Consider the following 57671-nt stretch of genomic DNA (forward strand, 5'->3'; position numbering starts at 1 on the left):
CAGATATTATATTTTATATAAAATATTTCAACATATATGGAATATTTGTAATAAATCTTATGTTAAATCTATGTCATATACCAAATATCTCTTAATCGAAAAAAAAATGTTTTTTTTGAAATCGGGAAATAGGTTTTTGCTGGTGTTTTTTCTTGTAAATAAAAATACCGGGTGCTGAAAACACCCGGCATACATCGAAAAATAATAAATATCTATTTGAATTTATAGGCTACACCTACCTGAAAGGCATTGTTTCTTACCTTGTAATCATTATCAATATCCATAACATTAGTAAGTCCCGCAGTAAACCTTGCCGTTACCCCAAAGTTTTGAGTAAAATAATATCCTGCACCAATACCTATTCCGAAATTGAATCTGTTGTAAAGGTCCATATTTATTTTGTTAGAAAAACTGCTTCTATCAATGCTAGTTGAATTTCCTTGTCTTATTACAGTATTCTCATCTCCTTTATTCTTTCCTCCTAGTAATAATCCAAATTCAGGACCTGCCTCTACATAAAGCTGAGGAAGAATATTATACTGAACCATAATGGGAAGAACAAGATAATTTAAATTTGTTGTGTATTCTGTGTCCTGCCTGAAATGAGCATTACCATCAATAATATACCTGTATTTTTCTTCTGTTTTTGAACCTAATTGGCTAAAAAGAAGCTCAGGCTGAACACTGAATTTCTCTGCTACCGGAATATTAACAAAAACTCCTGCATTAAAACCTGGTTTCATTTTTTCATTACTGTCATACTCATCGTAAGTATAGCTATCATGACTACGGGAAAGAGTAGTAGCATTGAATCCTGCTTTCACTCCAAAAGTAATTGGAGAAGTTGATTTGGTTTTTTCCTGTGCATTAATTAAAAGACTTCCTGCAAATGCCAATCCTAGGAATAATTTTTTCATGATTATAAAAATTTAATTTTCTCACACTGTATCAAAATTCCCGCCAAAGAGGCAAAAATTGATAAAAGTCATATAAAAGCGAAAAAGTCAGATTTAACAAGTAAACCTGACTTTTTCTATTGAAATCAAAATGTATTTTATCTGTCTGGGAAATAATATTTCTCCCTTTATCTACGTCTCAGTTGTATATCCATATGTTTTTGGTTTTTCAACACTATCATAATCTGTAAAATCATAAAGTGAGATCTATACATTAAAGATACTTTTGAAATGGATACAATCAATACATCATACGCAAATTCCTTGCCAAAAATATTAAATTCAGACATAAAAAAACCGGATTAAATTCATAATCCGGTTTTTCTTTTAGTATAAGTTTATTATTAAACCTAAGTATAACTTAGAATTTATAAGCTAAACCAACTTGGAACGCTCCATTTTTAGAAGTATCAGCACCGCTAGGTCTGTTTTTAGCAATATCAGTTAATCCCGCAACATATCTTACGTTAACACCGATATTTGGAGTGAAATAATATCCTGCACCAAGTCCAAGAGCAAAATCAAAACCTTTAGTATAATCTTTCATATCAAAAGAGTTGTTGCTATCTTTCAATTTTGAATTGATCAGGAAGCTGAATTGAGGACCTGCTTCAAAGTAAAGGTTAGGAAGTGCATTATATTGGAACATTACTGGGATAGCGATATAATCCAAGTTCAGTTTTGTGTTGCTATCATAATCGTCTTTTGCTCCCATACCACTGTATAAAACTTCAGGCTGAACGCTGAAATCCTGAGCTACAGGGATATTTGCAAATACACCACCATAGAATCCAGCTTTAGATTTCATTCCGTCACCAGAAAGAGTAGAAACGTTAAGACCTGCTTTTAATCCAAATCTAACTGGAGAAGAAGAAGCTGTATTTGATGAAGTTTTTTGTGCGAAAGAGAAAGTACCTGCTACTAATGCAAGACCAAAAAGAATCTTTTTCATAAGTTTTTATTTAATAGTTTTTTTAGTTTTGTTTAACATTTTCTTTATAATCAAATTGTGTGCCAAAAAAAGCAAAAACGACGTCATTGATCTTTATAATAGAGCATAGAGGTTTTTTTCTACATTTTTAATATAAATAATTCATTAACATATTTTAACCTAAAATTGGATTTAAGAATATTAACAGTAAAAAACTAAAGAGTAAAGGATTACAAATTCAGAGAAGTGGAGGCACAATCATTTTTTTATTTTCAGATTAGCTCCTGTCCCTAAGCCTGAAACTGGTTTAATAGAATTCCTTTAAAAAGATTAGAATCATTCTTTATGATCTTGATTCCATTTTTCTGTCTTATCTTTAAACTTTACTCTGAATCCATATGTATATAAGACCTTATACAAAAAAGACCAGGCTAAAAATAACCTGATCTTTCTATTGAATATAAAATTTGTTACTGAATGTTAGTAAGCTTATTTGAATTTATAAGCTAATCCTACCTGGAATACGTTGTTTCTTACTGCATCCGATCCGCTAGGTCTGTCTTTTGCAATATCCGTTAAACCTGCAACATATCTTGCTGTGATTCCTAAGTTTGGTGTGAAGTAATATCCTGCTCCAAGACCAATACCAAAGTTAAATGTACTCAGGTTGTCTTTGTAGTTATCTGTAGTAGATGACTGTCCTGTAGATTCATTTTTAAACTTGTTCTTAGCACTTACCATGAATCCGAACTCTGGTCCCGCTTCTAAATAAAGGTTAGGTAAGGCGTTGTACTGGAACATTACGGGTACTGTAATATAATCTAACTTAGTAGAAGCTGAATATTTAGTTCCTCCTAAAGTATAATCTGACTTATTACCATATTGTGAATACAATACCTCTGGCTGGATGCTGAATGAAGTAGCCACCGGAATGTTGGCAAATACACCTGCATTGAATCCTATTTTAGATTTCTGATCATCCAGACCACTATCCTTTGAAAGTGAAGAAACGTTCATGCCTCCTTTTACCCCAAATGTTACCGGATTAGAAGAAGTTGTCTGTTGAGCGAACGCTAACGTGCTTGCAGTTACTGCTAATCCTAAAATTAACTTTTTCATAACTTTAATTTTTAAATTTTACTCTTTCTTAATTTTAAATTTTACTACTTGCTCACATTTCTGTGGAACGCTGGAAATCTTTCAAATTGCTTGCCAAAAAAATATTTTTGGGGAGAAAATCAGTGAAAAACACATAATCAAGTACATGGGATTAAATTCAATTAGTTGATTTACAATATGTTATTTTATTAAATAAACATTTGTTTAGAAATTGTCTAAATTGACAATTTTGTCAAAAATAAGAGATAAATCAGGAGTGAATTTTATGAAATCAGGTAATATTCTTACTGTTTATTGTAAAATGAATCGCTTTAAAAGTGTCTTTTCGATTTGCGAATGGCCTTTATTATATAACCCGGATTTCTTTAAACAGCACAACTAAACCCAGTCTATCTCATTTTGCTTTATTAATTTTGTAGATCTTATAAAATGATAACCTGATACTCTTACAAAACAGATCATTGGATTTTGTAAGGATTTCCTAATCTCTAAAATATGAAAAAGTGCACATTGCTGCTGTTATTTCTTTTCTTTGAAAATACTTTTCAGGCCCAAATTGGTATTAATACCATAATGCCCAATCCTTCTTCCGTACTTGAGGTTGCAGGTTCTGACAAAGGAATCTTAATTCCCCGAATTGCATTGACTGGAAGTTCGGATACCATAACAATACCGTCTCCTGCTCATTCTTTAATGATTTATAATACATCTTCTGCAAATGGAATGGCTTCAGGATATTATTACTGGAGTACACCTGCCGGACGATGGACAAAGGTACTGGATGATTTAACCCCTATTGTGATGACAGGATGGAGCCTTACCGGAAACTCAGGTATGGTAAACGGTGTTAACTTTATAGGGACTTCTGATAATGTAGATGTTATTTTTAAAAGAAATAATATAGTATCCGGTGTATTAAATACGACCAATACTATATTTGGAGTAAATAGCCTGACGGCCAATACTACGGGGCTTAATAATACTGCGGTAGGTGTCAATAACTTAATTTCAAATACCATAGGCAGTATGAATACAGCTATAGGTGCAGAAGTATTGAGCAGCAATAAATCCGGAATACAGAATACCGGTTACGGATACCGGGCTCTCTATTCGAATCTGGATGGAAATAATAATGTTGCCAATGGTTATTTTTCCCTTTTTTCCGCTAAAAGTACTATAGCTAATGTAGGTATTGGGGCAAGTTCGCTTAGGGAACTGATCTCCGGCGATTATAACATTGGAATAGGGGGAGATGCTTTACGGATGATTCCTGGGGGGAGAGGAAATACTGCAATTGGCGGATCTGCAGGATCTAATTTAAATACAGCTAATAATTATAACACATTTATCGGTTTCCGGGCAGGTACAGGGCTTGTTTCGGGAAAATCGAATACCATTATCGGAGCGAATGTAAGCGGATTGCCGGCTTCTCTTTCAAATAACATTATTATTGCCGATGGGGATGGAAACAGAAGAATTAATATTGATCAAAATGGAAATATCGGTATTGGAACAGATACCCCAAAATTCCCGTTGGATATTCGCTTAAAGACAGCCTCATGGCCTTTGGCTGCATCAAGTCTTACCTATTATGGAATAAGCCCGGATTCGGGATCTCCTGACGGGATATTAACTACCTATCCGAATTATACCAATGATATAGGAACTTTCAATAGTAACACGTCTATTTATGCAGATGGAAATATTATATCAGTAGGAAAACTGAGTGTGGCACAAACCTCTCTTTTTTCAGATAAAAGAATCAAAAATATCCTAGGAAAGTCAGACTCTGCAAAGGATTTAACGATCTTAAAAGAGCTGAATATTACCGATTATCTTATGAAAGATGAGGCTGTATATGGGAAACAAGAATTTAAAAAAGTGATTGCTCAGGAAGTAGAAACTGTATACCCGCAGGCAGTTAGTAAGAATAGTGTGAAAACTTTTATTCCTAATATTTATCAGCCGGCCCAACAAAATAAAGAGGTTTTTACCTTTGATAAACCTGTTGTTATTTCTAAAGATGATAAATTTCTTAAAGTATATGATGAAACCGGAGAAATTGTTTTGGAAATAAAAGATAGTACCCCTAACAGTATTACAGTTTATTTGAAAGATAAAAAAATTAAAGGAAAGCTATTTGTTTATGGTACAGAAGTATCTGATCTGAGAACAGTGGATTATGACGCACTATCTATGCTGAATATTTCTGCAACTCAGGAACTGGCAAAAAAAATAGAAACGTTAGAAAATGAAAATAAAGCATTAAAAAAATCGACTATGGACATGCAGCAAAAACAGATCATTTTGGAAGAACGTTTAAAACGGCTGGAATCATCTTTTGCAAAATAGAAACATTCTAAAAATTAATAAAATAAATAGTAAACCCTGCTGAATAAATAGCAGGGTTTTAATTTAATATGATGTCCAGATAATGCTATATAAAATGATTATGCATTATTCAGGTTTCTGTAGAAAGATAATGATTTAAGGATATTTTTTTGACTGCATTGGTGATCATAATTGCAGGCACCTATTTCTGTAAGCAGAGAGAAATTAATCTTACTGTCCACATTCTTTTTATCGTTTAATAATAAAGCAGTAATATCTTCATCTTTAAAATCACTGATATCTAAGTAAGGGTAGTATCTCTGTATGTTTTCAATGATCATTTTTGCATCTTCTTCTGAAATAAGGTTTTCCAGGTATGCCAAATGAGCTTCACTGATCATTCCCATAGCAACAGCTTCTCCGTGGAGGATAGGATTCCCCTGCTGTAAACAAAGGCTTTCAACTGCATGCCCAATAGTGTGTCCGAAGTTCAGGGTTTTTCTGATATTACTTTCATGGAAATCTTTTTCGACAACGTTCTGTTTGATATCCATAGATGTCTGAATATGTGGAGCTACCGCTTCTACGTCAATTTTACTGATCTGGGTAAGCTGGTTCCAATGTGCCTTATCAGCAATCAGTCCATGTTTAAGCATTTCAGCGAATCCGCTTCTTAATTCTTTAAAAGGTAATGTTCCTAAAAATTTAGGATAAATAAAAATTTGCTCCGGGAATGCAAATGTTCCGACCATATTTTTATAATGCATCAGGTCTATTCCTGTTTTCCCGCCAATAGAAGCATCACACATGGATAAAAGGGTAGTAGGAATGTTGATAAACTGTATTCCTCTTTTATACGTAGAAGCTACAAAACCGCCCATATCTGTAATCACGCCACCACCAAGATTGATGATCAATGCTTTCCTGTCTGCCTGCATTTCCGTAAGAATTTCCCAAAGCTGATTGGCAGTCTGGATATTTTTCATTTCTTCTCCTGCTTCAATCTCCAGAATTTCAAACCCCAGATCCGTTTCCATATTGCCTAGAAGAACAGGAAGGCAGTATTCATGAGTGTTTTCATCCACCAAAATAAAAATTTTACTGAATGTTTTCCCGTGAAGGAAATCGTTGAGTTGAGAAAAATTATCGTTTAATATTGTTATCATCTTCGAAAATATGTAAGGTTAAAATGTAAACTATTCTGCAAAGTTATGATTCTTAATTTTTAACTCGTAACTAAATTACTATCTTTGCAGAAATTTTTAGAATGAGCAGAGATAATAATAATTCAGACAGACCAAAGAGACCAAGAATTTCAACCAAGAAAAGTTCTGATGATTCTCGTGCTTCCAGATCTGGAAATTCTTCAGGATCAAAACCTTTTAAAAAACCGTTCTCTAAAGACGGAGGAAGAAAAGGACCCGAACATTCAGGATCCAACTCAAGATTTGAAAAGAAACCGTTTAAGAAAAATACTGAGAGTTTTAATAGCTCAAGTGATGATTCTGAATCAAAATCGGAAAGCAGAGCTTATATCACGAATAAAAGTGAGAGCTATGAAAGAAAATCTTTTGGAAAACCTAAGAGAGGTGGAAAAAGCTTCGATACAAGAGACAAGTATGAAAGAGGCAGTCTGAAATATGGTAGAAGACCTTCTGCTAATGGAGAGGATAGAAATGATGACAAAACAAGATCTTTTGTACAGAAAAGAAGGCTGAACAAGATTGATAAAGACATTCATAAAGACACCATCCGTCTTAATAAGTATATTGCTAATTCCGGAATCTGCAGCAGGAGAGAGGCTGATGAGCTTATCACTCAAGGTCTTGTAGAGGTAAACGGAAAAGCAGTAACTGAAATGGGATATCAGGTACAGAAAACCGACAGAGTTGTTTTTGACGGACAAAACATTACACCGGAAAAACCTGTGTATGTACTTCTGAACAAACCAAAAGGGTATATTTCTACTACTAAGGATGATAAAGCAAGAAAAACAGTAATGGATCTTGTAGCGAATGCTTCTCCTTACAGACTTTTTCCGGTGGGAAGATTAGACCGTTCTACTACAGGGGTTATCTTATTAACTAATGACGGGCACATGACTAAAAAACTGACGCATCCATCTTTTGACGCTAAGAAGATTTATCATGTTACGTTGGATAAGAAACTGACTGCTGAAGATTTACGTCTTATTGCTGAAGGAATCCGTCTTGACGAAGGAGTAGCAGTAGTAGATCAGATTTCTTATATTGAAGGTAAGCCTAAAAATGAGATCGGAATTGAAATCCACATCGGATGGAACCGTGTTATCAGAAGAATTTTCCAAAGATTAGGATACGAGGTAGAATCTTTAGACCGAGTAATGTTTGCCGGATTAACGAAGAAAAACATCAAAAGAGGACACTGGAGAATCCTTTCAGAACTGGAAGTAAACAATCTTAAAATGCTTTAAAATAATGATGAGCTTTGAATTTTCAGATTCAGGCCTTGATTGAAATCATTATTGCTAAACAGTAATTTTAAGCGTAAAGAATAAAAAAGCGCGGAAACTAGTTTCCGCGCTTTTTTGTAATAATAATTTAACCTAAAGCTGTCTCATCTATTTTAAAAATATATTATTTAAAAATAAATGTCACATTTTTGAGACATTTGTCGTAATTTTGGGACAATAAAAAATGTATGAATACTCAGCAAAAAATTATTGATGCGGCGATATCAGTTTTAAATGAGAATTTTTCGGCAACATTGGAGGATATTGCAGTAAGCTGTGGTATTAACAGAAGGACACTTCACCGATATTTTAAAAGCCGAAATGAACTGTTGGAAGCATCTCATAAGAATATGATGGAGGCATGGGAGCAGGCAGCTATTAAAGCTTGTGACAGCTCAGAAGATCCTTTAGTACAGCTTGAACATTTATTATATGCAGGAATTGACAGTGGAACAAAGTATGCTTTTCTCATTAAACTGAATGACTATGATAAATCCTCTTCAACAGCTTATGAAAGTAAACAGAGTGCTGTCTATTTAAAAAAAAGAAATCAATTATTTAACACCCTTCAGGAATTACAGAAACAGCAGATGATAGATGACCAGTTTCCATTACCCTGGATAAGAATTCTTTTCACCAGTGTGATCACGGCAACGATTGCTGCGTTAAGGTCCGGAGATATTGCTCAAAATGAAGTAAAAAGACTGGCCTGGTATTCATTCAGTAGAAGTATTGGTATACAATTAAATAAAATATGATACATTCCTTTTTAATGATAGGTCAGTCGAATATGGCTGGCCGGGGATATAGTAAAGAAGTCCTGCCTATCTATGATGAACATACTAAAATGCAGAGAAACGGACTATGGCAAATCATGTCCGAACCTATTAATTTCGACCGTCCCAGTGCTGGTATAGGGCTTGCAGCTTCATTTGCAGCGTCCTGGAGGCTGGATAACCAGCAGGATGAGATAGGATTAATTCCATGTGCTGACGGAGGAACCAGCCTTGATGATTGGGCCGTAGATGGTGCTTTGTTTGAAAATGCAATTTCACAAGCCAAACTTGCCCAACGAACAAGCCGGATTGCAGGCATCCTGTGGCATCAGGGCGAAAACGACTGTTCGCCTGAAAAAGCTGAGCGATACGGTGAAAAATTTTCTGTGATAATAGAAAGGTTACGTCAGGAATTAAATATTCCGGAAGTTCCTCTTATTATAGGTGGTTTAGGAGACTTTCTATCCAATGGGATCTTTGGGCAGTATTTTGCTTCGTATCCTTTAATTAATCATGCACTGGAAGAATTTGCAGCAACTCATGCAAACTGTTATTTTGTTACCGCAAAAGGACTTACAGCCAATGTTGACAGCATTCATTTTAATGCTTTGTCACAAAGGTTATTGGGTATCAGATATTATAATGCTTTTCGGGATTTAAAACATCTTCCTGATCCTCATCATGATGAAGAAAGTATATTGGCAACAATCTATAATCGTCCTTATACCAGAACCGAAAAAATTAAACTGCTGGAACATGAATTTGCAGTTGGAAATATGGACCCTAAAGATTTTCTGTCAGAATTAACCCTATTGAATCAGGCGTAATATTAATATCCAAAAAAATAAAACAGCATCAATGGTGATGCTGTTTTATTTTTTTGATACATTTTGGTATATCATTATTATTTTATCCCAGTATGGTTACTCCTTTCTCAATCATTTCATAAATAGCGTCTCTTCCATTATCCGGCTTTACATTTACAGCTTTGGTTCCGTTAAAGTGAAGACAAGTGATATATCCACTTGTTACAGCATCCTGAGCTGTGAATTTCACACAATAATCCATTGCTAATCCTACGATTTCCACTAACTGAATATCATGGTATTTCAGGAAATCATCCAATCCGGTTTTCATGAAGTGATTATTATCCTGGAAGCCACTATAACTGTCGATTTCAATATTCTTTCCTTTCTGTATAATATGAGTAACTTTACTTTGGTTTAGATCTTTATGGAATTCTGCCCCGAAAGTTCCCTGTACACAGTGATCCGGCCACATAAACTGAGGAACACCATTAAGAATAATACTTTCTCCTACTTCACGTCCGTTACTGCTTGCAAAACTTTTATGTCCTGCAGGATGCCAGTCCTGAGTTAAAATGATCTGGTCATATTCATTTTCTTCCATTAGAAGATTGATATAAGGAATAATTTCATTAGCTCCCGGTACGGCCAATGCTCCGCCTTCACAAAAGTCATTCTGTACATCGACGATTATTAATGCTTTTTTCATATTTTGATTTCTCGAATTTTTGATAAATTTACAAAACTACCCCGCAAAAACTTGTCCAAAAATTAATTATCGGACAAATCGGCAAAAAAATAAAGGAGGGAAGCTGGAAGAAGGACGCTGGAAGTTACTTTTAGTGTTCCAACTACTAGCTGTCACTATAAAATAGCTTTTAATAGAGGAACTTTATTTTTTTACGATCATTATTACTTCCTTTTTCTGTCACTCATCATCCAGCCTTTTAGCGTATCTTTGCAGCAAATAAATAGTTTTTATGTCATTTGAATCGTTAGGATTATCACACAATATTATTCGTTCTGTCAAAAAGTTAGGATACTTAAAACCTTTTCCTATTCAGGAACAGGCGGTACCTGTTATTCTTGAAGGGAAAGATCTGATGGGAATTGCACAGACAGGCTCCGGGAAAACAGCTTGTTTTGTAATGCCTATTTTAGAAAAATTACAGAACACAGAAGCTAAAAAAGATCGTAATGTTCAGGTTTTAGTATTGGTTCCTACTCGTGAATTAGCGATTCAGATTGATGATGTTTTCAGGGCTTTTACAGAAAATCTGAAGCGTGAAATACGCACCATGGCCGTTTATGGTGGTGTTTCTATCAATCCACAGATGAAAGGAATGTTTGGTGTGGAAGTTCTTATCGCAACACCAGGACGTTTATTGGATTTAATAGATCATAATGCTTTGAGTATTTCAGGAATTCAGCATTTGGTGATTGATGAAGCAGATAAAATGTTTCAGCTAGGTTTTGGTGAAGAAATGAATAAGCTTTTTGCTTTAATGCCTGTAGTGAAACAAACCACTTTATTTTCGGCGACTTTAAATGATAAAGTGGCTGAAATGAAAGAACGTTTATCTATTAATCCTACGATTATTGAAATTAAAAAAGAGGAAGTTGAAATTGATAATATCGAGCAATTCGCTTATCATGTTTCTCCAGAAAACAAAGGACCTTTTTTAAGATATTTAATTAAAGAAAAGAAAGTTGAGAAAGCATTGATATTTGTTTCGTCTACGAGAGCTGCTGATAATTTGGTGGAAAAGCTTAAGAAGAATAAAATCAAAGCTGTAGCTATTCACAGTCAGAAATCTCAAGGCGCCCGAAGAAATAATCTGGAGGAATTTAAATCTAATGGAGCGCAAATCCTGGTGGCTACAGACTTAATTGGCCGTGGAATTCATATCGATTATCTGCCTTGTGTTATTAATTATGAATTACCGCGTTCGCCTTTGGATTACATTCACCGTATCGGTAGAACAGGGCGTGCCAACGAAAAAGGAACTGCTATTAATATTCTGACAGATGATGAACTGCAGCACTTCAGGGTCATTCAAAAGAAAATGGGTAAAAAAGTAACCTTAGAAAGAACAGAGGGAATTGATCTTCATGGTTACTAAACAATAAATTAAAATAAGAAGCTCCAATGATATAAAGTTGGAGCTTTTTTATTTTTCATAAATAATCATTACAATTAACATTTTTTTCATATTCAGGTTTCTTGAATTTTAATAAATTTACAGAACCAGATAAAGTTTTGCCTAAAACTAAATTAAGAGCAATTCAACAATAATTAAAAGTTAAAAACCTGAACAATGAGTGAGCTTGAGAACAAAAAATTTCCAATAGGACCGTTTGAAGCACCGGAAAACATCTGTGATACTACTTTAGATACCTATATTAAAGCGATTAAAGACTTTCCCGGAAAATTGAAGAACCTCATTGAACATTTTACAGACGAACAATTTGATACGCCTTACAGAGAAGGAGGATGGACTGTAAGACAGCTGGTTAATCATATTGCTGACAGCCACGCCAACAGTTTTATCCGTTTTAAGTTAGCTCTTACTGAAGATAATCCAACCATAAAGCCTTATGATGAAGCTAAATGGGCTGAACTTCAGGACAGCATTCATATGCCTGTAAAACCGGCAATGAGAATGATAAAAGGAACACACCAACGATGGACGACACTCCTTAAAAGTCTTACCAATAAACAGTTTGAAAGAACTTTTCACCATCCTGAACATAACAGGAATTACAATTTAAGAGATAATCTTGCATTGTACGTCTGGCATTGTAACCATCATTTTACGCATATTGAAAATCTGAAGAAAGAAAAAGGTTGGTAAAAAAATACCTGAACAATCCAATATACTTTAAGGAAATTACAGACAGAATTTCCAGATTATCTGCCGACAGCCAAAGAAAATGGGGAAAAATGGATGTCTGCCAGATGCTAACGCACTGTGACCTAGTTCTTCAGGTTGCCTTGCTGAAAATTGAACTTCCCCGCATTAATCTTCTGTTTGAGACAATAGGAACCGTTACAAAACTGGAAATGTATGTTTTCAATAACGGAATTCCCAGAAACATGCCTACTTTTCAAAAACTAATCGTTAATTTTGAGTGTGATTTTGATGAATCAAAAACCAATCTTCTGAAAACACTGGAGGAATTCCGGGAATTCTGTGACAACAGAAAACTACCGGACAGCCACAGATTATTCGGGAAAATGACTGAAAAAGATTGGGAATTTTTAGAGTATAAACATCTTAATCATCACTTAAAACAATTTAATGTATGAGTTTTTTTGACAAAATATTCGGTGGAAATAATCAAGCCTCTGATCAAAAATCTTTCTGGAAAAATATAAAGTCTGAAGAAGACCTGGAAAAAGCCATTGAAAGTTCTTATCAACATAGAATAGCGATATTCAAACATTCAACAAGCTGCTTTATCAGCAAGACTGTATTGAAGAATTTTGAAAAGGAGATTGAAAATGCAGATCAGGAGGTAGAAGTATATTACCTTGATCTATTGGCTCACCGACCTCTTTCCAATAAAGTAGCTGAGGATTTCGGAATAAGACATGAGAGTCCGCAGCTGATTGTTATTGAAAACGGAAAGCCCGTTAACAGCGCTTCGCACCAGGACATTTCTTTAAGCCAGATCGTATAATGAAGAATATTAATAATTATTTAGCCAAAGTTTTAAATGTTCCTCTTCAAAGTGTGAACACCTGCAGCCTGCATTATGAAGTGAAGAAGATTCCTAAGAACCAGTTTCTTCTTCAGTATGGCGAAATATGCAGACATATATTCTTTGTAGAGAAAGGATTGTTGAAAATGTATTCCATTGATAAGAACGGAAAAGAACACATTATACAGTTTGCCCCTGAAAGTTGGCTGATCTCTGACCGAAGCAGCCTTTATTTCAATGAAAAATCCAATTATTATATAGAAGCGGTAGAAGATTCAGAAGTTTTGTTTCTGCATCCTGATTTCTTCAACAAATTAGTAGAACAATTCCCAAACAGTATTGAACGCAGTGATTTTCTGCTTCAGAAGCATATCAGAAGTCTTCAAAACAGAATCAATTCGTTATTAGGGGAGACTGCAGAAGAAAGATATATGAAATTCATTAAAATGTATCCGGATTTACTTCTCAGAGTTCCTCAATGGATGATTGCTTCTTATCTTGGTATTACTCCCGAAAGTTTAAGCCGTGTAAGGAAAGAGTTGGCAAGGAAAAACTTCGTTCCGGATAATAAATAAAAAAAGGCTGGAAGCTGGAAGAGGGAGGTTGGAAGTTATATTGAACATAAAATGACTTTAACAGCTATTGTTGTAGCATTTTATAATTATCAATAAGAATACCTTCACGCTTCAATAACTTCCATCTTCCAGCCTCTCTCTTCCTTACTTCAAATAAATCCTTTTTGCTAATTGCCCAACCTGTCTGAGTTTAGCTTGCGTATCTTCTGACCATGGAAGTCCAAAGCAAAGCCTCATACAGTTTTCAAACTGTTCCTGAAAGGTAAACATTCGGCCAGGTGCTATGCTTATATTCTGCTTAATGGCAAGATCATAAAGTTCTGTAGTCCGAATTTTCTTATCGAATTCTACCCATAAGGATAAACCTCCCTGTGGACGGCTGGTTTTGGTGCCTTCCGGAAAAGATTCCGCTATGGTTTGTACATAATTCTGATAATTACTCTGCAGCGTTTTTCTCAGCTGTTGCAGATGCTTTTCATACCTGCCGGATTTCATGAAATTAGCCACCGCTTCATTGACTATCGAAATAGAGGAGGTGGAATGTAAAAGTTTAAGCTTTAAGATCTTGTCCTTGTATTTTCCGGGAGCGATCCAGCCTACACGGTATCCTGGAGCCAAGGTTTTTGAAATGGAGTTGCAGTAGAGTACATTTCCATCCTTATCAAAGGATTTACAGCATTTTGGACGACTGGATCCAAAATAAAGATCTCCATACACATCATCCTCAATTAACGGGATATTATTTTCTGACAGAATTTTTACAATCTCTTTTTTATTTTCATCAGGCATACAGCTTCCCAAGGGAGAATTGAAATTAGGAATCAACAGGCAGAGATCAATTTTCGGAATTGATTTCTTTAAAGCATCAATTTCTATCCCTGTAGTGGGGTGAGTGGGAAGTTCCAGAACTTTTAGGCCTAATCCGTTAGCCAACTGCAAAATTCCTGGATAACACGGACTTTCAATCGCAATGGTGTCACCGGGTTTTCCCAATGCCATTAAACAGAAGGACAAGGCATTCATCCCACCATTGGTTGTCACTATATCATTTTCATTAAGATTTCCGCCCCATTGCAGAGAACGGACAGCAATCATTCTTCTGAGTTTCAGATTTCCCTGAAGTTCTTCATACTCCGTTCCGCCTTCTTTTAATTCTCTGATGGCATGTACAATTTCTTTTTTCAGTTTAGCCTGCGGGAGAAGATCTCCGGACGGAATTCCAATGGAAAAGAAAGTGATATCCTTTTTTCCCATATTTTCATAGACTTTACTGATCAGTTCATCAGGTTCGTCATTATTGGCAATTAAAGAAGGACGGCTCACTTCAGGTAATGGAAGCTTCGCAGACAATAGCTGACTTACAAAATAACCGGATTGTGGCTTAGATTCTACCAGAGACAGAGATTCCAGCTCAAGGAAAACACGTTTTGCCGTATTCATGCTCACCTGATGTTCACTGCATAACATTCTTACGGAAGGAAGTTTGTCACCCGCCTTTAATACACCGTTTCTGATCTGAGAAGCAATGCCGTCTGCAATTTCTGTATATAAAAATTCTTTACTCATCTTTTTTCAACTGTACTCATGCAAATATACAAAACTGATACTGTGTTTGTTTAATTATCCTATTTAATTTTGCCTAATAATTAAAACTTTTCAAAATGATGACAGATACAATTTCAAAAGACCAGGCTGTAAGTGGCTGGATTAATGGTTTTATAGGAGTATTGCTTTTTAGCGGCTCTATGCCGGCGACCAAGCTCGCAGTGATGGAAATGAGTCCTATATTTGCTACTATTGCACGTGCTGTAATTGCCGGAGTTCTGGCTCTTTCAGTATTGCTGATATATAAAGAAAAACGTCCTGCAAAAAATCAGTTATTTTCTCTGGCTCTTGTAGCTATAGGCTGTGTAATAGGATTTCCGTTGCTTTCTTCACTGGCATTGCAATATCTTACCTCTGCCCATTCTATTGTATTTTTAGGAATGCTTCCTTTAGCTACTGCTATTTTTGGGGTGTTCCGGGGTGGGGAAAAACCACATCCGGTATTCTGGATTTTTTCTGTAATCGGAAGCCTTTTAGTGGTTGGATATGCTTTTTCTCAGGGAATCTCAGCTTCTCCAATTGGAGATGTCCTGATGCTTCTGGCTATCATCCTTTGTGGAATGGGATATGCAGAAGGGGCTAAACTTTCTAAAACACTGGGCGGATGGCAGGTGATTTCTTGGGCACTCGTTTTATCTTTACCGGTTATGCTTCCTTTATTCTTTATTTATTTTCCCTCTAATATAGAAACGATAAGTTTCAAAGGATGGTTTGGACTGGGCTATATTTCCCTGTTCAGTATGTTTATCGGATTTATATTCTGGTATAAAGGATTAGCTCAGGGTGGAATTACTACGGTAGGACAACTTCAGTTATTACAACCGTTTTTCGGGCTTGCTTTGGCAGCTTATCTTCTTCACGAGCAGGTAAGTATCGGAATGTTGGGAATTACTGTAGGAGTAATCTTATGTGTGGTAGGAACTAAAAGGTTTGCGAAATAATTAGAAATAAAATACATTATAGATATAAACAGCTGTTTCAAAACAGTCTATGTTAATCAATAACATTACAATATATAGAGTTAAAACCCCATTTTCATAAAGGTGAAAATGGGGTTTTAAATTCATTAAAATACACATATTGTAATTCAATAAAAAAAACACCAATTAATGTAAATAGAATGATTAATAAAAGGTATTATTTAAGTATTGATTAATAAATTTAACTTTGTTTAACATTAATAACAATAATTAAGGTTTGATTTTTGCATTTATTTATCATCAATTCATAATGAATTTTTACTAAGACTGGAAGAAGGAGAAAGCAATATTTAAAAAAGTAATTATGGTTATTGACGAAAGCATTTTACAATCAGCGGGAGCTGAAATAAGAGAATATAAGTCTACGGAAAATATTTTCTGTGAAGGAGATACTCCCAATTATTATTATCAGATCATTAGTGGAGAAGTAAAGCTCAACAATTATAATGAAGAGGGAAAAGAATTTATACAGAACTTTTTATCAGCGGGACAAAGTTGTGGAGAATCTATTCTTTTTATAGAAAAACCTTACCCTATGAATGCGGAAGCAGTTACAGACTGTAGTATTTTACGGCTCCATAAATCTGCATTTTTTAGTCTATTGAATCAGTCTCCCAAGCTATGTATGGAAGTAAGCAGCTTTTTATCACAACGTCTTTATTATAAATTTGTTATGATGCTCAATATCTCTTCTCAAAATCCAGCCATCAGACTGAAAGGATTAATGGATTACCTTAAGAGTTTTCAGGATGATGAAAGCCCCTATTCTTTTATGATTCCATTAACGAGGCAGCAAATGGCCAGCCTTACAGGTCTTTGCGTAGAAACTGCCATTAGAACAATCAAACACATGGAAAAGGATAAGATAGTCAGAATTGAGAATCGTAAAATATTGTATTAATGATATAGCTTTTCGCAATTTTCTACTAAAATTTATATGACAATATGAAAACAATAAGCTGCATGAATATTGATGAAGATCTTCTTTATTCTTTTGGAGGAGAAGACAGAGTCTATAAAAAAAAGGAAATGATTTTTAAAGAAGGAGATCATGCACAGTATTACTTCCAGATCGTTAGAGGGAAAGTAAAGCTTAATAATTATAATGAAGACGGAAAGGAATTCATTCATAATATTTTAGGAAAAAATCAAAGTTTCGGAGACCCACTTCTCTTTTTGGATCAGACGTATCCTTATCCCATGAATGCTGTATGTCTGGAAGGTTCTGAAATTATAAGATTGCCCAAAGATCATTTTATAGAAATGATAAAGAAACATCCTAATCTTTCTCTTGAAATGAATGCCTGCTTTTCACAGCAGGTTTATTTTAAACTCATTATGATGCAAAGTATGTCTGCTCAAAATCCGATACAGCGTCTGAAAGGACTTTTGAATTACCTAAAAAGCTATCATGACGGTGACTGCACTCATTGTTTTACTATAGAGTTTACGAGGCAGCAGCTTGCCAATCTTACAGGGTTGCGTGTAGAAACAGTGATCCGTACCTTAAAAAAAATGGAACAGGGTGGGGATATCCTCTTTAAAGACAGAAAAATTCTATATTAATATTCCATAACATGATTCAAGTCATAAAAAAGTGAGTTATTCGGACGTACATTTGATTGATCAGTTTTCTAAAGCTCCTACGAACAAAGGCATCCTAAAACTCAGAAACAATAACCAATTCTAACAACTAATAACTTTTTATATATGGTATTTGAAAATGACACTTTACAGCATTCTGAACTGAATGATAAAAATAATGCGATTGAAAATGAGTCTTTATTTCCGAGTATTATCAATTCATATGGAGTGACAGCCTTTCTGATTAAATCTTTAGAAAAGGTGAAAAAAAATGCAAAATGTGAAATATTAAAAAAAACTATTGATAACTATATAAAAGAATATATTCTGCATATCCGTGAATTTCATATTAGAAATGTAATAGTTATTTCTGATATGGATACTGAAATAAGAATTGACAATCCATCCTTTACTTTATATGCCAAAACTGCTTATTATAAAGTATTGAAAGAAGAAGAATCTATTAATAAACTGCTTAATATGCTGGAACATGGTAAGAAATAAACAGTGTTTCTTTTAATTATCTATAAAAACACCTTCACACCACTCCTCTTCAATATATTTATTATAAAAGAGCACTTTTTTACCTTTATAGATCCTGAAATTGTTGTGGTAGCTAGCCAAAAGTAATTTTTATCTCCATGACCTTTAAAAATAAATGTGCAGAAACCCTAATCAAATTTTTTAAATAATAATGTTATGGAATTTCAAAAAAACCTTCTCGAATATATAAGCCATTGCCTGATGACGGCAGATGAAACCATTTCTGTCGCTGAAAGTGTAACATCAGGATGTTTACAACTGGCTTTTTCACAAATGCCCAATGCTTCTTTACTATACAAAGGTGGAATGACTACCTATACTTTACCAGAAAAAGTAAGATTATTAAAAGTAAACAAGAAAGAGGCTGAGGAATGCGAATGCGTTTCGGAAAATGTTGCAAAAACCATGGCATTACAGGTAGCTAATCTTTTTGAATCTGACTGGTCTATTTCTACAACGGGCTATTGTACCCCAATCCGCAACTCATCCTATAAAATCTTTGCCTATTTCTCATTTTCCTATAAAGGAGAGATCATTCTTACTAAAAAGCTGGAACTACATCCCAAAACTCAAGCTCTGAATGCCCAGCTTTATTATACAGAGTTTATTTTAGGATGCTTTAAAAGTGAACTCAACAGGCTTTTGATTTTAAAATAAATTTCTCTTTTAAAAACTGAAGCAGAATCAGTAATATAAAATCTTTAGCTTTTTGGCACTTTAGGTTTTGCTTTCATCACAGCAAAATACGATGAGGTAAAGGCAGAAAGACTTTGATAACCTACTTTATATGCCACTTCACTTAAAGTAAACTGTTGTGTATCAATCAACTCAATACTTTTTAAAATCCGGGTCAACTGAAGGTATTTTTGCAGGGTAATTCCTGTTTCATTCTTAAAAATTCTCTGCAGACTTCGAACTGACATCTGAGCCTTAGCCGCGAGAGCATCAATATCCAGGTTATATTTAAAATTGGAATTGATATCATTACACACAGGAATCAGTCTGGTGTCTTTGGGTATAGGAATTTCCAAACCATTACTTTCTTTACAAAAGTTAGGAAGACTTCTTAGAATTGCTTTAAAGAAAATATCCTGCTCTTCATTTTCAACCAATGATTGGTTCCATTTTGAAGCATAAAGCAACATTTCTTTTAAAACGGGAGGAACCGCAAATACGTGGGCATTCTGATAGAACTCTTCTTCGAACACAGATTTAAATAAAAAAGCCATTAGATTAACCGTTTTTGCTTCGGAAGTAATTTTATGAGCTCTTCTGGAAGGAATCCAGATTACATGATGCTGTGGAACAAGGTAGATTCTCTGATCAATATGAAAATACTGATAGCCATCTTCCACAAAAGTTAACTGAGCACGATTGTGAACGTGTTCATAATCATCATGTTTCCAGTCTTTTTCACACCAAACATACGCTTCTTTTTCAATGGTGTCTACAAACTGGCTCTCTGTTTTTTCAATCAGGCCGCATTTCATACTGTCGTTTTGTATATATTTTTTGGCAAATTTAATAAAAACGCCATTATTAATTTTGTATTATTAATTTATATCCTCTTCAGAATGAAAAAAATATGTTCTTTTTTTATTTTAATTTTACTATTTAACACCACACAGATTATGGCACAGAATAAAGCTAAAATATTGGTTCTTATCCATTCAGATAACGGTGGAACTTATGAACTTGCAAAGGAAATTGCCAAGGGCATTGAGAGTGAGAACAACGCGACTTCTTATATCAAACTGGTAAAGCCATCGCAGAATCCAAGCTTAAAGGGCCTTCCTGTTGCAACTATAGATGAACTTCCTAACTATGATGGAATTGCTTTCGGATCACCAGTTTATTTCGGAAATATCAGTACTGGTATGAGTGAGTTTTTATCTAAAACCGTTCCGCTTTGGACCAATCATGCTTTGGAAGGAGTTCCTGCAAGCGTTTTTATGTCTGCAGGAAGCGGGGCAGGAAAAGAATTGGCTCTTCAGGCCTTCTGGAACAGCCTTGCCGTGCATGGAATGATTTTAGTTTCTAATGGTATCCGCGGAACTGAAGAGCTTAATAAAGCTATTCCACAAGGAAATTCGGTATTGGGAATTACCACAATGGCTTCTCTGAAAGATGTTGAACGCCCTACCAAAGGAGAGAGAACTCTGGCCGAACTTCAGGGGAGAAATTTTGCAAAAGTATCATTGGCGTTGAAAGATACCCGTCCGAAAAAAACAACTTCCATCGTTGAAAACCACCAGAATTTTAATGAAATTTTAAAACAAAAGAATATTGTTCTTCCACAAGTTCCCAAACCTGCAGGAAGCTACCAGCCCTTTGTACGTTCCGGAAACCTTGTTTTCATCAATCAGGTTGCTTTAAAAGACGGAAAGATCTTAAATCCAGGAAAGTTAGGGGTAGATGTTACCGAACAACAGGTAAAAGAGGCTACCAAAGCTACTATGCTGAATGTTCTGTCTGTTCTTAACGAAGCTGTAGGCGGTGATCTGGGCAGAGTAAAACAATGTGTACAGCTTACCGGCATCTTCAATACAAAAGATGATTATACCAAACATGCGGATCTGATGAACATAGCTTCTAACCTTACAGCTGAGGTTTTTGGTGATAAAGGAAAGCACGCGAGAGCAACATTTGGAGCTTCTTCTATTCCTGTGAATTCTTCCGTGGAGATTCAGGCTGTTTTTGAAGTAGAGTAGTTATTCTCCCTCAGGTTTCATGGATTTCACAGATGATGTGAATGAAAATATAACTAGCTGATAGCGCAGGTCTTATGTATTTGCACTATTTTTTTGTATCTCGCAGATCTTGCTGATTCCGCAGATTTTTAACCACGGATTTCACGGATTGGCACAGGTGATTATGTAAAATAATAATCATGAAATTCTAAAACAGAAGAATAAGATCTGCGTTATTTGCAGGATCTGCGAGACTTTTTTATATCTTGCGGATCTTGCTGATTCAGTAGATTTTTAACCACAGATTTCACGGATTGGCACAGATGATTATGTAAAATAATAATCATGAAATTATAAAGCAGAAGAATAAGATCCGTATTATTTGCGGGATCTGCGAGAACTTCTATTAAGAAAACTGTTTAAAGATTTCAGCTATAATTGGTATGCTTTGCTCCAGCTGTTCTTCTGAGACTGAACCATAGCTTAATCTGAACCCATTGATATAATTCCTGCTGTATTGTTTTGGATGAATGATCTTGATGTTTTTTTCCAATAGTAATGCTGTCACTTTATCCCAATCTAATGTTTCTTTTGGCATAATCCAAAATGCCAATCCGCCTTCAGGTAGAGTAAAATGGGCAACCTCTTTCATATATTTAGTTAAAAGACCATATACAAAATCTCTTTTATTTTTATAGTGAGCTGTTGCTTTTCTGATGTGTTTCTTTACCGCTCCTTCTTTGATGAGTTGCAAAACGGCCTGTTCCATGATAACATCTCCATGTACATCAATAATTTTTCTTAAGCTTCCTATTTTTCGCAGTAAATCCTGGTTTTTTGTTGCCAGATAGCCAATCCTTAATGCTGGAGCTACCACCTTACTTAAGGTTCCTACATAGACATAATTATTGAGTTCAGGAAAGCTTGAAATAGGGAGGATAGGACGGTAACCGAAATGAAATTCATTATCATAATCATCTTCGATAATGGTCATATTATGTTGATTAGCAAGCTCAATCAGTTTTAGTCGTCTTGATAAGCTTAAAGTAACCATTGTAGGATACTGCCTGTGAGGAGTGATATAAATGGCTTTGATATTCTTATGCTGGGTTAAAAGCTTTTCTATAACTTCTATATGAATACCGTTTTCATCTACAGGCACAGGCAGAAGTTTTGCTCCTGCGTACTCAAAAGCCTGCCATGCCGGCTGATAACCCGGATCTTCTACAATAACGCAGTCCCCGGCAGTTAAAAGACTCTGAGCTGTCAGAAACATTGCCATCTGGCTTCCTCTTGTAATAGATATTTCATGTTCATTAATCTGCATACCCCGTTGATGGTTCAGCATCTGGGAAATCATTTTTCTGAATTCTATATCTCCATGCTCATCTCCGTATCCCATCATCTGCCATTTGGCTTTAATTCCGAAGATCTGTCGATAAGCTCTTGCCAGTTCGGTAACAGGAGCTATTTTGCTGTCTGGATGACCATCATCAAAATTAATCATAGCACCTTGAACAGTTGTGGGATGATCCAAAGCATCAGAAGCTCTTCTTATCCTTTTTTCATGCAAAGCAGGAAGCTGTTCTGAAACAAAGATGCCTTTTCTTTCTTTAGAAATTACCCATTCTTCATTGAGTAAAACCTGATAAGCTTCCACCACCGTATTTCTATTAATTTTCAGCATCATTGCCAGATTTCTGCTGCCTGGAAGGGCATCACCGGGTTTCAGTCTTCCTGAACGGATATCTGCAATAAGGGTATCTGCAATTTGTAGATAAACTGCTTTATCAAGCTTTTTATCAATTTCGAATTCTAATTTCCAAGGTCGTAACATCTGGACTATCTATTTATGTAAAAACTGAATCATTTAAACAGTCCAAATATAGAATAATTTTGTCATGCAATAAAGCACAGAACTTTAAAATTTTAAAATCATGGACAAAAAAGAGTTCAGTTCAAAAGACTTTCACGAAACGTATGCAAGACCAAAGTATGTAAAGCCTGCCCATTTAATTCATAAAAATGTAGAAAACGCAGGAGAGCATAATCAGTTTTCAACAGAAAGAAAGCATCCGGTTTTCTTTGTAGATCTTCCAAGCAAAAATGTAAGTATGACAATAGGTGGCTTAATTCCCGGACAACAAACGAACAGACACCGACATACGTATGAAACCGTTCTATTCGTCATTGAAGGAAAGGGCTGGACAGAGGTAGAGGATGAAAGGGTACATTGGGAAGCTGGAGATGCTGTTTATATTCCCTCATGGGCATGGCATAAGCACCAAAACCTGAGCGATATGGAACCTGCAAAATATATTGCCTGTGAGAATGCCCCTCAACTGCAAAACTTAGGAGTTGCGCTGAGAGAAGAAGAAGGCAGGGATCTTTAATCCCAATGATTTTAACCATTAAGAGACTCTTTTTGCTGACAATGGATATGATTTTCTTTTTCAAAGTGAAATTTTACTTAGACTTAAACCTCTCTTAATGGTTGATTTTTTTTTAATTTTTAAACAAACAAAACATGAAAAATGTGCCATTTAAAGGGATTATAGCTTATCCCATAACACCTTTTGATGAAAATGAAAAAGTAGATATTCCTCTTTTCAAACGCTTGGTAGAAAGACTGATTACTTCAGGAAGCCACGGTATTGCTCCATTGGGAAGTACAGGGGTAATGCCCTATCTGTCTGATGAAGAAAAGGAAGAGGTTACAGAAGCGACGTTACAACAGGTAAAAGGAAGAATCCCAACTCTTGTAGGGGTTTCCAATCTTACCACGGAGAAAACGATTCATCATGCTCAATTTGCAGAGAATGCAGGAGCTGATGCAGTGATGATTATTCCTATGAGTTACTGGAAACTCACAGATGATGAAATTGTAACACATTATGATGCTGTTGCCCGTAAGATTTCTATCCCGATTATGGCTTACAATAATCCGGCAACAAGTGGAGTAGACATGTCTCCATCTCTTTTGAAAAGACTGCTTGAAATTCCTAATGTTACCATGATTAAAGAAAGTACGGGAGATATTCAGAGAATGCATTATCTGAGAAGAGAACTGGGAGAGGACGTGGCTTTTTATAACGGTTCAAACCCTTTGGCTCTGGCTGCATTTTCTGCTGGTGCAAGAGGCTGGTGTACTGCCGCACCCAATCTTATTCCTGAGCTTACTATCAGTCTTTATAATGCGGTTGAAGAAGGTAATCTTGAGAAAGCAAAAACTATTTTCTATCAACAGTTTGATCTTTTAAAATTTATTGTCAGCAAAGGATTGCCAAGAGCTGTGAAATCTGGTCTGAATATTCTGGGCGAAGATGGCGGGAATTTGAGAAGTCCTTTAAAACCTTTACATGAAAAGGAAACAGAAGAATTAAAAAATATTATGAAAACCCTTATTAATTAATATAATCTTATGAAAAAATCCATTTTTTATCATGCAGGATGTCCTGTATGTATCAGTGCAGAACATGATATTATCAGCCTTATAGGGTTAGAAAATGTTGAAATTATCCACTTGGGTAATGAAAAAAATAAAATTGAAGAGGCAGAAAATGCAGGGGTGAAGTCTGTACCTGCTTTGGTAACACCTGGCGGAAACGTTCTTCATATTAATTTTGGAGCCTCTATAGAAGATGTGAAAAATTAGCATTATTAATCTTGTATAAACGGCCCAATTTACTGGGCCGTTTTTTATGGTATTAAATTATAGCATTTCCTTCTACACCATCAGCATTATTAGTTTTATGGCCTGTTATTGCTGAAGCCACAAAACTAAAGAGGCTTACCAGTTTCCCAGCTTTGGTATCCCAATAATAGGTTTCTTTAGGTTCTACACGGATGATGGTAACATTGGGGTCATCTTTTCCGTCAAACCAGGCTTTTGCAAGAGGTGACCATTTTTCTTCTATTGTTTGTTTATCTTTATAAACAGAAGCCTTTCCATATACTGAAAGATACTGAGCGTCTTTATTGTTCATGAAAAACAATTGTACTCTCCGGTCTTCTTTTATTTCAAAATTCTTATTGCTGGTTCCACTACTGATAAACCAGAGGTTTCCGCTGTCATCTGTCTCCTGTAAGGTCATAGGTCGGGAATTGACAGGTACCGTTTCCAATTCTGTACAGAACATACATATTTTGGCATTTTCCGACAGTTCTTTGATCTTTTTAATCGCTTCGAGATGGGTTAAATTGTGTGTTGACATCGTATTATATTTTAAGTGATTGGTTGAATAGTAAAGAGTTCTATAGAAAATAGAATCATATCTGTTAAAACATTCAAATACCCGACCAAATGGGATAAAAATGTGGTACCTGTGCTTAAGTTTAACATATACTTACAACTTTTTTGCAATTGTTGGAAAATGCAAGGTCGCAAAGATTTTAAACAATATGCCTATTTTAAGGCGCAAGAAAATCAAAGATTCTCAGCAAGAGTTCCGCAGACTTTTATTAATGCTGTATCCTGTAAACTTATATACAGAATATTTGCTGTTATAAAAAGAGATGAATCTTTTGTAAATTTAACAAGATATGATTTACATACATTTTAGAATACATTATGATTTTATTCGTGTATCCGTGGCTAAAAAAATATTATGAATCCTTGACAATAATACATTCTAATTTGTTGTATTTTCTTCCATATTATCAGCATTCTGTGGTAAAAATTTTACGTACATTTGAATATGCAGATTTCACCTCCAAAATATCTGGCCTCCTTCATCCGGCATTATCTCTTTTTGGAAAGCAATGAAAAGGATATCAAGAACGTCAGGTTATTTACTGATGGTAGTACCGGATTGATTTTATCTGCTAATATGCATCTGTATTCTCATCTTTCCGGAGACCAAATGCCCCTTTCATTTTTTTACGGAAGTTTGAACAGCTATAAAGATTTTTATTCAAAAGGTACATTTTCATTCATAGCCGTCGTTTTTCAACCTTACTTTTTAAATATTCTCCTGAAAATTTCTGCAAAAGAGGTCAGAAACCAAATTATTTCTGTTGAAGATGTATTGAAGGATAAGTTCCAGCCTTTTCAGGAAAAACTTTTTTATAAAACAGATCCTTTAGCTCTTATTACTGATCTGAATGCCTTCTTTATGAAATTTTTATCTGAGGAAGTTGGCCCTGATTACCATTTAATAGCTGCGGTTCAGCAATATATCCTTCAGCATAAAGGTGTTGTCCCCTCAAAAGATCTGGAAAAATTCACAGGATACTCTGAACGTCATCTGGAACGGAAATTTGAAGATTCTATGGGACTATCTCCTAAAAAATACAGTAATATTATCCGGCTTCATTATTTCCTAGGTCTTATAAATCAAGGAATGACTAATGAAAATATGACTTTGCTTTCTTATTATGCAGGGTATTCCGACCAATCCCATCTGATCCGAGAATTTAAAAAAAATGTGGGATTAACTCCGGGACAATATGCTAAAACAAAAAATAAAATGGCGGTCAACTTTATTGAATTATAATCCTCATGTCGGTTTTATACAATTTTTCTTTGGCAGACTGAAATAGATTTGCTGAAAAAAACAATGAATATTAAAATTTCAACGGCACAGTTTGAAAACAAAAGTGGAGATAAGGAATATAACTTATCTGTTATTGAAGAACTAGCTCAAAAAGCTTCTTACGAGGGCTCTGATGTAATTGTTTTTCACGAATGTTCCATCACAGGATATACTTTTGCCCGAAAACTTTCCAAAGATCAGCTTCTGGATATTGCTGAGTTTATTCCTGATGGTGAAAGTATTCAAAGGCTACAGCAGATTGCAAATCAATATAATATCACAATTCTGGCGGGACTTTTTGAAAAGGATGAAAATGATAATCTTTTCAAAGCGTATGTATGCGTAGATAAAACAGGATTGAAGGCAAAATATAGAAAATTACATCCTTTTATCAATCCTCATCTTACTCCCGGTAATGAATATTGTATATTTGAAATTCTGGGATGGAAATGCGGTATTCTGATCTGCTATGATAATAATATTATTGAAAATGTAAGAGCGACCAGACTTCTGGGTGCTGATATTATTTTTATGCCTCATGTTACCATGTGTACGCCTTCCACAAGACCGGGAGCGGGTTTTGTAGATCCCCAGCTTTGGGAGAACAGGGTAGAAGATCCTACGTCTTTACGTCTGGAATTTAATGGAATGAAAGGGAGAGACTGGCTGATGAAATGGCTTCCCGCCAGGGCTTATGACAATGGAGCTTATATTGTTTTTTCAAATCCTATTGGGATGGATGATGACCAGCTTAAAAATGGATGTTCTATGATTATTGATCCTTTTGGTGATGTTATTACAGAATGTTGTTCGTTTGAGGATAGTTTTGAATCGGCTGTTTTGACTCCTGGAAAACTTACTCAGGCAGGAGGATACAGATATCTGAATGCAAGAAGACCGGAACTTTACAGAGAAATTATAGGGCAGGAGCATTCATCTGTACAGAAAGTAGTATGGCTGAATGAGAAAGAAAATTAAACAATCATTTTATGATAGAAAAATAAAGATATAACAAAGGAATCAGGGCAAATCTTCGATCTGCCCTGATTTATTTTAACTTGACGCAAAGTTTATATTATTATGCTGCTTTATTTTAACGGCAGTAAAGTTATAGGAATCAATAAGTTGATTTTGACTAAGCTAATGATATAATCTTACAATCTTGGTCTGTCTGGTTTTGTTGGATCAATGGTCTCGTCTGGATTATCAGGTTTGATGGGTTCTGTCCCCTTAGAAGTAGATAATTTTATTTTAGTGGAATCTATTTTTACCCCTTGTTTACTTAAATTCGCATCAATTTTCATGGCCGCATCTTTCGGAGTAACATTTTCATCTCGTTCAGAAGAGCAGGCGCCAAGTGTAAATACGATAGCAGTACTTGCTGCTAAAATAACTAGTTTTTTCATGGTAATTGTTTTATATTAAGGTGTAAAAATACTAATTAACAAATGATATTTTATTATGTACTGCTGATTTCTTAGGCTCAAAAAAGGTTGCACAAGCAAAAGAAATTACAAAAATTCTATGTAATTTTTTATTTCCTTAATGTAAGTCATTATATTAGAGATAAATAGTATAATTATTATAACACTACTAGTCTTTTTTGTTTCGATCATTGCTTTGTTCATATAACAACCTTCTCTTTGAGATGCCTTTTTGCTATATTTGCGGAAAACTATAACTTAAAACTTTTCATGAAAGACAATAATGATGGTAATATCCCTTTCTATATAGCCTTAGCTGTATTTTTTATTATCGCTGTACTTGGACTTACCTACATGATACAAAACTCCAATAGCAATGAACAACGGGGTTCGTTTGGTGACATGTTTGGATTTGCTAATGCAATGTTTACTGGTTTATCAGTGATTGGATTATTAGTAACAGTTTTATTGCAGCGTAAGGATATTAATATACAAAGAGAAGAATTAGCAAAACAGACAGAATCTATTTATGTTCAAAATTTTGAGAGTACTTATTTCCAAATGATTTCACTTTATAGTAATTTCATAAATACAGTAGAAAAAAATAATGTACTAGGAAGAAAGTATTTAAGTTTACTGTCATTTAGTATTATAGACTCTATTTATGCTACTAAATATTCTTATGGAAAGATAGATTTAAGACAAACAAGAGATAAGTATTATGACGTTTTAGTAAAAAATAGCTCTGAAATGGAGCATCACTTGCGCATCATTCTTAGTATTATAGAGTTAATTGACACTACGGAAAGGATTAATAAAATGAAGTATATCAGGATGTTAAAGGCAAACTTATCCTTAGATGAATTAGTTCTAATTTACTATGGATGTTTATACAAGGATGATTTAAGGATAAAAAAAATGATTGAAAAGTATCCGATGTTTGAAGATTTAGGGCCACTACAAACTATTGATGCTAAAATTTCAAATTATTATAATCAGAATGTTTATAGTCGTGATTTGACTTTGTAGAACTTAAATAAGGATATTGCAAAATTCATCAAATACTAAAGCCCTTAATTGGGACTTTATTGTTGTACATACGGGTTGAAGTATCCGTTTCTGTATTCTGTTATCCTCTTTATTGATTGGTTAATACTATCAACTGTATTCTGATCCAACACATAATCAATCCTTTTTTTGTTTTTAAGTAAAGTTCCTCTAATAAATTGGGTTTGAGCATGAGGTGAAATATTATTGTAAATAGTTGCCCTTGTAACAAAATTAATTTTAGCCTGCCGATCTGACATAGCATCTATATCCACGTCTGTTGTTTTAATGCTACTAATCATGTAAGGAGGTATTGTAATCTTATAACTAATTTTACCTTCATATTTCCCTCCACATGAATAACAAACAAATCCCAATAAAAATACAATTTTTTTCATTTTATTAAATTTGATCAAAGAAAAGGAAATATTGAACTGTATAATTATGGCATCCCGTAAATATTATGTTTTTATTATTAACTCTTTCCCTTTAAGTGCGAAGAAAAGGTTTTGGAGTTGGTGAATAATAAATTAAACTTCATAGATCCCCTTATCAGTAAACACAAAAAACCTGCTGTTTTTAGGAAGATTTTTCGTGTCCAAACCTGTAAATTCACTGAATGCGGGAAGTAACAGCTGGTTTTCACTAATTGCAAAACAGGGAAGCCTGATTCTTTTTACAGCAGAATTTAAAACAACTCCAGGGTGAATATGACCGGTGATCTGAAATCCGGATCTTTCCTTATCAAAATCATGAATGAAAGTAAACATCCCCAATTCTAATAATGAGGCTTTAAAATCCAGACAGAGCTTTTTCTCCAAGGCTTCTGAAATACGGTCATGATTTCCCTCAATAAGATAAAACTGTAAATCAGGATACTGATTTCTCCATTGACAAAATTCATCCACATCAGAATTGTCACCGGCATGAAGTAAATCACCAACAACGATAAATTTTTCAGGCTGAAAATATTCAATCAATGCTGATAATCTCTGCAGATCACTTTTCATAATATGATTGGCTACTGCAATACCGTTTTTACGGAAATGAGCTGTTTTACCTATATGGAGATCAGAAAGAATCAGAGCTTTTTCTTTTTTCCAAAATACAGCACGCTGATTGGTAAGGGTAAAGCCCTCATTCTGAATGGTAATTTCTTTAAGGGTTATAAACACGGTGGATCAGTTCAGGGTTTTGGGATTAAAATGTAACGTTTCGTACTCAAGGTTCTTTTAATAATAATTATTCTTCTCTTCTGCTTACATGAAAATTTTCATCAAAAATATAAGTGATCGGAATTCCGGTTGCAATTTCTCTTTCCAGAATTTCGTCAGGAGACAGGTGCTCCAGATACATGATGAGTGCACGAAGGCTATTTCCATGAGCAACAATCAGTACATTTTCATCTTTTTTCAGGAGAGGAGCAATTTCTTTTTCGAAATAAGGAATCACCCTGTTATAAGTATCTTTAAGGCTCTCTCCACCCGGTGGAACCACATCATAAGAGCGGCGCCAGGTATAAACCTGTTCATCTCCGTATTTCAATGCTGTTTCTGCTTTATTAAGACCTTCAAGATTTCCGTAAGAGCGTTCATTCAAAGCTTTATCCATCACAATAGGAATATTGGGTTTTCCTATTTCATCAAGAATGATGGAAAGGGTATGTTTTGCTCTGAGTAATACAGAAGTAAAGGCAATGTCTATTTTTTCTTTTTTTAAGGCAATTCCTGCATTTTTTGCTTCTTCAATTCCTGTTTCTGTAATATCGATATCCTGCCATCCCGTGAATCTGTTTTCAAGATTCCAGAGCGACTGTCCGTGACGGACTAAAAACAATTTTGCCATTATTTGAATTTTTTACTCTTCTAAGAAGATACTCTAAGTTACGAAATTATTGAAATTTTATCGCTATAAAAAGAAACATTTTTTAACCCTTTAAAGCTGATAATGATCATCAGTAAAGGGGTTTCAAAGTTTAAGCATTCTTTTAATTCTTGCATCCAGCCCTTCACTGGAAAGGGTCTGTCTAAGGCTGTCTACTTTGATTGGGAAACTTAAAGGAGTAAAAGAACGGGAATGTTTTAAAATAACCGTAGATTTTTCAATTCTTTTAAAAGCTTCCACAAGCCGTTGTTCCTGGAGCTGTATGTTAAAAACTTCGGTGTAGGATTGTCTGATTAAAAAATGCCCAGAATCATAGTCTTCCAGTACTTTAAAGATCAATCCGGCTGAACTCTGTAATGATTTATTGGATCGTTGTTTCCCTGCATAATTTTGAATCACCATCCCGGAAATCACTGCAATATCTCTGAATTTTCTTCTTGCCATTTCAGCAGAATTGATACTGGCAATCACATCATTCATCAGGTTATCTCTGGTTAATATCTGCTGTAAATTTTCTTCATTCAGCGGTATTTCTTTATCGCTGAACAATTCAAATCCGTAATCGTTCATTGCCATTGAAAAGGAAATAGGCGCTAATTTTGAGATACGGTAAGCAATTAATGCAGCCATCACTTCGTGTACCAGACGGCCTTCAAAAGGATACATAAACAGATGATAGCCTTCACGGTTTTTAATCATCTCCACCAAAAATTCATTTTCTTTAGGAATATGAGAGTTTTCTTCCTGATTGATTAAGAGCGGATGCAGGAACTTCAATTCTTTTTCTGAAGCCTTCGGGTTTAAAGCATATGAAAGCTTTTCTCTTAAAAAATGTCCAAGATCAGAACTTAAAGGCAGCCTTCCGCCAAGATAACTTGGAACCAGGGCTTTTCCTTTTGCCGATCTTACATAAACGGTCATATCTTTAATCATCGCTACCTCCAGAGTTCGGCCTGCCAGAATAAACCTTTCTTCTTTTTTCAACTTGGAAATAAAATATTCTTCAATCATTCCTACATAACCGCCCGAAATAAACTTGACCTTCAACATGGCATCACTAACAATGACTCCCATATTCATACGGTGGAGCATGGCTATTTTTCGGGAAGTTACCTTGTACAAACCATCTTCCATAATCACAACTTTATGGAACTCTTCATAGTTTTTTAAAACACTGCCGCCAATGGTAAGAAATTCAAGGATGCTTTTCCATTCTTCTTCCATGATTTCCTGAAAAGCATATACTTTTTTAATTCTTTCGTAGGTTTCATCGGGATAAAAACCGTTTCCAACAGCTAAAGTCATCAGGAACTGAACCAAAACATCAAAACACAGAACCACAGGTTCTCTGGGTTCCACTACTTTTTGTTTTACAGCTTCTTTTAAGGCGGATACTTCAATCAATTCTAAAGAATGGGTAGGAACACAATAGATCTTAGAGGTTTCAAAAGGGGAGTGCCCGCTGCGTCCGGCCCGCTGAAGAAATCTGGCTACTCCTTTTGCTGATCCGATCTGAATCACTGTATCAACAGGTTTAAAATCTATTCCAAGATCTAATGATGAAGTGGAAACAACAGCTTTTAATTTTCCTGAGCTAAGGTTTTCTTCGATCCAGATTCTCAAATGAGCATCAATGGAACTGTGATGGATTGCAATCTGTCCTGCAAAATCAGGATAGGCATCCAATAATAGCTGATACCACATTTCACTCTGACTTCTTGTATTGGTAAAAACAATGGTAGATTTTGAGTCTAAAATAATAGGAACTACTTTATCTGCGAGTTTATGCCCAAGGTGTCCGGCCCATGGTAATATTTCAACTTCATCCGGAAAGACAGGGATAATATCTATTTTTTTATGTTCTTTGGCTGTGATTTTCGTTTTCTTAATATCATATGGAATCAGAATATCCATTGCTTCATCCAGGTTTCCAATGGTAGCCGTAATTCCCCAGATTTTTATTTTGGGGACATATTTCCTAAGCTGTGATATTCCCAGTTCTATCATGACACCTCGTTTTGAACCTAGTAATTCATGCCATTCATCCACTACAACAGATTTCATATCCCTGAAAAAGTTCTCATGGTTTTTCTGAGCGAGCAGAAGGTGGAGACTTTCAGGGGTTACCACAAGGATTTCAGGCATCTTTTTTACCTGCTGCTGCCGGACTTTAGGATCCGTATCGCCATTTCTTACACCTACCACCCAATCTAACCCGATTTCGTCCATGGCTTCCTGCATGGCTTTGGCTATATCTTTGGATAAAGACCGAAGTGGCGTAATCCAGACCATTTTAAGCCCTTTTTTATAACTTTCAGGATGGTTGAGGAAATCGGTGACCAATGCTAGAAAAACAGAAAAGGTCTTCCCAAATCCTGTAGGCGCAACAACCATACCGCTGTATCCGCTTCCGAATTTCCGCCATGTATCGGTCTGAAATTTAAATGGGGACATATCCTTATCCTTCATCCACTGCTGAATGATAGTAAATCCATCGGTATTTTCAAAAGCTGCCACTTTATTGTATTAATTTTTTGATTTCCTCGAGGGTATCAATTTCATCTACAGTTTTATCTTTCCGCCACCTTACAATTCTTGGAAACCGAAGTGCTACACCGCTTTTATGACGGTTACTGAATCCGATTCCTTCAAAAGCAATTTCAAAGACAAGCTCTGCTTTTACGGTTCGTACGGGTCCGAATTTCTCAACCGCATTTTTAGTCACAAATTTACTGACCTCCATTATCTCTTTATCAGTCAATCCTGAATAAGCTTTCGCAATGGTCACCAATTTATCTTCGTTTTTCACAGCAAAAGTATAATCTGTGTAATAGGCACTTCGCCTGCCACTTCCTTTTTGGGCATAGATCAGTACCGCATCAATGGTAAAAGGATTGATTTTCCATTTCCACCAGTCGCCCTTTTTTCTTCCGGCATGGTAAGGTGAGCTTTTTTGTTTTAGCATTAAGCCTTCACTGTTTATCGCTCTTGAGTTCTCCCGGATCTCGTTCAGCTCTTCCCATTCTTCAAAATCAATACGCTGCGAAAGCTTTATATTTTCTGTATTTTCATTCAATAATAATTCTTCCAGCAGGGCCCTTCTTGCTACAATGGGTTTGTCTCTCAAATCATTGTTCTCCAGTTCCAACAGATCGTAGGTAAATACTTCTATCGGGATTTCAGTAAGCATTTTTCTGGTTAAAGTTTTTCTGTTTAACCTTTTCTGTAATTCATTGAAATTTAAAATCTTACCATCCTTTACTGCAAGTATTTCTCCATCTAATACAAAGTTTCCTTTCATCATCTTTACAGCTTCTGCAATCTCAGGAAACTGGTCTGTGACAAGTTCTTCGCCTCTGGACCAGATAAAAACTTCATCATTTCTGCGGATGATCTGTCCGCGAATGCCATCCCATTTATATTCTACCTGCCATTCATCGGGCTGTCCCAATTCCTCAAGATTCTTTTCAAGAGGGTAGGCCAGACAGAAAGGATAGGGTTTGGAATTATCAGGATTGATATTTTCAGCTGAAATTAATTCTTTAAAAGATGTTTCATCAGGCAGCCATTTTCCCATTAAACTGTGCATCAGTGTGCTGGATTCCTGCCCGGAGAATTTTGTCAACGAATTGATCAATGTTTTGTCTGACACTCCAATTCTAAAACTCCCACCAATTAGTTTATTGAAAATTAAGCGTTCTGTATAATCCAATCCGTTCCATGAATGGAGTACGAATTCTTTTTTATCTGTTTCTTTTTTATCTTTTAAATCAATAATATCCTTCATCCACTGAGAAAGACCACGTTCAATTTTTTTCTGTGGCGGCGGAAGGATCAGTGAAAGAGTTTCTCCAAGATCCCCAACTGAGGAATAGCTTTCCTGAAAAAGCCATAAAGGAAGTCCTGTGATTTCCAATGCCCATTCTTTCATAAGATTGGTATTAACATTTCTTTTGGGCCTTTTTCCTGTGAACAGTGCAATAAACCATACTTTATCTTCATCCGGAGCACGCTCCAGATAATCAATGATAGCATCTATTTTAGCATTGGTTTTATTGGTGGCTTCCAAGGCGTTGATAAGATCTGCAAAATGTCTCATGATTCAGAATTTTCAATAGTTTCTTTTTCTGATACTTCTTCATCTTCACCAAACAGCGTTTCTACAACATCTGCTTTAATCCCGGTTTCATTCAGGTATTTTGAAAATACCTCTGTCTGCCCGTGGGTCACATGTACAAGCTCTGCTTCTGTAGCTTTTACTGTCTGCAGTAGGCCTTTCCAATCGGCATGATCGCTCATGGCAAATCCGGCATCTGCACTGCGCCATCTTCTGGCCCCGCGAACCTGCATCCACCCTGAACATATTGCCGTAGCAGGATCAGGAATTTTTTTGATCACATTACTGTCTAGCAAAGCCGGGGGAACAATAACAATTTCATGCTCCATCTCTTTCGGACGTTCTCTGAAATCGCCAATAGTATATTCAGGAAGATTGATTCCTACCGCTTCAAAGGCTTCATTAAGTTTTCCAATGGAGTAGTGAACATAGAGTTTACCCAGTCCTTCTACAGCTTTCATAATACGCTGGGCTTTTCCTAGAGAATATCCAATGAACACTGAGGTTTTGTTGTTTTCCTGGTTTTTCAATACCCAGTTCTGAAGCTTATTATTAAGATCATCTACTTCCAGCCAGTTATAAATAGGAAGCCCAAAAGTACTTTCTGTAACAAATTCATTACACTTCACCAGTTCAAAAGGAGTGCTCAGACCATCTTCCTGAACTTTATAGTCTCCGGAAATGACAGTCACAAATCCTTTGTATTCTAATCTTATCTGTGCAGAACCAATAATATGTCCGGCAGGATGAAGCGAGACATTTACACCATTAATATTGGTCTTCTCACCATATTCAACGCTCTGGCATTCAATATCCTTTCCAATTCTTTGGTATAAAATAGGTTTGGTAAAATGGTGACAAAGATATTTCTTCATTCCCCAGCGGGCATGATCGGCATGTCCGTGAGTAATAATTGCCATATCTACAGGCCTCCAGGGGTCTATATAGAATTTTCCCTGAGGACAGTAAATTCCTTTTTTGGTAAATGTGATTAGCTTCAATGGTGTGATTGGTTTGTATAAAATGCTTCAAAAACTTAACCAATTTACAATAAACTGTTTATTTTTTTATAGTTCAAAGCTAAATATAATCGATGTTTTGATTGAAAATATGTAATTGGAAAATGAAGTCGTGCGGGTTTTTCAGTAGATTCTGTTTCTAAACGCATAAGGATTTTATCTACGATAAAATTGTAGACGGCTGATGATTGCCACTAATTCACGAATATTTTTGTTTGTTAATAACGCAATATGTCATTCCGTAGGAATCTAAACTATGTGTTAAATTCCCAATGTAAAAAGCAAAAATTTTATGAATCATACTATTTATTAAGTTTTGGCTAAAGCCAATGGAATTTGGGTTATTTAAATAAATGAGCTAAAGTCTGTTTCTATTGAATTCTCATTTAGAGAACTCTGAATCATATAGAGAAAAAAATAAGCTGCTTCATCTTGAAACAGCTTGTTTTGTTATTTTGCATTTAACACTTCATTTACATACTCAATCCATTGATGTTCCGGAATGGTTGTATCTATAAAATAATCCGGTTGAATTCCTTTTCCGTCTATGGCCATGTCCGGAATACGGAAGCTTTTTGAGAGGCTGTACCCGAATTTGATATCGTTGCATGGAGAAGTAACGTAATACATATTTGAAATATCCAGCACTCCAGCAGTTGTTGTTCCAAAAAGTTTAACCTTTTTACTTTGTTTTGAGGCCAGTAAAAATTCTTCAGCAGTACTTCCGTTTCCTTTATTGATAATGATTCCTACGTTTTTCGGATAAGGATAAATGGTATCAAGTTTATCAATGCCTACTGTGTTGTCATCCTCCTGTAAAGAAACAAACTGTCCTAATTTTGCATTTAATTTATCGTAAGATTTTTTCAGAAACTCTCTGTCTTCTTTTGATATTCCATATTTTTCATAGTTCTCATAAAGAAACATCATTCTTTGATTATTCAGTTTGGTAGAATAAAATTGTGTTCTGACAGTTCTGATAGGGTTGGTATAAAGATAGGGGGTGATATTCTTATAACTGGAATCATTTCCGCCACCGTTGTTCCGGATATCAATAATCAGATTTTCAGTGCTTTCAATTTTTGTTTTATTAGCTGCAATTACACTGTCAATATTTTTTTTCAAGGCTCCGTTAAAAGAGGGAATTCTCAAAAGAAGGGTCGTCTTATTCAGCTCTTTTAAAAAAGGTTTCTGGGCCATAGCTGCTTCATAATAGGTTTCAACTCCTTCTTCACGCTCAAACTTCGGAGAAATTCTTTTTAGGGTAAAATCTCCGATTTCCAGATAATTTTTGCCCACAAAATGAATATTATTCACCTCCTGTCTGGTTTTATCTCTTACATAAAAAACACCTGTTGTTTTATCAGCATTGATGATCAGCTTTACTTCATTAGGTTTCCAATTTTCAGCACCTGACTTGATAATAAAGCCTTTGTAAGTATCTCCAAACTTTTTAATTCCTATAGTATAAGGAACAGTCTCCCAAATTCCTTCCAGGTCAGACTCTTTTTTAGATTGAATTTCTTTTTTAAACTTTTCAAGATCTACCTTTACAAGATCAGATTTTATTGTTTCCTTAGCCTGAGGTTGAGGCTGTGCCTGCTCTTTATTACTTTCTATTTTTGAAATTGAAAAATGGCCGGATCTGAAAAACTTCAGCCAATCATAAATTGTCTGGTTACATTCTGTATCTGATTTTACATTTCGTATTTTGTTAAGAAATTCATTATTGTGAGCCTGATAAGCCGGAACTCCTTTTTTATCAATAACATACTGAAAACCGGCATCATTTTCCTCGAATGTTTTTTTCACCCACTGATAATTACTTTCACATGTACAATTCTGGGCAAAGGTCCAGGCAGAAGATGTGACAAGAATTAAAACGAGTGTTTTAATTTTAATCATAAATTAGTTTTTATTTTTTGAAAGATACGAATCTCAACAATAATTCCAATTGCTCTATTATCTTATTTCACTTCTAAAAGGGAGCTTTTGAACAATAAAACAATGAGCTTTTGATATGGGATACTTAATTCAAATGAAGGAGTATCAAGAACTCTGAAGGAAAGATATTGGGTGCTATTACGTCTTCGGGCAGAACTCCAGAAAAGGATAAAGAAATTGCAGGTGCAATGGGTTAAATTTCAGATATTTGTAAGATGGAAAAGACTTCTGAGATCATATTTGATAAACTTGTGTATTCATGTGCTTTTGAGTCTTATAAAGGACATGAAGAATTTATTCCTGATCATTTTTTAGGATTTCAACTGTCGGGAGAAACGCATGCCTTCCATGAACAGGGCAAAACTGTAATTAAGGAAAATACAGTAGTTCTGGTAAGGAAAAATCAACTTATCAGGACGATGAAATATCCTTCAAAGAATGAAAAGTATCAGTTTCTTTCCATTACACTGGATACAGATACCCTCAGACAGTATTCTGCAGAAAATAAAATAATGGCAGATCTCCCATTTTCTGATCAGCAAAAACTGTTTTTTGAACCGGATGCTTTTTTTAAGACCTATTTTATGTCACTTATCCCTTATGTTGATAAAACAAAAGACATCCCGCCAAGATTGGCTGCATTAAAAGTAAAAGAAGCTATAGAACTTCTTCTGCAGAGTAATCCTGATGTAAAAAACCTCTTATTTGATTTCTCAGAACCTCATAAAATTGATCTGAAGGAATTTATGAATAAGAATTTTATGTTTAACGTATCTCTAGAATCTTTTGCCAAGCTTACAGGACGTAGTCTTTCCGGATTTAAGCGTGATTTTAATAAGCTCTTCAACATGAGTCCAAAACAATGGCTGAAAGAAAGAAGATTAAAGGAAGCCTATTATTTAATTAAAAATAAGGAAAAACGGCCGTCAGATATTTATCTGGACCTGGGGTTTGAAAATCTGTCTCATTTTTATTTTTCATTCAAACAGAAATTTGGAGTTACAACCACTGAAGTATAAGGTAAAAACACAATGAATATAGGCTACACCAGCTGCTGAAAATAAAAATATCAAATTTTATAATAGGCTGAAAAGACAAAAAGACACAGAGGTTTTACTTACCTTGTGAATAGTTTTAAGACATAAGAATATTCCGCTCAATATGGGATTTTCAGCAAACTTACACCTTATTTTTAGCCACGAATGCCTTTAGATTTGTAAAAGGATTTAGTAATAAATTAGATAATAATTAAATACTGAAGAACCAGAGAAAATAAAGTGAACTAAACGAATGCATAGAAACGAACTATTTCGTGTATCAGACTCTATTTTCTCTTTTGAATATCTGCCATTTAGAATTTTAAGCGTTAGGGCTTATTAAAGGTTTTAGCATGATTCAAAATGGTTCCTTCAGGATTGACCTAAATCCAAAGTTATGAAAACTTATTTTATTGGAATAGATATTTCCAAGGATACATTAGATGTTTGTATTTTAAATGATTCTGATGAGAAAGAGCTGGCATTTAAAGTTAGTAATACAGTTGAAGGTATAGAAGAAATGATAGCCTTAGCTTGCTGTTCTGAACAGGATTTCAGCCATCGATATTGTTTTGAAAATACGGGAAACTATGGACTTCTTTTAGCTAGTTTGTTGGAAGAAAGGCAACTTCTCTATTATCAGGTTCCGGCTTTGGAAATAAAGCTGAGCCAAGGTATTCAAAGAGGAAAGAATGACAAGGTTGATGCCTGGAGAATCGCCAGATATGCAAAAATGCATGAGCAGGAACTTATCCCTTCTGCACTTTCTGAAGAAGTACTTTTTACAATAAAAAATTTTCTTACTTACAGAAATTTTCTAATAAAAGTAAGGACTCAGTTTAAGAACGAAAAAAAGGCTTTTTATCAAGTGAGCAAAATAGCTGATGTAAGCTATGAAATGGAGGAAATAATCCAGCAAATAAAAGCTTTGGATGATAAAATTGCCTCGGTAGAAGAGAAAATAAAACAACAGATCTGTGAACAGGAAAGCTTAAATAAAAACTATGAGAAAATAACCAAAATAAAAGGAGTAGGTTTTCTAACAGCTGCTTATATGTTGGTATTAACTGATAATTTTAACAAGTTTCAGAATCCAAGGAAATTTAATTGTTATGCAGGGCTGGCTCCTTTTGAACATACATCAGGTTCAAGCATTAAAGGGAAAACACAAACTAGTAAGCTTAGAAACAGAAGAATAAAAACCGTCCTTTTCAGTGGTGCAAACTCAGCCATAATACACGACCAGGAGCTCAAAGCATACTATAAAAGAAAAAAAGACCAGGGAAAGGCTCATAATTCTATTATTAATGCGGTATGTTGCAAACTGATCTATAGAATATTTGCTGTGGTAAAAAGAGAGGAACCTTTTGTAAATTTAACAAGATATAATTTGCATATGTCTTAGAATACACGAATAAAAATCATTCGTGCATTCGTGGCGATTATTTTTTATGGGATTATATTTTCAGCTCGCAGCCTTTCAAATACTTCTGTAAAAGAATCTTCTGTACTTTTATATGCGGTAAATCCTAAGTTTCTGCTTTTTGACATATCACACATTACTTCAAGAGGTCTTCCAAGATCCAGATCGGTGTGCCATGCTGATGATAAACGGCTTAATCTGTTCTCTTTCAGACTGTATTTTTCTGCAATAGCTTCCCAGGTTTCCTGATCATTTTCCAGTTCTTTTTCCAGAGATCTTATGGTTCCGCTGAAACCTTCAGCCTCTATATCAAACCAGTCTGCCAGTCTTTTCCAAAGCCATTTCCATCGGAAAACATCTCCATTCGTAATATTGAACGCCTGATTCTTTGCAGCTCCCGTATCAGATGCCCAAACCAACTGTTTAGCCAGTATTTTAGCATCCGTTATATCAGACACCCCATTCCATTGTGCTTCTGATCCGGGCCAGATGAATTTTCTTCCTGTTTCTTTACAGATACTGGCATAGACTGCGAGGGTTGCAGCAATATTCATTAGGTTTCCAACAGCATATCCTACAACGGTATGAGGCCGGTGAATACTCCATGTAAAGCCATCTCTTTCTGAAGCTTTGTAAATTTCATCTTCCTGGGCATAATAGAAATTGGGAAGCGGAAGCCTAGGATGTTCTTCACGAACAGGAGTTTCCGGTAATATCCCATTCTGAACATAAGCTTCGAAAGGTCCCAGATAATGCTTCAGTCCGGTTACTAAAGCAACATGCTGAACCGATTTTTTAGGAGATAAAACGTTAAGAAGGTTTCTGACAAGAGCACTGTTGATCCGGATATTTTCTTCTTCGGTATCATTCCGCATCCAGGTTGTAAAATAAATATGAGTAGGAGAGAGGGCTGCCAATGCCTCAATCAGGCTGTTCTCATCCAGTAAATCAGCTTTGATAGAACGAAGGCCCGGGATATTCTCATTTGGGTTTCTTGACAGCCCATAGGTTGTCCAGCCCTGTGCAATAAGTTCTTCTGCAAGATTACTTCCTGTAATTCCGGTAGCACCAACTACCAATGCAGTTTTCTGTGTATTTTCCATAAGTATTGTAAAAATTCTCTGACAAAATTATGGACATACGTTTCCTTTTACACTTGATCTGGATCATGCATTTGAGTTGATCTGGATCAAGTATTATTCGGAAAATTCTTTTTACGGATTCTGCTGATGGTTTCCGGAGCCAGCCCAAGATAAGAAGCAATCAGATTATGAGGAACTCTTTTGATTATTTCCGGGTTTTTCCGGATCAATTGCAGGTATTTTTCCTCAGCAGTATAGCCATTGGACACAATAAGCCTGTAATCTTTCGTAACAAGACTGTTTTGATAAAGAATTCTGAAATAACGGTCCATGACAGGAATTTCCAGCATCATCTTCTCATAGTTTTCCAAAGTAATCATTAATATTTCCGTATCTTCTACAGCATCAATGTTTAAGACCGCTTTTTCCTGATGAATAAAACTGTTGAAATCTGAGATCCACCAGCCTTCAAAAGCAAACATATTGATGTGCTCATTTCCTTTCTCATCAGGGTAATAAGATTTCAATAATCCTTTGCTTACAAATGACAGACATTTACAGATATCTCCTTCCTGTAACAGATATTGTTTTTTCTTAAGCTTTTTTACAGTAAAAAAGGTCTGAATCAGGTTTTTCTGTTCAGCAGTCATCTCAACCTTATTCTGAATATGGGAAAGCAATACATCAAACATCCAACAAATTTTCCTCAAAAATAAGGCTTTCACCAGGAATTGAAGGTTTATTTTTCAAAATCGTAAAGGTTTATTCCTATCTTTCTGTCTTTGATTTTTACCACTCTGGTAGATAAAGGATAAAAAATAAATTCACCGGCACCATTGATTCTTGCATCTAAAAGATGTCCTGCTAAAGCGGTATAATCTTCTCTGCCTAAGGTAATATGCAAGTGAAGTACAGGATTTTCTTCTATCAAAGAAACATTTCCTGAGATATTGGTGACTTCCATCTGTTCCTTGAATGTTTTATCAACATATTTTTTTGTTTCAAAACTAAAAAATCTAAGTGTTGCTTCACTTACAGCCCCAATTCCTGTGACTTCGCCCGCCTGAATATTTTGGTTTTGAACAAAGTCCGTTAATGCTTCCACAATACTGGAATCATTTTTAAGGCTTACAATATACTTTCTTGCAGTCCAGTGATTTCCTTTAAAATTTTGTATTTCCATGATGATGTTTAATTAATTAGAATATGTTGGAAAATGCAAAGACTTGGGAATATTGTAAACAGTAATAAGTTCAAAATACAAGTATATTTCACCTTAACCCAATATATGATTCTCAGTAACCGTAATGCAATACACAAATGGTATGTGATATTTAACAATGGAATTAAGATTCTACAGAATGACAAGCATAAAATTATAGCCCATAGAAATTATTCGTGTATTATCGCGATAAAACATGTCTTTATATTCCCAACAATTACAGCTAATGCAGGAATCATGCTTTTCAATCTACATTTTAATGCTTTTTTAAAAAGAAAAAAGATCTTATTAATAGAAAATTAATAGTCATTTTACTAGTTAAAATCAGGGAAATTACGGAAATTTGCAGCAAATTAAAATCAATGAAGATTGTAGACCTCCAGCAATGGAACAGAAAGGAGCATTTTGAATTTTTCTCTCAAATGGCAAGCCCATACTTTGGCTTTACAACAGAAGTAGATTGTACAACAGCTTATGACAAAGCTAAAGAAAACGGATATTCTTTCTTTGCCTATTACTATCACAAGTCTATGATGGCTGTGAATACTGTTGAGGAATTAAAACTTAGAATTATTGATGGTCAGGTAGTTCAGTTTGATACTGTTCATGCCGGAAGCACCATTGGCAGACCTGATGGAACTTTTGGCTTTTCGTTTACTCCTTTTTCTGAGGATTTTGCAACTTTCAATGCCGCATTGCAGGAAGAAATAAAAGGAGTCCACAATTCGTCCGGGCTTAGATTAAGCAATGAGAGGCTGGGAAAAGATCACGTGAGACACACTACCATTCCCTGGAATTCGTTCAGCGCAATTCTTCATCCTACAGATTTTAACAATGGAGAATCTGTGCCAAAGATCTCTTTTGGTAAATTCAGTATCCGTGATGGCAGAAAATACATGCCGGTTTCCATTGAAGCTCACCATGGTCTTGCAGACGGTATTCACATTGCAAAATATCTGGAGGAGTTTCAGAGACAGCTTGACCTATAGGGTTTAGACTTGAAGATTCTTCTAATAATAGATCTTTCTTTTCTCAAGCTTCACAATCTTATCTTTTTCCATTTGTTTTATGGTTCTTATCACTGTTTCTACACGAAGTCCTACCAGTGAAGCAAGTTGCTGCCTTGTCAGAGGGATCTGGAAAGAATAGGGTGTTTTATCATCATGGTAGCTTTTCAGATAATCTAACATGAGTTTCAGCTTGGATACCGGATTCTGAAAGGACAGATTGTAGAACATAATGTACTTATAATACATTCTTTCTGCCAGGCATTGGTAAATATTCAGTGATATTTCCGGATTGCTTTGTATCAGGTTTAAAAAACTGGATTTTGGCATTCTGAAAACCAATGAATCCTCTATGGCAATGGCATTCATAGGATATGGCCGTTCTACAAACAAAAGAGATTCCCCAAAACTGTGACCATCAGAAAATATATTCTGAATAAATTCCTTTCCATCCTCAGTATAATTATTCAGCTTGATCTTTCCCTTTTCTATCTGATAATAGTACAGAGGCAAATCTTTTTCGTGGAAAATAACTTCTCCTGCTTTAAAATTTTTTGTTTCTGCCCCAAATGAAATTAATAAATTTTCAACGATCATATCTGTGATTTATTTATTAGTTAAAATTTTATGAACCTTTGTAAATACACATTTTTTTCATCATTTAAATACTATAATTAAGTTCAGAGTTTTAAAAGAATAAAGAAACGTTTATTTCAGTCATTAACCATGAAATAAGGTACCATTCAGATACCACAAATATTTATTTTGATGATGTTATATTTTTAAAACTATTGATTTGGATCATAAAAAGAGAACCGGGTAACCTCCTATATTTATCTCAGGCAAAAAAAGATGATAAACGGGCTGATAAAAGCGTTTGTGATATTTTACCGAAAAGCATAACGTGGTATGTATGTGGTACTCTGTTTTAATAGAATTTTAATCATTTTTTATTTCTTTGCCCTATATAAAAATGAATGGAAATTCATATGTATGAATTTTTAACCTGATCACTTAGTAAATACTGCTTGGAGTGTACATATTGTTGAATATTATTTATAAAAAATAAAGAGATTTTGAATGTGTGAAAATTATTTTATTCCCATGTAATTATTTATAAAACAAGGGTTTGTAAAAATAAAAAAGATTTCATACTGGTATACAAAGGATGTATATCAGAAATGAGTAGAGATGAGAACGTATTATGAAAAATAAAAAAACTGAACCGAACTTAGAGGATTTGAATCAGAAGATTCTTGTACAAGATGAAATTATGGCTTTAGCTAAAGCAAATTCTCCCCGTCTGCTTAACAAATTCAGATTGGTCTATCCGGATTTTTTCGACAAGTTATCTGCTATACAGCCTGGTCTTAAAAATTCCGAACTGATCTTTTGTATTTATCTTAAGCTCAATATGACGACAAAAGAAATAGCTACCTGTATTTTTGTCACACCCAAAGCGATACAAAACCGGAAAAACAGAATCAGAAAGAAACTCAATATTCCATCTGAATTAGATATTTACAAATGGTTTAATGAAAATTAAACCATTTTTTGTTTTTAAACTTCAATGACAGCTTTCTCCAAATCATGATAAAGTAGTATTTTCCAACTGTCTGCTCTGGCTTCACTTTCCCATAAAATTCTTAATTGCATTGCTTTTCTGCCATCAAAATCACTCTTGTAAGCCAAATGATATTTTAAATAAGACGCCTGAGGGAGATCATCTGCACCATAGAACACGGTTTCTTCATTCTCTGTGATCCAGAAAACCTGCATAAATGGAGTATGCCCACCCACGACTTCATATGATATTTCACTGGTAATCTGTCCCTTATCTTCATTCATCCAGATGATATTCGGTAACTGAATCAGTTGTTCCAAAATATTGAAATCAAAAGAAGGATTTCCTTTATTTTCCATTGCAAAATCCAGTTCACGTTTCTGGATATAGATCTGTGCATTGGGAAAAGTCGCCTCATAGCCATTATCGGTAAGTTTTACTGCACCATCAATGTGATCTTTATGGAGATGGGAGAGTAAGAGTTTGGTAACCTGTTCAGGTTGTATATTCTCTCTTTCCAGAATTTTCATCACCACAGATTGGCCTTCTTCATTTTTCCATCCAATACCTGCATCTAAAAGGATATAATCATTTTCAGTAATGATAAGAAAGGGCTGAACAGACATTTTAATGCCGGAAACAGTATTAAAGTTTTCGTTTGTTAAAAGTGTAAAATCTTTGGTTTTGCTGGCTGAAAAATTGCCTTCTTTAAGTGGTATGATTTTCATTCTGCAAATTTCCTGAATATTTCCAATATCCGAAAGGTTTTTCATCAATACCTAACATCGGCAGAAACAATGGAAACTGCTACCAATTATTCAGACCATTTTCCAATGCTTTCTCATAATTTTCCATATCAAAAGAATAGAGATCAGGAGATCTGTGAGCTCCTACACGTCTTTGCTCATCAAGTTTTTTTAAAACATTTAAGTTTTTGATCTTTCTGTAGAAGTTGCCTCGGTTAAGCGGCTTGCCTAATATCGCTTCATATAGTTTCTGTAGCTCAGGAAGGGTGAATTTTTCAGGCATAAGATTGTATCCGATTGGTTTGGAAGAAATCTTTTCCCGCAGGGTAAGCAATGCCTTTTCAATAATTTCACGGTGATCCATCCCAAATTCAATTTCAGGTAACTGGCGGAGATAAACCCATTCACAGGCTTCACTCACATCATCAGCTATGGGATTGATTTCAGAGGAATTATAAAGCGCATAATATCCCACAGAAACAAAACGCTGTTTTTGAAAAAGAGTTTCATCAAATTCCTCAAAATACAGCTGACTCCTGTTTTTTCTTCCAAAAACACCAAATTCTTCCAGGAATACATCAGTAACACCTGCACGGTCTTCCAGTACTCTTACTACTGCTTCATCCAGATCGTCATCTCTCCTTACATAGCCACCGGGCAGCAGCCACTGTTTTCTGTAATTCATTTTCACCAGCAATACTTTAAGCTCATTCTGATCAAAACCAAAAACAACCGGGTCTACTGAAATATGAGGAAGATAAAGTTCTTTTGCTTCAGCAGATTTCTGTAAGATCTGTTCCCTGGAATCCATATAATCCATAAAAATAAAATGTGTTACTACAAATGTAAAGATAAAATCGGATAATATTTTAAAAAACTCTTTACTGAAGCAGACTGTAAGCAAAACATTCTATAATACTAACAGCTTAAATCAATTATAATACTCTCCCTTTTTTATGAAAATCCCTACCTTTGAAGCCATTAAAAAGTATATCCAACTATTTAAATCATCAGGATATATTTCTATTCAATAAAAATTTTAAGATGCAGGTGAATTCTACCAACGGTATTTCCAGAACAGTGGTGTGGTTAATGGCTATTATTTCAGGACTTGTAGTAGCCAACAATTATTATAATCAGCCTTTACTGGCCCTGATCTCGGAGGACCTTAATGTCTCAGAAGCTGCAGCCAGTAAAATTTCTGTACTTACTCAAATAGGCTATGCACTGGGATTGTTACTGATCGTGCCGCTTGGAGATAAGTTTTTCCGTAAGAAATTAATTCTGATTGATCTTTTTCTTGTTTTTGGATCTCTGCTGTGGATGACCTTTGCTAACCAGCTGTGGATGTTGTATGCTGCCAGTTTATTGATTGGAGCTACTTCTGTAATTCCGCAACTCTTTGTTCCTATTGCAGCAGAACTTTCCTCAGATAAAGAAAAATCGGCCAATATCGGACTGGTGATGTCCGGACTTTTATTAGGGATCCTTCTTTCCCGTTTCATTGGAGGAATTGTAGGAGAAGTCTGGGGATGGAGAGCCATGTTCGGAATTGCTGCGGGATTGATGATTTTAGTCTGGTTAGCCGTTTACAAAATGCTTCCGGAGCTGCAGCCAAACTTCAAAGGTACCTATAAAGAATTAATGCGTTCCGTTGCTCATCTTGCCAAAACACAGCCTATTCTTCAGCTGGCATCTTTCCGTGGAGCTATGGCTTTCGGATCTATGTGTGCTTTATTTACGACATTGGTTTTCCATATGGAGAAACCGCCTTTTAATGCAGGTTCATCTGTGGTAGGAAGTTTTGGTCTTGCAGGAGCAGTAGGAGCATTGGCTGCAGCTAAAGTAGGGAAGCTTCAGAAATACATGGATATCAACCGTATTATACTGTATTCATTATTAATTCTCATAGGAAGCTGGGGATTCACTTATTTTGGAGGAGAAACCTATTGGGGATTGGTTGTAGGAGTAATCCTTGTAGACCTAGGAGTACAATCCAGCCATATTATGAATCAGACCAATTACTTTTTAATTAAATCAAATGCAGTTAACAGACTGAATACAGTCTATATGGTTTCTTATTTCATTGGAGGATCGCTGGGAACATGGCTGGCTTCCGTAGCCTGGCAGAAAGCACAATGGACAGGCGTTTGTGCGGTAGGAACTGCGTTTGGTATTTTAGCTTTGATTGCTCATGTTCTGTTTTGTAATAAAGTCAGTAAATCTTAAAAAAAGATACAGCGAAGATGAAGTTGCGTCTTTGTCTATTCCCAACAACTTCAAATAATAATTAAGGAACTTTATAAAATGACTTTTAGCATATTTTCAATATTGCAGGTGTTATTTAATGCATAATTAATTAAAAAAGCAATACTTTTAAGCAGTGAATTAGTTGAAAGAATTTTTAGTTGCATTAAATAAAGAACTTTTATTGAAACATAATGACAACTAAACCGTTACACAATTTCCATATTCCTGTGATGGGACTGGCTTATACTATAGACAGCCCAATCCGCGTTGCACAATATGGAATTTCTTCTGTGATTTCCATCATTGATGATGAGATTCTGGAAAAAATGAAAAACTTTTACAACAAAAAGTTTAATCTTGATTATTCAGGAATCTCAACAAAAACAGAGGATTACAGAGCCAAAAGGATTACTGCTTATCTGGACATGGTAGATGATATCGTGAATGAAAAATTCGAATCTTTCAAACAGGATATCAGTAAGAATAAAGAAGCCCTGAAAGACTTTGTGGCAATGTTACCCAATACTTCAGATCTGAAGAGCAGCCTTCAAAACCTTATTGTTCAAAAAGATAACTGGGGCGAGACTATCAAAAACTTTATTGAAACAAACCTTATACCGGGAAGTATTGACGTCAATATCATGACGAAAGTTGATAAAGACAATTATAAAAAGAATGAGCAGCTTCCTGTAATGTACAACGATGCCCATGCTTCACTCCGGGGATTTGCAAAGAGTAAATTATCTTCCTCTATGGTTCTTTCTGCCGGGATGAATCCACGCCTGTACAGCTATATGGAAGAATTCAATGATTTTTTTCCTGATGAAAACGGAATTCTGAAAAAGAAAATTATTCTTAAAGTGAGCGATTTTCGTTCTGCTATGATTCAGGGAAACTTCCTGGCTAAAAAAGGATTATGGGTTTCAGAATACAGGATAGAATCCGGATTAAACTGTGGTGGCCACGCATTTGCCACAGAAGGAATGCTTTTAGGACCTATTATGGAAGAATTCAGACAGAAAAAGAATGATCTGATCCAGTCTGCCCATACATTAATGAGCAATGCTCTAGCACAAAAAGGTAAACCCGCTGTCTCCAAACCTTTAGAAATGAAAATTACCGTACAGGGCGGGGTAGGAACTTCTGAAGAACATGAATTTTTACTGGCCCATTATAATGTAGACAGTGTAGGATGGGGATCTCCCTTTTTATTGGTTCCTGAAGCCACTTCTGTAGATACCGAAACCAGAAATCTTCTTTTAAAGGCTAAAGAAAAAGATTTTTACCTGAGTCAGATTTCTCCTTTGGGTGTTCCTTTCAATACGATAAAGGGAACTTCCAACGAATTACTAAAAGAGCAGAAAGAGGCTAAGGGAAAATACGGAAGCTCATGCCCGAAGAAACTATTGGCATTAAGCAAAGAATATTCTCCCGAAGGAACCTGTACAGCCTCCCGAAAATACCAGGATATTAAACTAAGTGAACTTTACACTCAGAAAGAGTCTCTCTCCACAGAAGAATTTGAGAAGAAAAAAACTGAAATTACAGATAAAGCCTGTCTTTGTGTAGGACTTGTGAACGCGGCTTATATGGAACAGGGAATGGAGATCAAAGGAGAAAAACAAGGGGTTGTCATCTGTCCGGGCCCGAATATCGCATTTTTTGACAAAGAAGTTTCTCTTTTGGAAATGGTCAAGCATATTTATGGAAACACCAACATTCTGCCTGATAACAACCGTCCCAATATGTTTATTAATGAGCTAAAAATGTATATAGACTATCTGAAAAAGGAAATAGCAGACACTTCTGTACAAATTACCCAATCTCAAACCAAAAAATGGAATGCATTCAAAAAGAATATGCTGGAGGGAGTAGAATATTATCATCATCTTTTTAATACATCATCTTTCTTCAAACAGGGATTAGAGACAATTAATCACCAGCTTCAAGAATATACACAAATGCTTACAGTACTTGAAATTCCTCAGACTGAAAAGTAGTTACAGCATGTTGGTAAACGCAAAGACGCAAGTTTTTTAATCAATAATATGGTAAAAAATATCTTTGTTACTCTTGCTGAAAATCTTTGATTTTCTATTGCCTTAAAATACACGTATACAGATAAAACTTGCACCTTTGCGTCAATCCAACAATTACAGCAGAACAGTCTTATATTAGGCTGTTTTTTAGTATAGCGTTCTACAAAATAAACGAGTAAGCATCGGCTTTTTCATTTATATTAACTATAGATTATATGGCTATTTTGAATAGTGAGGAAGGATAATATTCGCTACCTTAGATCTCAGTTAGTAAAATTATTTTTATGGAAAAAAGAAAGATTAAAAATACTGATTTAGAAGTGGTTCCTATTAATTTTGGAGGAAATGTTTTCGGATGGACACTGGATGAAAAACAATCCTTTGATATACTGGATCAGTTTACAGAGGCAGGATTCAATTTTATAGATACGGCAGATACGTATTCATGGTGGGTAAACGGAAGAGGCGGACAATCTGAAGAGATCATTGGAAAATGGATGAAAAGCCGTAATAACCGCAAGGATATTGTTCTGGCCACCAAAGTAGGTTCTGAAACCAAAGAACATGGCTATGATATCAGTAAAAAGCATATTCTGAAATCAGTGGATGAATCTCTGCAAAGACTTCAGACAGATCATATCGATCTTTATTATACGCATTTTGACGATCATACCACTCCCGTAGAAGAAACTCTTGCTGCCTATGATGAAATTATTAAAGCCGGAAAAGTGCGCTATATTGCAGCATCCAATCTTTCTCCGGAACGTTTAAAGGCATCCTTTGAAGCTTCTGAAAAGAACAATCTGCCTAAATATGTCGCACTACAGCCTCATTACAACCTATTGGAAAGAGAAGGATTTGAGAAGAACTACGCTCCTTTGGTAGAAGAATTTGATCTTAGTGTGTTTTCTTACTGGTCTCTTGCTGCAGGCTTCCTAACCGGAAAATACCGTGATGAAGCAGATCTTGCCAAAAGTGCAAGGGGGGAAGGCGTAAGAAAATATTTAAATACAAAAGGGCTTGGTGTATTAAAAGCATTGGATCAGGTGAGTGAAAAGCATCACAGTAACCAGGGAACTGTTGCTCTGTCATGGCTGTTATCCAATCCACTAGTTACCGCTCCAATTGTAAGTGCAACAAGTTCTTCACAGCTTCAAACATTATTCAATGTACCGAAGCTTGTGTTGGATCAGGAAGATATTGATTTGCTTAATCAAGTGAGTCTTTAATTTCAACCTTTCATTATTAGATAAAAAATAAATCCGTTCAGTATTTGAACGGATTTATTTTTTATCTAAATATTATAGTCATTTGGAGAGGTAATTATATCTTAATCCGAATACTCTTTCAACAGCTGTCTATAACTCATCAGAATAGAAGATTTGGAAATAAATCCGATAAAATCATTATTCTTGTTCACAACAGGAAGATTCCACACACCGGTGTCATCAAAAGTCTGAAGAATTTCCAGCGGTTTATTTTCAGGATAAACTATTGCCGGCGGAGTCTTCATGATTTGAGCAACCGTTTGTGAAGTATCCATTTCTTTGTTAAAAAGATAAGGCCTCACATCATCCAGTGTTAAAACACCTTTTAATGCTTTGGTATCATCCACTATGGCAAAAATATTTTTATTGCCATTCTTTACCAGTTCAAAAAGTTCTGTTACAGAAGCATTTTCCTGAATAGTCTGAGAATATTTATCAATAAAATCTTCTGTTCTTAAGGCAAAAAGCAGGTTTTTATCATGTTTATTGGTAAAAATTTTGCCTTCATCGGCAAGAGATTTCAGCTCCGGAGAAATAGGAGAGAACCATTTGGCGATAAGGTAAGAAATGATGGAAACAATCATCAGCGGGATAAAAAGATCATATCCGAAGCTGGATTCTGCAATCAGAAATATGGCTGTAAGCGGAGCATACATCACACCACTCATGGCTCCTGCCATTCCTACCAGTACAAGATTGGTAACCGGAACATCCGTAAATCCAATATGCTGACATACCAATGCAAATAAATATCCCACTGTTCCGCCTGCAAAAAGGGAAGGAGCAAAATTTCCTCCGTTTCCGCCACTGAATATTGTAAATGACGTAGCAAATGCTTTTAATAATAATACCAGGACTAAGAATATAATAATCGTCCAGTCACCAATTTCAAAGTATCTGAAGAGACTGTTTTCAATAATAGAATGGGTATTTCCGTTGGTAAAAGCTTTCACTGTATCATAGCCTTCTCCGAATAAAGGCGGAAACAATACACAAAGCAGAGACAGTACAGCACCCCCAAACATTGCTTTACGCATTTTTGAAAGCTGAAGTCCTTTTATAAAATGTTCCACTTTTTGAGAGATAATCACAAAATACCGGGCATAAAGCCCCGTTACAAGACCTAAAATAAGATAATATGGTAGATTTTTATAGTTAAAAGCTTCTCTGGTATAAAATCTGAAAAGAACATCTTCCTGAAGTAATACCCTTGATAAAAGACTTCCGCAAACCGCAGCAACCACCAATGGAATAAAGTCTGTAAAAACAACTCCGGTCAACAGAATTTCAAAGGCAAACATGATTCCGGCAATAGGAGCATTGAAGGCAGATGCAATTCCGGCAGTGGCTCCGGCAGCCAGCAATAATGTACGTTCTTTATAATTAAGTCTGTAAGTCTGTGCGTAATTGGATCCTATGGCCGCTCCGGTAACAGCAATGGGACTTTCCAATCCTGCAGACCCCCCTAATCCAACGGTGACTGCACTTTGAATCACCTGTGAATACATTTTTACAGAGGCTACAATACTTGAGTTTTGGGCAATTTCATAAAGAATAGCTCCAATACCTTTCCGATCCTGTCCTTTGAATAAGGTAAGAACTATCATCGTGGTTAAAACAATTCCTAAAAAAGGAAAAACGATATAGAATAGGATCTGATATTCAAAATGAACTTTATTGGTAATGAAATAATGAATATTATGTACCAATGTCTTCAAAATAACTCCAGCCAATCCTGCTGTACATCCTACAAGAATTCCGGAAAGCACAAGAAACTGGTTCCGGCTCAGTCTGTTGTTCAGCCAATGCAGAATAAGCTCATAACTGCGGGCTTTTTCCAGTCCATATTTCTGGAAATCTCTTTTAAATTTTAGAAAGCTTAGGTACTTTTTTTTGTTGTGAATTTTCACCTGGGAAGAATTTTAATGCGGGCTTCAATTTGAAACAGCTGTGTAAATTTATGCTTTTTTTTCAACTTATAAACTATCAACATCACGATGGAATAGGATAGCCTATGAAGCAGACTCCTGATATTTTTTTTTCAAATCACTGATAAAATAAGATGGTGTAATTCCTGTCTCCTTTTTAAAGATAACAGCAAAAACCTCCCTTGAAGAGAACCCACAGGCTTCTGCCAAATAACTTATCTTATATTCCCTATAAATGGGATTTTCGTAGAGTTTGGTAGTAATATAGTTGATTCTAAGGCTATTGATGTAATTGTTGTAATTTTTTCCCTTGTATTGTTTAATGACTTCAGATAGGTATCTCGTATTGGTCCCTAAGTCATTGGCAAGAGAGGTAAGGCTTACATCATTTTTAATGAACTTCTGGGACTTTTCAAATTTCTCCAACTTCAGGAATAGGATATTCATTGTTTCATCTGTAATTCCAATTCCTTTCTCAGCAATTGAAGATGATTCATTTTTTTCTGTAAGGCTATTTTTTTGGTTTGCCAGACGCCTAACAATTTCTTCATATTTTACCTTATGCTTCCTTTGATTTCTATTCCAAAGGAAAAGCCCAACACCAAGAATTATGATAAGTATTCCGATCAAAAGTAATATAATTCTCCTTGTGTTAGTAGTATGGATGTGATCTTTTTCTTTCATCATTTTTGTCACCGGAATACTAATTATTTTCTTTTCTGCATTTACAAGACTGTCATTAAGCTTGGAATAGAGATTCATATATTTCGTGGAAGCAGCTTTCTCTCCAAGTTCTACATATGATTTAAAGTAAACTTCATAGATATCCCGACGGATATAAGGTGAACTTACCTGCTTTTCTAATTTTTCTGCTGTAATGGCATATTGTATAGATCTATCATATTTCTTCTGATCATAATAAAACCAGGCAAACTCATTATATATTGTTACTTCAAGATTTTTATCAGAAGTATTTTCTTTATTCTGAAAAATTTTTAAGGCTTTTGAAAAGTAGATTTCCGCATCTTTAAGCCTATGAGAGGCAACACTTGTCTTTCCCAGATTGATATAAGATAAAGCAAGAATATGGTATCTTTTTGAAGCAAAGTTTTCATCATCATTGATTTTCATTGCACTTGCCAAACTCATTTTTTGATAGTGAATGACAGAATCAATGGGCATATTCACATGTGCTGCATAAGAGCCCATTCCAATATAAGTTATAGCTTTCAGGTAATTTCTATCGTTGGTTGACTTTATTCTATCTGTTATCTTTAAAGCTTTCTTGAATTCCTTGATGCTTTCATCATTGAGACCTAGTTCAGTATATGCTGAAGCCTTTAACCGATAGGTATTTGATAATACAATGTCATTTTTTGTTTCCATGGCCAGTTTTTCAACTTCTTCACCCATGTCTAGGATTTTCTTGAAATTACCCGTATCAAAATACCTCGCCATAAGAAGCGAGCCGCTTTCTAACATTCCATTCTTATATCCCATATTCTTAGAAGTACGAAAAATATCATTGGAAATAGCTATAGCCTGGTCAGGAGCAGTCCAAGATAAGTTCTTTACCTTTTCTATTTTAAAGTCAATCTGTGATGTAGTAAGCAAGGTATCGGATGACTGAGCATTGAAAATTCCGAAAATCAAACTACAGAAAAAGAGAATCGTGTTTTTCATCGAGTGTATTTTTTGAGCCCGCAAGAAAGTACTAATTTAACAATAAACATTAAAATAAGTGTAATATTTTCGGAAAACATTAAACAAAACACTGACGTAATCCACTATAAAACAATAATATATATCATTTTTCTTCCTAAACAAAAAACGTTGCATATTCAGAAAACATAACACCTACCATTTGTTCATTCTTTCATAAAAATCTAACATTACACCAGAAAAAAATAGGGTGATGCTGAAATATATAAAGGAAAAGAGACAATTGAGTAATGATGAGATGGAGTACGAGAAAAGTCTTTATTTCGATATTTACACTCTCGTATTGGTTTTTATTCTCGGATGCAATGTCATTCTTAATTTATTCTTTCTCTATGAACCAATCTATGCAGGAATTTTCTTTACCATAGCTCTCTTCATGCTGTGTACACTGTTGTGGCCAGATAGGATACGTTTCAACAAACATCTTCTAACCCTATTATTCTGGTTTTTAGGTTTAATGATTTTCTATTGTGATACCATCAGCGGAAATGAAGCCATGAACTATCTTTCCTACATATCAGTTACCATAGCTATTGCATTTTTTTTCGATTATGATAAGGATAAATATATCATATTTGTGCTGATAGGCACTTATATCATATTTTTTTTAATAAACATCATTACTGATTATTCTATATTTCCAACTCTCCAACAGCATTTTTCGCCTTTAGAATTATGGTACATTCGTGTCTATAAAGCTCTTGAAATCTCCTTTTGTACCTACGTAGGAATGCATATCATCCATAGAAAAGAAAGAATAATTATAAAATATTATATAGAAAAAGAAAGGTTGAATGATTTCATCAAAAAGACAGACAGAATTAGTTCTTCAAATGAGTTATATGAACTGGCAATGAGCAAGAATTCACTATTTATCACCTATTTCAAATCCGAGTTTCCTGACTTCTTTGAGAAAATCCTGTATACATGCCCTAGCTTGATTTCATCGGAATTAGAAATCTGTGCTTTACTTAAATTAAATCTCAGTACAAAAGAAATTGCAATAGCCACTAATGCAACCATTCGTGCTGTGGAAAATAAAAAATACAGAATACGTAAGAAATTCAACCTTACTTCAGAAACAGATTTGAATTTGCATATAATTAATTCTTTTTAATAATATATTAATTTTCAACATGTTAAAACAAACAAGTAGATGTGAGTACCCCTGAAAGTAGATATGGAGACCTATTTTTTACGATTCCTTCTCAGTTCGTTTTAATATTGCAGTGGATTTAAGAAATCAATTGAGTCTTTCTTAAAATCAAAACACAAATGTCATTTATAAGTGCTGGGGATAAACTCCTCAGCCCCCTTTTGGGGAGCATGACTGGAAGCAAACATAAACTTAAAATACTATAAAAATGAAAAAAATTAATTTAATTACTATTCTGTTGGGAGCTTTTACATTCGCTCAGGTTGGAATTAATACATCCAGTCCGCAAGGTACATTTCATGTAGATGGAGCCAAAGATAATCCATCTGTAGATAATCCCTCTAACCTTCAGCAGAGTAATGATTTTATTGTGATGCCCAATGGAAATATAGGAGTAGGCACCACAACTCCTAATGCCTATGCTAAAATGGATATATTGGCCAGTGATAAAGGTATTCTTGCGCCAAGAGTTAATCTTCAGAGCATTACTTATGATTTGAATGCAGATAGTGATAATAATGTATCAAACCAACCAGCAGGGCTGCTCGTTTATAACACAGGTAGCAGTCTGGAAGCGGGATATTATTTCTGGAATGGCTCTGAATGGAGGTTATTTTCAAACGTAGGCGGAAATAATGGAAGCATTACTTCTTATGCACAGGTAAATTTTGAACATTATGCCACTACCGGAACAGGAGCTGGTCCTAATGGGGGATTAGCAACCATTTTACCAGGAGGTGTCAATATTGCTAGAGTAAAAAGACTTCATGAATCTGTATTCAGGATTGATTTTCTGGTGCCATTTAAGGATGGTAATTATATTGTTTCTGGTGCCTTATGGGAACCTAGACAATGGAATCGTGATAATGCCCAGCCATTTTTGTATGCTCCAAATCTTGTAAGTCAAAGCGGTGCAGTTTTAGCCACAGCAATTGCCAACGATACGGATACCAACCCTACAAATCCTACAAACACATCTTATAATCTCGCTCCAAGGCAATCCATACAACGAGAGGGGTTTGATGTATGGATAGTAAAATATCCAACCCATTTTTATATTGTAGAAGGAATAGGAGCATTTCCACTTGCCGGTGCAGCTCTAAGTATCACCAGATAAAATCAATCTATTTTATAGTTAACTAAAAAGAGTCTTCCAAATGGAGGGC

General features: G+C 35.2%; 55 protein-coding genes. 30 read left to right on the forward strand and 25 right to left on the reverse strand.

Features of this window, described 5'->3' with window-relative positions; translation table 11 throughout:
• Nucleotides 1–212 precede the first annotated feature (212 nt).
• From WH267_RS17855 to WH267_RS17865, 3 genes are all read right to left on the reverse strand, one after another.
• Entirely contained in the window at nucleotides 213–917 is a 705-nt protein-coding gene (locus WH267_RS17855) for a porin family protein (RefSeq protein ID WP_123319173.1), read from the reverse strand.
• A gap of 400 nt (nucleotides 918–1317) precedes the next feature.
• A complete protein-coding gene (locus tag WH267_RS17860; RefSeq protein ID WP_115972539.1) occupies nucleotides 1318–1908 on the reverse strand; it encodes a porin family protein in 591 nt (196 codons plus the stop codon).
• Between the two features lie 468 nt (nucleotides 1909–2376).
• Entirely contained in the window at nucleotides 2377–3006 is a 630-nt protein-coding gene (locus WH267_RS17865; protein ID WP_115972538.1) for a porin family protein, read from the reverse strand.
• Nucleotides 3007–3501: 495 nt separating this feature from the next.
• Between WH267_RS17865 and WH267_RS17870 the strand changes: the two genes are divergently transcribed.
• Nucleotides 3502–5358 carry a tail fiber domain-containing protein gene (locus tag WH267_RS17870; protein ID WP_123319172.1) on the forward strand — a complete coding sequence of 619 codons (1857 nt, stop codon included), beginning with the start codon at nucleotides 3502–3504 and terminating at the stop codon, nucleotides 5356–5358.
• A 98-nt stretch (nucleotides 5359–5456) separates the two neighbouring features.
• Here the strand turns inward: WH267_RS17870 and aroB are convergent, their stop codons facing one another.
• Entirely contained in the window at nucleotides 5457–6503 is a 1047-nt protein-coding gene (aroB, locus tag WH267_RS17875; RefSeq protein ID WP_340010051.1) for a 3-dehydroquinate synthase, read from the reverse strand.
• A gap of 101 nt (nucleotides 6504–6604) precedes the next feature.
• Here aroB and WH267_RS17880 point away from each other — a divergent pair, with 101 nt between their 5' ends.
• From WH267_RS17880 to WH267_RS17890, 3 genes are all read left to right on the forward strand, one after another.
• The gene (locus WH267_RS17880) at nucleotides 6605–7789 is read left to right on the forward strand and encodes a pseudouridine synthase (RefSeq protein WP_340010052.1); all 1185 of its coding nucleotides are present in this window, start codon (nucleotides 6605–6607) and stop codon (nucleotides 7787–7789) included.
• 227 nt (nucleotides 7790–8016) lie between these two features.
• Complete coding sequence (locus WH267_RS17885; protein ID WP_340010053.1) at nucleotides 8017–8586, forward strand: TetR/AcrR family transcriptional regulator; 570 nt, start codon at nucleotides 8017–8019, stop codon at nucleotides 8584–8586.
• Complete coding sequence (locus WH267_RS17890) at nucleotides 8583–9431, forward strand: sialate O-acetylesterase (RefSeq protein WP_340010054.1); 849 nt, start codon at nucleotides 8583–8585, stop codon at nucleotides 9429–9431. The genes WH267_RS17885 and WH267_RS17890 overlap by 4 nt, the downstream gene beginning before the upstream one ends.
• A gap of 82 nt (nucleotides 9432–9513) precedes the next feature.
• Here WH267_RS17890 and pncA read toward each other — a convergent pair whose 3' ends face one another.
• The gene (gene pncA / locus WH267_RS17895; RefSeq protein ID WP_340010055.1) at nucleotides 9514–10119 is read right to left on the reverse strand and encodes a bifunctional nicotinamidase/pyrazinamidase; all 606 of its coding nucleotides are present in this window, start codon (nucleotides 10117–10119) and stop codon (nucleotides 9514–9516) included.
• Nucleotides 10120–10390: 271 nt separating this feature from the next.
• Between pncA and WH267_RS17900 the strand changes: the two genes are divergently transcribed.
• From WH267_RS17900 to WH267_RS17920, 5 genes are all read left to right on the forward strand, one after another.
• Nucleotides 10391–11533: a DEAD/DEAH box helicase gene (locus tag WH267_RS17900; RefSeq protein WP_115972531.1), complete on the forward strand. Its 1143-nt coding sequence runs from the start codon at nucleotides 10391–10393 to the stop codon at nucleotides 11531–11533.
• 195 nt (nucleotides 11534–11728) lie between these two features.
• Entirely contained in the window at nucleotides 11729–12265 is a 537-nt protein-coding gene (locus WH267_RS17905) for a YfiT family bacillithiol transferase (RefSeq protein ID WP_115972530.1), read from the forward strand.
• Nucleotides 12259–12720 (forward strand): DUF1569 domain-containing protein, encoded by a 462-nt coding sequence (locus WH267_RS17910; protein WP_228455687.1) that lies wholly within the window; start codon nucleotides 12259–12261, stop codon nucleotides 12718–12720. The genes WH267_RS17905 and WH267_RS17910 overlap by 7 nt, the downstream gene beginning before the upstream one ends.
• Nucleotides 12717–13094, forward strand: a complete 378-nt coding sequence (gene ytxJ / locus WH267_RS17915) for a bacillithiol system redox-active protein YtxJ (RefSeq protein ID WP_340010056.1) — start codon at nucleotides 12717–12719, stop codon at nucleotides 13092–13094. Before WH267_RS17910 ends, ytxJ begins: the two co-directional genes overlap by 4 nt.
• Nucleotides 13094–13690, forward strand: a complete 597-nt coding sequence (locus tag WH267_RS17920; RefSeq protein ID WP_066693650.1) for a Crp/Fnr family transcriptional regulator — start codon at nucleotides 13094–13096, stop codon at nucleotides 13688–13690. The genes ytxJ and WH267_RS17920 overlap by 1 nt, the downstream gene beginning before the upstream one ends.
• 144 nt (nucleotides 13691–13834) lie before the next feature.
• Here the strand turns inward: WH267_RS17920 and WH267_RS17925 are convergent, their stop codons facing one another.
• Nucleotides 13835–15256: an aminotransferase-like domain-containing protein gene (locus tag WH267_RS17925; protein ID WP_115972528.1), complete on the reverse strand. Its 1422-nt coding sequence runs from the start codon at nucleotides 15254–15256 to the stop codon at nucleotides 13835–13837.
• Between the two features lie 95 nt (nucleotides 15257–15351).
• Here WH267_RS17925 and WH267_RS17930 point away from each other — a divergent pair, with 95 nt between their 5' ends.
• From WH267_RS17930 to WH267_RS17950, 5 genes are all read left to right on the forward strand, one after another.
• Complete coding sequence (locus tag WH267_RS17930; RefSeq protein WP_340010057.1) at nucleotides 15352–16236, forward strand: DMT family transporter; 885 nt, start codon at nucleotides 15352–15354, stop codon at nucleotides 16234–16236.
• A 343-nt stretch (nucleotides 16237–16579) separates the two neighbouring features.
• Nucleotides 16580–17176, forward strand: a complete 597-nt coding sequence (locus WH267_RS17935) for a Crp/Fnr family transcriptional regulator (protein ID WP_340010058.1) — start codon at nucleotides 16580–16582, stop codon at nucleotides 17174–17176.
• Nucleotides 17177–17220: 44 nt separating this feature from the next.
• Complete coding sequence (locus tag WH267_RS17940; RefSeq protein ID WP_340010059.1) at nucleotides 17221–17841, forward strand: Crp/Fnr family transcriptional regulator; 621 nt, start codon at nucleotides 17221–17223, stop codon at nucleotides 17839–17841.
• A gap of 144 nt (nucleotides 17842–17985) precedes the next feature.
• Complete coding sequence (locus WH267_RS17945) at nucleotides 17986–18363, forward strand: hypothetical protein (protein WP_340010060.1); 378 nt, start codon at nucleotides 17986–17988, stop codon at nucleotides 18361–18363.
• Between the two features lie 195 nt (nucleotides 18364–18558).
• Complete coding sequence (locus tag WH267_RS17950) at nucleotides 18559–19059, forward strand: CinA family protein (RefSeq protein WP_340010061.1); 501 nt, start codon at nucleotides 18559–18561, stop codon at nucleotides 19057–19059.
• Between the two features lie 44 nt (nucleotides 19060–19103).
• Here the strand turns inward: WH267_RS17950 and WH267_RS17955 are convergent, their stop codons facing one another.
• A complete protein-coding gene (locus WH267_RS17955) occupies nucleotides 19104–19892 on the reverse strand; it encodes an AraC family transcriptional regulator (protein WP_340010062.1) in 789 nt (262 codons plus the stop codon).
• Between the two features lie 84 nt (nucleotides 19893–19976).
• Here WH267_RS17955 and WH267_RS17960 point away from each other — a divergent pair, with 84 nt between their 5' ends.
• Nucleotides 19977–21113, forward strand: coding sequence for an Atu1372/SO_1960 family protein (locus tag WH267_RS17960; RefSeq protein WP_340010063.1), 1137 nt, complete (start codon nucleotides 19977–19979; stop codon nucleotides 21111–21113).
• Between the two features lie 385 nt (nucleotides 21114–21498).
• On the opposite strand, the gene pdxR is transcribed toward WH267_RS17960, so the two are convergent.
• Nucleotides 21499–22929: a MocR-like pyridoxine biosynthesis transcription factor PdxR gene (gene pdxR, locus WH267_RS17965; protein WP_340010064.1), complete on the reverse strand. Its 1431-nt coding sequence runs from the start codon at nucleotides 22927–22929 to the stop codon at nucleotides 21499–21501.
• A gap of 100 nt (nucleotides 22930–23029) precedes the next feature.
• Between pdxR and WH267_RS17970 the strand changes: the two genes are divergently transcribed.
• The 3 genes from WH267_RS17970 to WH267_RS17980 all read left to right on the forward strand — a co-directional run bounded on the left by WH267_RS17970 (nucleotide 23030) and on the right by WH267_RS17980 (nucleotide 24747).
• Complete coding sequence (locus WH267_RS17970; protein WP_340010065.1) at nucleotides 23030–23485, forward strand: cupin domain-containing protein; 456 nt, start codon at nucleotides 23030–23032, stop codon at nucleotides 23483–23485.
• A gap of 134 nt (nucleotides 23486–23619) precedes the next feature.
• A complete protein-coding gene (locus WH267_RS17975; protein ID WP_340010066.1) occupies nucleotides 23620–24504 on the forward strand; it encodes a dihydrodipicolinate synthase family protein in 885 nt (294 codons plus the stop codon).
• 9 nt (nucleotides 24505–24513) lie between these two features.
• Nucleotides 24514–24747: a thioredoxin family protein gene (locus WH267_RS17980; RefSeq protein WP_340010067.1), complete on the forward strand. Its 234-nt coding sequence runs from the start codon at nucleotides 24514–24516 to the stop codon at nucleotides 24745–24747.
• A 52-nt stretch (nucleotides 24748–24799) separates the two neighbouring features.
• Here the strand turns inward: WH267_RS17980 and WH267_RS17985 are convergent, their stop codons facing one another.
• Entirely contained in the window at nucleotides 24800–25306 is a 507-nt protein-coding gene (locus WH267_RS17985) for a pyridoxamine 5'-phosphate oxidase family protein (RefSeq protein WP_115972517.1), read from the reverse strand.
• A 483-nt stretch (nucleotides 25307–25789) separates the two neighbouring features.
• Between WH267_RS17985 and WH267_RS17990 the strand changes: the two genes are divergently transcribed.
• The gene (locus WH267_RS17990; RefSeq protein ID WP_340010068.1) at nucleotides 25790–26587 is read left to right on the forward strand and encodes an AraC family transcriptional regulator; all 798 of its coding nucleotides are present in this window, start codon (nucleotides 25790–25792) and stop codon (nucleotides 26585–26587) included.
• A gap of 63 nt (nucleotides 26588–26650) precedes the next feature.
• Nucleotides 26651–27604, forward strand: coding sequence for a nitrilase family protein (locus WH267_RS17995; protein ID WP_340010069.1), 954 nt, complete (start codon nucleotides 26651–26653; stop codon nucleotides 27602–27604).
• Nucleotides 27605–27780: 176 nt separating this feature from the next.
• Here the strand turns inward: WH267_RS17995 and WH267_RS18000 are convergent, their stop codons facing one another.
• The gene (locus WH267_RS18000) at nucleotides 27781–28032 is read right to left on the reverse strand and encodes a hypothetical protein (protein WP_340010070.1); all 252 of its coding nucleotides are present in this window, start codon (nucleotides 28030–28032) and stop codon (nucleotides 27781–27783) included.
• Between the two features lie 288 nt (nucleotides 28033–28320).
• On the opposite strand from WH267_RS18000, the gene WH267_RS18005 reads away from it, so the two are divergent.
• Nucleotides 28321–29079: a putative phage abortive infection protein gene (locus WH267_RS18005; RefSeq protein ID WP_340010071.1), complete on the forward strand. Its 759-nt coding sequence runs from the start codon at nucleotides 28321–28323 to the stop codon at nucleotides 29077–29079.
• Nucleotides 29080–29135: 56 nt separating this feature from the next.
• On the opposite strand, the gene WH267_RS18010 is transcribed toward WH267_RS18005, so the two are convergent.
• The 7 genes from WH267_RS18010 to WH267_RS18040 form a co-directional block, all read right to left on the reverse strand.
• Nucleotides 29136–29495, reverse strand: a complete 360-nt coding sequence (locus WH267_RS18010) for a hypothetical protein (protein WP_340010072.1) — start codon at nucleotides 29493–29495, stop codon at nucleotides 29136–29138.
• A gap of 132 nt (nucleotides 29496–29627) precedes the next feature.
• Nucleotides 29628–30272, reverse strand: a complete 645-nt coding sequence (gene pdeM, locus WH267_RS18015; RefSeq protein WP_340010073.1) for a ligase-associated DNA damage response endonuclease PdeM — start codon at nucleotides 30270–30272, stop codon at nucleotides 29628–29630.
• A gap of 67 nt (nucleotides 30273–30339) precedes the next feature.
• On the reverse strand, nucleotides 30340–30942 hold the full coding sequence (locus WH267_RS18020) for a 2,3-bisphosphoglycerate-dependent phosphoglycerate mutase (protein WP_340010074.1): 603 nt from the start codon (nucleotides 30940–30942) through the stop codon (nucleotides 30340–30342).
• 123 nt (nucleotides 30943–31065) lie between these two features.
• Entirely contained in the window at nucleotides 31066–33498 is a 2433-nt protein-coding gene (locus WH267_RS18025) for a ligase-associated DNA damage response DEXH box helicase (protein WP_340010075.1), read from the reverse strand.
• Nucleotide 33499: 1 nt separating this feature from the next.
• On the reverse strand, nucleotides 33500–35080 hold the full coding sequence (locus tag WH267_RS18030) for an ATP-dependent DNA ligase (RefSeq protein ID WP_340010076.1): 1581 nt from the start codon (nucleotides 35078–35080) through the stop codon (nucleotides 33500–33502).
• The gene (locus WH267_RS18035; protein WP_340010077.1) at nucleotides 35077–36099 is read right to left on the reverse strand and encodes a ligase-associated DNA damage response exonuclease; all 1023 of its coding nucleotides are present in this window, start codon (nucleotides 36097–36099) and stop codon (nucleotides 35077–35079) included. Before WH267_RS18035 ends, WH267_RS18030 begins: the two co-directional genes overlap by 4 nt.
• A 468-nt stretch (nucleotides 36100–36567) precedes the next feature.
• Nucleotides 36568–38022 (reverse strand): S41 family peptidase, encoded by a 1455-nt coding sequence (locus WH267_RS18040; protein ID WP_340010078.1) that lies wholly within the window; start codon nucleotides 38020–38022, stop codon nucleotides 36568–36570.
• Between the two features lie 254 nt (nucleotides 38023–38276).
• Between WH267_RS18040 and WH267_RS18045 the strand changes: the two genes are divergently transcribed.
• Nucleotides 38277–39080 (forward strand): helix-turn-helix domain-containing protein, encoded by an 804-nt coding sequence (locus tag WH267_RS18045; RefSeq protein ID WP_115972504.1) that lies wholly within the window; start codon nucleotides 38277–38279, stop codon nucleotides 39078–39080.
• 415 nt (nucleotides 39081–39495) lie between these two features.
• A complete protein-coding gene (locus WH267_RS18050; RefSeq protein ID WP_340010079.1) occupies nucleotides 39496–40503 on the forward strand; it encodes an IS110 family transposase in 1008 nt (335 codons plus the stop codon).
• A gap of 44 nt (nucleotides 40504–40547) precedes the next feature.
• On the opposite strand, the gene WH267_RS18055 is transcribed toward WH267_RS18050, so the two are convergent.
• The 3 genes from WH267_RS18055 to WH267_RS18065 all read right to left on the reverse strand — a co-directional run bounded on the left by WH267_RS18055 (nucleotide 40548) and on the right by WH267_RS18065 (nucleotide 42786).
• Entirely contained in the window at nucleotides 40548–41624 is a 1077-nt protein-coding gene (locus tag WH267_RS18055) for an SDR family oxidoreductase (protein WP_340010080.1), read from the reverse strand.
• 86 nt (nucleotides 41625–41710) lie between these two features.
• Nucleotides 41711–42295: a Crp/Fnr family transcriptional regulator gene (locus tag WH267_RS18060; protein ID WP_115972873.1), complete on the reverse strand. Its 585-nt coding sequence runs from the start codon at nucleotides 42293–42295 to the stop codon at nucleotides 41711–41713.
• A gap of 47 nt (nucleotides 42296–42342) precedes the next feature.
• Nucleotides 42343–42786, reverse strand: a complete 444-nt coding sequence (locus WH267_RS18065; protein ID WP_115972874.1) for a PPC domain-containing DNA-binding protein — start codon at nucleotides 42784–42786, stop codon at nucleotides 42343–42345.
• Between the two features lie 401 nt (nucleotides 42787–43187).
• Here WH267_RS18065 and WH267_RS18070 point away from each other — a divergent pair, with 401 nt between their 5' ends.
• On the forward strand, nucleotides 43188–43814 hold the full coding sequence (locus tag WH267_RS18070) for a chloramphenicol acetyltransferase (RefSeq protein WP_340010081.1): 627 nt from the start codon (nucleotides 43188–43190) through the stop codon (nucleotides 43812–43814).
• A gap of 21 nt (nucleotides 43815–43835) precedes the next feature.
• Here the strand turns inward: WH267_RS18070 and WH267_RS18075 are convergent, their stop codons facing one another.
• Nucleotides 43836–44429, reverse strand: a complete 594-nt coding sequence (locus WH267_RS18075; protein ID WP_115972876.1) for a Crp/Fnr family transcriptional regulator — start codon at nucleotides 44427–44429, stop codon at nucleotides 43836–43838.
• A 607-nt stretch (nucleotides 44430–45036) separates the two neighbouring features.
• Here WH267_RS18075 and WH267_RS18080 point away from each other — a divergent pair.
• Nucleotides 45037–45378: a helix-turn-helix transcriptional regulator gene (locus tag WH267_RS18080; RefSeq protein WP_115972877.1), complete on the forward strand. Its 342-nt coding sequence runs from the start codon at nucleotides 45037–45039 to the stop codon at nucleotides 45376–45378.
• Nucleotides 45379–45392: 14 nt separating this feature from the next.
• On the opposite strand, the gene WH267_RS18085 is transcribed toward WH267_RS18080, so the two are convergent.
• Nucleotides 45393–46124: an MBL fold metallo-hydrolase gene (locus WH267_RS18085; protein ID WP_340010082.1), complete on the reverse strand. Its 732-nt coding sequence runs from the start codon at nucleotides 46122–46124 to the stop codon at nucleotides 45393–45395.
• Nucleotides 46125–46203: 79 nt separating this feature from the next.
• Nucleotides 46204–46962 carry an NUDIX hydrolase gene (locus WH267_RS18090; protein ID WP_310473122.1) on the reverse strand — a complete coding sequence of 253 codons (759 nt, stop codon included), beginning with the start codon at nucleotides 46960–46962 and terminating at the stop codon, nucleotides 46204–46206.
• Between the two features lie 224 nt (nucleotides 46963–47186).
• On the opposite strand from WH267_RS18090, the gene WH267_RS18095 reads away from it, so the two are divergent.
• From WH267_RS18095 to WH267_RS18105, 3 genes are all read left to right on the forward strand, one after another.
• Complete coding sequence (locus WH267_RS18095) at nucleotides 47187–48371, forward strand: MFS transporter (RefSeq protein ID WP_115972878.1); 1185 nt, start codon at nucleotides 47187–47189, stop codon at nucleotides 48369–48371.
• A gap of 212 nt (nucleotides 48372–48583) precedes the next feature.
• Complete coding sequence (locus WH267_RS18100; RefSeq protein WP_340010083.1) at nucleotides 48584–50392, forward strand: hypothetical protein; 1809 nt, start codon at nucleotides 48584–48586, stop codon at nucleotides 50390–50392.
• A gap of 323 nt (nucleotides 50393–50715) precedes the next feature.
• Nucleotides 50716–51660: an aldo/keto reductase gene (locus WH267_RS18105; RefSeq protein ID WP_340010084.1), complete on the forward strand. Its 945-nt coding sequence runs from the start codon at nucleotides 50716–50718 to the stop codon at nucleotides 51658–51660.
• A 101-nt stretch (nucleotides 51661–51761) separates the two neighbouring features.
• Here WH267_RS18105 and WH267_RS18110 read toward each other — a convergent pair whose 3' ends face one another.
• The gene (locus tag WH267_RS18110; protein ID WP_340010085.1) at nucleotides 51762–53609 is read right to left on the reverse strand and encodes a chloride channel protein; all 1848 of its coding nucleotides are present in this window, start codon (nucleotides 53607–53609) and stop codon (nucleotides 51762–51764) included.
• Between the two features lie 102 nt (nucleotides 53610–53711).
• Nucleotides 53712–55310: an AraC family transcriptional regulator gene (locus WH267_RS18115; RefSeq protein WP_340010086.1), complete on the reverse strand. Its 1599-nt coding sequence runs from the start codon at nucleotides 55308–55310 to the stop codon at nucleotides 53712–53714.
• A gap of 232 nt (nucleotides 55311–55542) precedes the next feature.
• On the opposite strand from WH267_RS18115, the gene WH267_RS18120 reads away from it, so the two are divergent.
• Both WH267_RS18120 and WH267_RS18125 read left to right on the forward strand, forming a co-directional pair.
• Entirely contained in the window at nucleotides 55543–56466 is a 924-nt protein-coding gene (locus WH267_RS18120; RefSeq protein WP_340010087.1) for a helix-turn-helix transcriptional regulator, read from the forward strand.
• 247 nt (nucleotides 56467–56713) lie between these two features.
• The gene (locus tag WH267_RS18125) at nucleotides 56714–57622 is read left to right on the forward strand and encodes a hypothetical protein (RefSeq protein WP_340010088.1); all 909 of its coding nucleotides are present in this window, start codon (nucleotides 56714–56716) and stop codon (nucleotides 57620–57622) included.
• Nucleotides 57623–57671: the final 49 nt, after the last annotated feature.

The sequence above is a fragment of the Chryseobacterium sp. MYb328 genome (assembly GCF_037572595.1).
Lineage (GTDB): Bacteria > Bacteroidota > Bacteroidia > Flavobacteriales > Weeksellaceae > Chryseobacterium > Chryseobacterium pennae.

Bases quoted from the DNA above. Each gene is read 5' to 3' on its own strand.
- WH267_RS18040 (WP_340010078.1), bottom strand. From the start codon at position 38,022: ATGATTAAAATTAAAACACTCGTTTTAATTCTTGTCACATCTTCTGCC.
- WH267_RS18070 (WP_340010081.1), top strand. From the start codon at position 43,188: ATGAAGATTGTAGACCTCCAGCAATGGAACAGAAAGGAGCATTTTGAA.
- aroB (WP_340010051.1), bottom strand. From the start codon at position 6,503: ATGATAACAATATTAAACGATAATTTTTCTCAACTCAACGATTTCCTT.
- WH267_RS17885 (WP_340010053.1), top strand. From the start codon at position 8,017: ATGAATACTCAGCAAAAAATTATTGATGCGGCGATATCAGTTTTAAAT.
- WH267_RS17890 (WP_340010054.1), top strand. From the start codon at position 8,583: ATGATACATTCCTTTTTAATGATAGGTCAGTCGAATATGGCTGGCCGG.
- WH267_RS18085 (WP_340010082.1), bottom strand. From the start codon at position 46,124: ATGAAAATCATACCACTTAAAGAAGGCAATTTTTCAGCCAGCAAAACC.
- WH267_RS17880 (WP_340010052.1), top strand. From the start codon at position 6,605: ATGAGCAGAGATAATAATAATTCAGACAGACCAAAGAGACCAAGAATT.
- WH267_RS18075 (WP_115972876.1), bottom strand. From the start codon at position 44,429: ATGATCGTTGAAAATTTATTAATTTCATTTGGGGCAGAAACAAAAAAT.
- WH267_RS18080 (WP_115972877.1), top strand. From the start codon at position 45,037: ATGAAAAATAAAAAAACTGAACCGAACTTAGAGGATTTGAATCAGAAG.
- WH267_RS18045 (WP_115972504.1), top strand. From the start codon at position 38,277: ATGGAAAAGACTTCTGAGATCATATTTGATAAACTTGTGTATTCATGT.
- WH267_RS18115 (WP_340010086.1), bottom strand. From the start codon at position 55,310: ATGAAAAACACGATTCTCTTTTTCTGTAGTTTGATTTTCGGAATTTTC.
- WH267_RS17990 (WP_340010068.1), top strand. From the start codon at position 25,790: ATGCAGATTTCACCTCCAAAATATCTGGCCTCCTTCATCCGGCATTAT.
- WH267_RS17855 (WP_123319173.1), bottom strand. From the start codon at position 917: ATGAAAAAATTATTCCTAGGATTGGCATTTGCAGGAAGTCTTTTAATT.
- WH267_RS17940 (WP_340010059.1), top strand. From the start codon at position 17,221: ATGAAAACAATAAGCTGCATGAATATTGATGAAGATCTTCTTTATTCT.
- WH267_RS17870 (WP_123319172.1), top strand. From the start codon at position 3,502: ATGAAAAAGTGCACATTGCTGCTGTTATTTCTTTTCTTTGAAAATACT.
- WH267_RS18005 (WP_340010071.1), top strand. From the start codon at position 28,321: ATGAAAGACAATAATGATGGTAATATCCCTTTCTATATAGCCTTAGCT.
- WH267_RS18095 (WP_115972878.1), top strand. From the start codon at position 47,187: ATGCAGGTGAATTCTACCAACGGTATTTCCAGAACAGTGGTGTGGTTA.
- WH267_RS18030 (WP_340010076.1), bottom strand. From the start codon at position 35,080: ATGAGACATTTTGCAGATCTTATCAACGCCTTGGAAGCCACCAATAAA.
- WH267_RS18060 (WP_115972873.1), bottom strand. From the start codon at position 42,295: ATGTTTGATGTATTGCTTTCCCATATTCAGAATAAGGTTGAGATGACT.
- WH267_RS17950 (WP_340010061.1), top strand. From the start codon at position 18,559: ATGGAATTTCAAAAAAACCTTCTCGAATATATAAGCCATTGCCTGATG.
- WH267_RS17860 (WP_115972539.1), bottom strand. From the start codon at position 1,908: ATGAAAAAGATTCTTTTTGGTCTTGCATTAGTAGCAGGTACTTTCTCT.
- WH267_RS18125 (WP_340010088.1), top strand. From the start codon at position 56,714: ATGAAAAAAATTAATTTAATTACTATTCTGTTGGGAGCTTTTACATTC.
- WH267_RS18120 (WP_340010087.1), top strand. From the start codon at position 55,543: ATGCTGAAATATATAAAGGAAAAGAGACAATTGAGTAATGATGAGATG.
- WH267_RS18065 (WP_115972874.1), bottom strand. From the start codon at position 42,786: ATGGAAATACAAAATTTTAAAGGAAATCACTGGACTGCAAGAAAGTAT.
- WH267_RS18010 (WP_340010072.1), bottom strand. From the start codon at position 29,495: ATGAAAAAAATTGTATTTTTATTGGGATTTGTTTGTTATTCATGTGGA.
- WH267_RS17920 (WP_066693650.1), top strand. From the start codon at position 13,094: ATGAAGAATATTAATAATTATTTAGCCAAAGTTTTAAATGTTCCTCTT.
- WH267_RS18090 (WP_310473122.1), bottom strand. From the start codon at position 46,962: ATGGATTATATGGATTCCAGGGAACAGATCTTACAGAAATCTGCTGAA.
- WH267_RS17975 (WP_340010066.1), top strand. From the start codon at position 23,620: ATGAAAAATGTGCCATTTAAAGGGATTATAGCTTATCCCATAACACCT.
- WH267_RS17865 (WP_115972538.1), bottom strand. From the start codon at position 3,006: ATGAAAAAGTTAATTTTAGGATTAGCAGTAACTGCAAGCACGTTAGCG.
- WH267_RS18100 (WP_340010083.1), top strand. From the start codon at position 48,584: ATGACAACTAAACCGTTACACAATTTCCATATTCCTGTGATGGGACTG.
- WH267_RS17980 (WP_340010067.1), top strand. From the start codon at position 24,514: ATGAAAAAATCCATTTTTTATCATGCAGGATGTCCTGTATGTATCAGT.
- WH267_RS17955 (WP_340010062.1), bottom strand. From the start codon at position 19,892: ATGAAATGCGGCCTGATTGAAAAAACAGAGAGCCAGTTTGTAGACACC.
- WH267_RS17960 (WP_340010063.1), top strand. From the start codon at position 19,977: ATGAAAAAAATATGTTCTTTTTTTATTTTAATTTTACTATTTAACACC.
- WH267_RS18105 (WP_340010084.1), top strand. From the start codon at position 50,716: ATGGAAAAAAGAAAGATTAAAAATACTGATTTAGAAGTGGTTCCTATT.
- WH267_RS17995 (WP_340010069.1), top strand. From the start codon at position 26,651: ATGAATATTAAAATTTCAACGGCACAGTTTGAAAACAAAAGTGGAGAT.
- WH267_RS17945 (WP_340010060.1), top strand. From the start codon at position 17,986: ATGGTATTTGAAAATGACACTTTACAGCATTCTGAACTGAATGATAAA.
- WH267_RS17925 (WP_115972528.1), bottom strand. From the start codon at position 15,256: ATGAGTAAAGAATTTTTATATACAGAAATTGCAGACGGCATTGCTTCT.
- pncA (WP_340010055.1), bottom strand. From the start codon at position 10,119: ATGAAAAAAGCATTAATAATCGTCGATGTACAGAATGACTTTTGTGAA.
- WH267_RS17970 (WP_340010065.1), top strand. From the start codon at position 23,030: ATGGACAAAAAAGAGTTCAGTTCAAAAGACTTTCACGAAACGTATGCA.
- WH267_RS17935 (WP_340010058.1), top strand. From the start codon at position 16,580: ATGGTTATTGACGAAAGCATTTTACAATCAGCGGGAGCTGAAATAAGA.
- WH267_RS18020 (WP_340010074.1), bottom strand. From the start codon at position 30,942: ATGGCAAAATTGTTTTTAGTCCGTCACGGACAGTCGCTCTGGAATCTT.
- WH267_RS17930 (WP_340010057.1), top strand. From the start codon at position 15,352: ATGATGACAGATACAATTTCAAAAGACCAGGCTGTAAGTGGCTGGATT.
- WH267_RS18055 (WP_340010080.1), bottom strand. From the start codon at position 41,624: ATGGAAAATACACAGAAAACTGCATTGGTAGTTGGTGCTACCGGAATT.
- WH267_RS18000 (WP_340010070.1), bottom strand. From the start codon at position 28,032: ATGAAAAAACTAGTTATTTTAGCAGCAAGTACTGCTATCGTATTTACA.
- WH267_RS18050 (WP_340010079.1), top strand. From the start codon at position 39,496: ATGAAAACTTATTTTATTGGAATAGATATTTCCAAGGATACATTAGAT.
- ytxJ (WP_340010056.1), top strand. From the start codon at position 12,717: ATGAGTTTTTTTGACAAAATATTCGGTGGAAATAATCAAGCCTCTGAT.
- WH267_RS17900 (WP_115972531.1), top strand. From the start codon at position 10,391: ATGTCATTTGAATCGTTAGGATTATCACACAATATTATTCGTTCTGTC.
- WH267_RS17905 (WP_115972530.1), top strand. From the start codon at position 11,729: ATGAGTGAGCTTGAGAACAAAAAATTTCCAATAGGACCGTTTGAAGCA.
- WH267_RS17985 (WP_115972517.1), bottom strand. From the start codon at position 25,306: ATGTCAACACACAATTTAACCCATCTCGAAGCGATTAAAAAGATCAAA.
- pdxR (WP_340010064.1), bottom strand. From the start codon at position 22,929: ATGTTACGACCTTGGAAATTAGAATTCGAAATTGATAAAAAGCTTGAT.